Origin of the sequence: Cognatundibacterium rivi, from assembly GCF_018139565.1 — a bacterium.
Classification (GTDB): domain Bacteria; phylum Pseudomonadota; class Gammaproteobacteria; order Burkholderiales; family Burkholderiaceae_D; genus Undibacterium; species Undibacterium rivi.
In genome coordinates, this window is record NZ_JAGSPK010000007.1 from 1 (window position 1) to 57,671 (window position 57,671).

The window sequence follows — 57,671 nt, forward strand, 5'->3', positions numbered from 1 at the left end:
GAGAAACGAGATTATGAAGCACTTCGCATTCACTGTCAACTCCCTTCACCCTTTCGCTTCGCTTTTTCTTCTCAGCTTCCGCATTTTGTTGTGCGGACACCAATCGGATCACTTGGCATGACTTCGGTTGTTGACTATGCTTGCTGCATTTTTAACTGCAGCGCTTCACTTTCTACCCCCGCTTCTCAGCGGGAGCCGAACTATAGCAAAACCACTCCGCATTCGCAAGAAACCACGAAAATTATTTTAATGAATATTCAAATCACTGCGGCAGAGACGTTCGATGCAAATCAATGATCGCAGATAAAAAAATAACCCTGCGTTCTTTCGAACGCAGGGTTATCTTCAGATCAGTGTGAGATTAATCAGCGTTGAGCAAGTGCATCAACCACACACAAGGCCGTCATATTAACGATACGACGGACTGTTGCTGATGGCGTCAGGATATGCACTGGTTTTGCGCAGCCCAATAAGATAGGGCCAATCGCGACGTTATTGCCGGCGGTGATTTTCATCAGGTTATAGGCGATGTTAGCAGCATCGATATTCGGCATCACCAGCAAATTCGCATCGCCCTTCAAAGTCGAATTCGGCATCATTTTTTTGCGATATGCGGAGTCCAAAGCGGTGTCGCCATGCATTTCACCGTCAATTTCCAGGTCTGGTGCCTGACGCTGAATAATTTCCAGCGCCGCACGCATTTTTTGTGCAGACTCACTATTACTGGAACCAAAATTAGAATGTGATAACAGGGCTGCCTTTGGTAATAAACCGAAACGGCGCATTTCTTCAGCTGCAAGCAGAGTGATTTCCGCAATTTGTTCGGCGGTTGGATTCTCATTCACATGCGTGTCGACCAGAACCAGCTGGCGATCCGGCAAGACCAGCACATTCATTGCCGCATTGACCTTCACATTACTGCGCTTACCAAGAACCTGATTGATGTAATTCAGGTGCAGGCCAGTGCTGCCGAACGTGCCGCAAATCATACCGTCAGCATCACCTTTATGGATCATCATCGATCCGATTAATGTGTGGCGACGGCGCATTTCCAGTTTGGCATATTGCTCTGTCACGCCTTTACGGCATGTCATCTCATGGTATGTCTTGGAATATTCGCGGTAGCGCGGATCAAATTCAGGATTGATCACCTCGAAATCGACACCAGGGCGAATGCGCAGGCCAAATTTCTCGACACGCTGCTCCAGAATATGTGGGCGCCCCACCAGAATCGGCGTTGCCAGCTTCTCATCAACGACGACCTGAACAGCACGCAATACGCGCTCTTCTTCGCCTTCCGGATAAACAATCCGTTTGCGATCTGCAGGTGCCTTTTTCGCCAGCTGGAACAAAGGCTTCATGAAGGTGCCGCTGTGGTAGACGAATTGCTGCAACTTCTCAACATACGCCTGCATGTCTTTGATCGGACGCGCTGCCACGCCGCACTCTTCCGCAGCCTTTGCAACTGCCGGTGCGATCTTGATCATCAGGCGCGGATCAAATGGCTTAGGAATCAGGTATTCCGGACCGAAAGACAAGTTGCTGATGCCATACGCTGAAGCAACGACATCAGACTGTTCCGCCTGCGCCAGCTCTGCAATCGCATGCACCACCGCAATTTCCATTTCACGCGTAATCGTCGTGGCACCGCAATCCAGCGCACCACGGAAAATATAAGGGAAACATAAAACGTTGTTAACCTGATTCGGGAAGTCAGAGCGTCCGGTTGCCATCACCGCATCATCACGCACCGCTTTGACTTCTTCCGGCAGAATTTCCGGGGTCGGATTTGCCAGTGCCAGAATCAGCGGCTTATCAGCCATCATTCTGACCATATCCTGTTTCAGCACACCGCCAGCGGACAGGCCGAGGAAAATATCCGCACCTTCAATGACTTCTTTCAGGCTGCGGGCAGAAGTTTCCTGCGCAAAACGTTCCTTATCCGGATCCATCAACTCAGCACGGCCTTTATAAACCACGCCAGCAAGATCGGTCACATAAATGTTTTCAATCGGGAAGCCGAGATCAACGATCAGATCCAGACAAGCCAACGCCGCAGCGCCAGCACCGGAAACCACCAGCTTCGCATTTTTGATGTCTTTTCCGACGACTTTTAATCCGTTCAGAATCGCAGCGCCGACAATAATCGCCGTGCCGTGCTGATCGTCATGGAAGACCGGAATCTTCATGCGTTCACGTAATTTGCGCTCAATGTAAAAACACTCTGGCGCTTTAATGTCTTCCAGATTAATGCCGCCGAAGGTTGGCTCCAGAGAAGCGATGATGTCAACCAGCTTATCTGGGTCAGGTTCATTGATTTCAATATCGAACACATCAATGCCGGCAAATTTCTTGAACAGAACACCCTTGCCTTCCATCACTGGCTTCGATGCCAGCGGGCCGATATTGCCGAGACCAAGCACTGCCGTACCGTTGGTAATCACACCGACCAGATTGCCGCGTGCGGTGTACTTAAATGCCGCAGTAGGATCAGCAACGATTTCCTCGCACGGAGATGCCACACCAGGGGAATACGCTAACGCCAGATCGCGTTGATTTGTCAATTGTTTGGTTGGCGTCACACTGATTTTACCCGGCGTCGGGAACTCATGATATTCCAGTGCGGCCTGGCGCAACTGCTGACGTATTTGCTCTTTTTGATCTGATGACGAATCCATGTGGGGCTGCCTCTTTCTATTTTTACTTACTCAAAACTTACGATTAGCCTGTGATTCTAGCAGAGGGAACCCTCTAACTTCATACGTATTTACACGACTTTTATCTTTTTCAGAGAGCAACTTAGATAAAAATCGATCAAATCACTCGCCGTAAAATAGCTTAAACCTATTCATCAAATAAAAACAATTAATTTTACAAATCAATTATCAATATCTATCATTGCACCATGTTTGATAGAAAACGTTTTAGACAACGATCACCAAGGAGAATCACATGAGCACCCAGGCAAATCCATCCATCACTATTCAAAACCTCGAATCTGCGTTTGCAGGCGAATCCATGGCGCACATTAAATATCGCTATTTTGCCAAGCTGGCACGTGAAGCCGGCGCTGAAGATATCGCGCAAGCATTTGAGGCGACCGCAGATCAGGAAGTGATGCACGCGTTCGGCCACCTCGATCTGTTGTATCCGAAGGCGCAACTGACACCACAACGGGCGTTAGAAATCGCGATTGAAGGAGAAACCTATGAATACACAGAAATGTATCCAAAATTCCGCCACCTCGCCGTGGAAGAAGGCAATCACGCTGCTGTCGCCGAGTACGATGAGCAAATCGCAGAATCTAAGGAACATGCTGAAAACTTTAAGCGGACTTTAGAGATAGCAGCCAAACGTTTTGCTGCGCTGGCAAAAGTCGAAGAGCGTCATGCGAACCACTATCGCGCTGTGCTAGAAGCCAGCAAAGCATCCTGAAGCAGCGGTGCAACGGACATTCCGGCGATGCCGCTCTATCAATGCGGCATCGCTGACAACATCAAAAAACAAGCAAAAAATCTGAGGACAATATGAAAACTTATCAATGTATCGTATGCGGTTTTATCTATGACGAAGCACAGGGCTTGCCGGAAGAAGGCATCCCTGCAGGCACACGCTGGGATGACATTCCAGCCGACTGGGAATGCCCGGACTGCGGCGTCGCCAAAGCCGATTTTGACATGGTGGAAATCTGATATGAAGCCCGTCGCCATCATCGGTTCCGGTCTGGCGGGCTACACCGTGGCCCGCGAATTCCGCAAGCTGGACAAAACCACACCTGTGCTGATCATCACTGGCGATGATGGCGGCTTTTACTCCAAGCCCATGTTGTCGAACGCGTTTGCACAAGGCAAAACCGCGAGCCATCTGCGCAGCCAAACGGCAGATCAGATGGCAGCGCAAATCAATGCCACCATCCTGACCAGAACACAGGTCCGTGGAATCGACACGGCCAAGCAAACGGTTCACACCAGCGCAGGGGAATTTGAATTCAGTCAACTGGTGCTGGCGGTTGGCGCGCAGGCGATACGTCTGCCGTTCGCAGGCAACGCCACCGATCAGGTGTTATCGGTAAATACGCTGGATGACTATGCAGTCTTACGTGACAGACTCAGCGCTGCCGGCGCATCTGCTCGCGTAGCCATCATCGGCGCCGGTCTGATCGGCTGCGAATTTGCCGACGATTTGCATACCGGAGGCCATCAGGTCACTCTGATCGATCCTAATCCTGCACCGCTGGCGGCACTCGCGCCACCGGCGATTTCAGCGGGATTACAAACGGCACTGCAAACGCGGCAGGTGCAGTTCCGGCTGGGCACCACCAGCAGCAGTATCGATCGCACCGAGACCGGCTTGCGGATCACGCTGGCCAACGGCGAACATCTTGACGTCGATGTGATCTTGTCGGCAGTAGGCTTGCGTGCCGATATCCGGCTTGCACAGGAAGCGCATCTGCAAACCGAACGCGGCATCCTCGTGGATCAGTTCGGGCAGACCAGCGTCAAAGGCATTTATGCGCTGGGCGATTGCGCACAATATGCGCAAGCTGATGGCAACAGCATCACGCTGCCGTATGTCGCACCGATCATGGCGGCGGCGCGCGCGATTGCGCAAAGTCTGGCAGGAACGCCGACCCCGATCGCCTTTCAAGCAGCACCCGTCCTGGTGAAAACGCCGAGTTATCCGATTGCGCTGGTGTCGCCGACGCTGGCCGTGATGAAGCGCGGGCAATGGGAAAACGAGCAGAGCGACAATCATCCGGAAGTGTCGCCCAGTATCTGCCGCTTTATCGACAATGATGGTGTCATGCGCGGCTTCGCGGTCGCTCCACAGGAAGCGAAAATCCGGAATGCATTATTAAACGAACTGGGCACAGTAAAGACCGCAGCGATTGCCTGAAAACGCGCATACCGGTGCGTGCAACATGGGTAAAAAGCGTCTCTAAAGGCCATTTGGGCGTTAAATATACTCCCCCCAGTATTTTTTAACGCCCTTTATTTATAAGGACATAAGCGTGTTTTTCTCACATACTCCCCATTTTTCTTAAAAACGACGGGTAAAAGAGGGAAACGTGGGATGCCAACACAACGCAGAAACCTTGCTCCCATCGGTATTCAATGACCTGCCATCGCTGGTGCGGGTTACTGACGTGTTGAAGGCGCATTGAAGGCGTGTTGAAGGCGCATTGAAGGCGACTTGTACGCTGACAGAGTCTCCATTCGGCGCTCGACAAATCCTGCGTCACGGTCGCGTCAGGAGTGTCGCGCCGCCGTCATCCTTGGGTACAATGCGCGCATGCTCTCAGAATTTGACTTAATCAAGCGCTATTTTGCGCACCATTCCGCACCGGACGCCGTGCTCGCACTGGGGGTCGGCGATGACTGCGCCTTACTCAATCCCACGCCCGGTATGCAAATCGCCATTTCCAGTGACATGCTGGTCTCCGGCCGGCATTTCTTTCCCGACGCCGATCCGTTTCTGCTGGGACACAAATGTCTGGCGGTGAATCTTTCGGATCTGGCAGCGATGGGTGCCAAACCAATCGGATTTACGCTGGCTTTTTCCCTGCCCGAAGCCAATCCAGCATGGCTGGAACAATTTGCACGTGGCTTGCTGACGCTGGCAGACGCGCACCAATGTCGTCTGATCGGTGGCGATACCACCAAAGGCCCGCTGAATATCTGCATCACGATTTTTGGCGAACTGCCGAAAAACAGCGCGCTGCGACGCGATGCGGCAAAGAGCGGCGACGATATCTGGGTCTCAGGCACGCTGGGAGACGCGCGTCTGGCATTGGCTGCGTACTGGAAAGAAGTGACGCTCAGTGAATCAGATCACCAACGCGCAGCGCAGCGCATGCATCAGCCGACGCCCCGCATCGCACTCGGCATGGCCTTGCGCGGCATTGCGCATGCGGCTCTCGATATTTCTGACGGACTCGCAGGCGATCTCGGCCATATACTCGAACGCTCAAGCCTTGGTGCCACGCTGTTTGTCGATCAGTTACCCGCCGGGCCAATTTTGCAGCAACAAAGTCAGGCATTACGCCGCCAGTTCACGCTGACAGGTGGCGATGATTACGAGTTGTGCTTTACTGCGCCAGCCTCACGTCGGGCCGACATCATTGCCGCCGGACACGCAAGCGATACGCCAGTCACCCGCATCGGCCAGATTGAAGCGGCCGCGGGTTTGCGTCTGATCGATGATCAGCAGCAACCCGTTTGCATGACACTCCACTCCTTTGATCATTTCAGCACACCATGAATACGTCAGATACGCCAGACCTGCACCCGCAAACAATCATCACCCGCCCCGGCTGGCGTTTCATGCTGAGTCACCCAGCGCATATTCTGGCGCAGGGTTTTGGCAGCGGCTTATCGCCAGCCGTGCCGGGCACGATGGGCACGCTGTTCGGCTGGCTCAGCTTTAATGTACTGAGTCAGCGCTGGCCGGAAATTTTTACAACCGTGGGCTGGGCGTGGATCATTGTCATCGGTTTTCTGATCGGCATCTGGGCTTGTAAAGTCACAGGAAAAAATCTCGGTGTCGCTGATCATGGCAGCATGGTGTGGGATGAAATCATCGCGATCTGGGCGGTGCTGTTATTTGTGCTGCCAGCAGATGCCCGCACGCAAACCTGGGCATTTCTGATTTTTCGCTTTTTTGATATGGTCAAACCACCACCGATCCGCTATTTCGACCGGCGTTTCAAAGGTGGATTCGGCGTCATGTGGGACGATATCGTCGCCGCCTTTTTCACGTTGCTGGTGTTGGCACTCTGGCGCGCATGGTGACGCCGGTCTTGGCCGGCACCTTGCCGGCTCTGAGCGACATTGATGTCTGACCCATGTCATAGATCATACCGGCGTCTTCACTTTCTGCCTTACATGGTGGTAAAGTAAGTCTGACTTTACAGTCGCCAACAAAAACCAGACGGGAGACCCACCATGCAAAACGCACTTGAACTTGCAGCACAAATCGGCACCGAACTGAAAGAAAAACGGCTGTTACTGACGGTGGCCGAATCCTGTACCGGCGGCGGCGTGGCGCAGGCGATCACTGAAATCGCAGGCTCGTCGGACTGGTTTGACTGCGGCTTCGTTACCTATTCCAATTCGTCCAAATCTGAATTATTAAATATCCCGGCGGCGCTGATTGCCCGGCATGGCGCGGTCAGCGAAGAAATCGCCGCAGCCATGGCCGAAGGTGCGATCGCCAATTCAGAAGGCAATGTGTCCTTATCCACCACCGGCATTGCTGGTCCGACTGGCGCCGTTCCCGGCAAACCTATCGGCACAGTCTGCTTCGGCTGGGTCGTCGGCGGCGTCACACATACCGAGCGACTGATATTTACCGGCGACCGCCACGCAGTACGCGAACAAACAGTCGCTCACGCACTGGCGAAGCTGCTGCGTTACTTACAGGAGTTATAAGTTGTCTTTCACCAGCGCCAGAATCCGTGCCTTACTCGTCGACGACGATGCTGAAATCGGCATCTTGCTATGCAAATATCTGGAAAAATTTGATATTCACTGCACCGCTGTCGGCGATGGCAGCGGTATGCGTGAAGCCTTGTCGCGCCACACTTTTGATGTGGTTTTATTAGATCTGATGCTGCCCGGCGAAGACGGCCTGAGTCTACTACGTCATGTGCGCAACAAGAGCAACATCCCGGTCATCATGCTGACGGCACGCGGGGAATCGTCCGATAAAATTCTTGGTCTGGAACTAGGTGCGGATGACTATGTCGTCAAACCATTCGATACCCGCGAGCTGGTCGCCCGCATGCAAAGTGTGATCCGCCGTGCGCAAACGGAAGCGAAAAATCAGCAACTCGCTTCTGAAAATGAAATTCACTTTCAGGGCTGGAAACTGCACTGCCCAAGCCGGCAATTACTCAGCCCGCAGAAACTGGTCGTTCCCTTATCCAATTCAGAATATAAATTGTTGCGGGCATTTCTTGCCCATCCCAAACAAATACTGACACGTGATCAGTTACTCGAACTGGCAATCGGCAAATCCAGCAATTCGGTTGATCGCAGCATTGATCTGATGGTGTCACGTCTGCGCCAAAAACTGAACGATGATCCGCGCCAGCCTTCGCTGTTAGAAACTGTGCGTGGTGAAGGCTATGTCTTCAGCGCCAGCCTGTAATCAAGACGATGCAAAAATTATGGCAAAAAATGCGGCAAAAAATAAGCCGGGTATTTGCCGACACGATTTTTAATCGCTTGTTCGGCCTCGCATTTGCCGCCGTCTTCGTCAGTCATGCTGCTACATTCGTATTACTTTTCGTATTCCTCAGAGATGCATCGCATCCACCGCCGCCGGAGCTACACCGACCGGGATCTGAAGCGGGCTATTCAAGCACTCACCCGCCACAATTCGGTGCGCGACCTCCGTCACCACATCGCAGATCCGCTATTGATGGCCCTTTATCCGGCTTACTGATCAGCATGAGTCTGCAATTGCTGCTGCTGGCGATAGGTGCATGGATCAGTTCGCGTACACTCGCCAGACCGATACAGAATCTGGCCGCAGCGGCAAGCACATTAGGCGATCAGCAAATTGTTCCAGTACCTGAAACGGGGCCACTGGAAGTCAGGCAGGCTGCGGTCATTTTTAATCAGATGCAATATCGGATACATCAGCAAATGGAAGAACGGGCACGTTTTCTGGCGGCGGTATCACATGATTTGCGCACGCCTTTAACGCGGATGAAATTACGCATAGATCAGACCGAAGCCACTGCCACCAACGGCAAGTTATTGCAGGACATCGATGAGATGCGCCACATGCTCGATGCAACGCTGGACTATTTACGCGGCAGCAGTGAATCTATGCAATATCTGGATATCCAGTCCATGCTGGAAGCCATCGTCGATAATATGCGCGATGAAGGGAAAAGCGTGCGCATCGAAGGTCATTTGCAGCCGGTCTATGCGATGCCGAATGAATTACAACGCAGCATCATTAATCTGCTGGAAAACGCGATTTTTTATGGCGGCAGCACGCAGATTCAGTTACAGGATGCAGCGGATGTCGCGCTGATTCGCATCAGTGACGAAGGCCCGGGCATTCCTGAATCAGAACTGACAAAAGTATTCGATCCGTTTTATCGCATCGCTGGAGCACGCAATAAAAACAGTGGCGGCGTGGGTCTGGGCTTAAGTATTGCGCAGGAAATTATTCGTCAACATCATGGCGTACTGACTCTCACTAACAATCCCAACGGGATCGGCCTTACCGCTGAAATCCGCCTGCCCCGCGCAGTCGCGACTTAGCCATTCAGGTACGAAGAAAGTCAGGTGTCTGCGCACCGCTGTTGTATGTCATACCTGATACAAAGTTGACATAAACGAGCAAAATCAACGAGAGACAATAAACACAGTCACACGTTTTGTCTGAGCTTGTCTGTGCTAATCTGCCCGTGCAATCTCATTCATTTCCCTTACTGATTTTTTCTTCGTACAGGAGACCACGATGAGCAGTATTTCCGGTATTTCGTCCACATCGGCCTATTCAGGCAGTGTCAGCAGCGTCAAGCGGCAACGCCCTGATCCGGCGCAGATGGCAGAACAGGCGTTTTCCAAGCTCGATACCAAAGGTCAGGGCTATCTTGAAGTCAGTGATCTGGAATCCGCATTCAGCAACATCGCCAGCGCATCCAGCAGCACGTCAGGTAGCGATGCGACATCGACTGCCAGCGATTTATTTAAAAAACTTGATGCTGATAGTGACGGCAAAGTAACCAAAGACGAGTTTTCCAGTGGTTTAAAAAAACTGGCGGACGATCTGGAAAGCCAATTCAACCAGAGCCGCACTTCCGGCGTGGGACAAGACAGAGGTGCACCGCCTCCGCCACCACCGTCCGGCACATCTGAGACATCAGGAAACAGCACTGGCGCCGTCAGTTCTGGCAGCACCACAGCCAGCAGCAGCGCGACAAACTCGACCAGTGACACAACCGCAAGCAAAACGTATGAAGCTGCCGATACCAATCAGGATGGCAAGGTCACACAAAAAGAAGAGGAAGCGTATTTGCTGAAACTGCTGGAGGCGAAAGCGGCTGCCAGTGGCGACAAAGGCACGCAACAAGCCGGTGCTGCAAACAATAATAGCGAAGCAACACTGTTCAAAAAAGCGATACAACTGTTGCAGGCATATAGTTCACCATCTGAATCGAATTCTCAGAGTATTTCTGTCAGCGTCTGAAGAAATTTCATGCGCATAAAAAAAGTGACTTCGATGAAGTCACTTTTTTTTATTCCCGGAACAGCATACTGATCTATGCCTAATGATTTTGCATCAGCAATTCATTGATCAGTACTGAATCGATTTTATCTGTCGCCAGGCTCTGATTCAGCTCTGAACGTAACATTTCCCGGACGCGTTCAAAACCTTCTTCGGAATGCAGATCTTCAGGATTTATTTTAGCGACCACAATCGGAAAAATATCGGACAAGGCTTTTTTGTTCGTCGCCAGCCAATCACGGTTTTTAGTCTGTACTTGTATTGTGACCTGAAGGCGGATCACTTGCCCGTCAACGTTGACGACTGTTTTTGGCAGCGCCAGATAACTTGGTGTAGTTTCATCTTTGGCGATCACTTTGATGTAAAAAACAGCGGAAAAAATAACGACAAAACTACATAAAGCAATAATCGCCGCATACAACGCAAAATTATCTTTCTTTTGTTTTTTGCTATGCGTGAGCACTGGCTTGGCCGGCGTCGCACGGGTCTGTGTTTTCGGTGCAGAGCGCACAGCAGCAGGCGCTTTCGGCACGGCGTCAGATGGCAAATCAAATTTCAAATCCGCCAATTCAGCATCCACCGCTTTCAAGGCCTTACCGTCGACGTCTTCAAAGTCTAGTTGTGCACTTAATAAGCTGGCTTTAGATGGATTGGTCGCCATTGTTATTAACCCGTAAATGATTTTTTCTGAGCCGATATTGTAATGCAGCGCATAATTTCCAAGTGGAAACATTTTCATCTATGCGAAAATCTTCGCTACCTCAACGGAACCCGATTCTACTTTCGTTACAAACTAAGCGTCTATAGTAGACCCGCTTTTCGTTTAAGATGACGTGTTTTTTACGTATTCCTCCGCAGCAATGTCCTCTTCACTTACTTCCGGTAGAAATATCTCATTCGACAATATCAAAGCCATATTGATATTTTTAGTTGTCTTTGGTCATTTCGTCGAATTACATATTGCTCAGGATGCATTTCTGCGCCCCATCTGGATCTTCGCGTATGCATTTCACATGCCTATGTTTGCGTTGGTATCCGGGATATTCTCCAAAGCGACTCTCGATGAAAAACAATCAGTACATCTGATACGAAATATTGTAGCGCCGCTGCTGGGCTTTGAGCTGATTTACGAGGCCACGGAATATTTGATTCGCGGTTCCTTCAGCGTTTATGCGGGGCTGATCGCGCCCTACTGGATGCTTTGGTATCTGATGAGTTTGTTGTGCTGGCGCTTGTTACTGCCGTTATTTGCGCGCTTACAATTCCCCCTCATTCTGTCTCTGGGATTGGCGCTCGTCACCAGTTACTCTGAGCATCTGGGTTATCTGCTGAGCGGCGCGCGTACGCTGTTCTTTTTCCCGTTTTTTATTTTAGGCTGGAAACTCGGCGCTGATGTTTTCGTATCGAAAGGGCGTGACTGGCGCGTAATCTGTATCGCGTCGGTGATTGCCATTGCTGGCAGTATTATGTGTTTCCTGCTCCCCACCGAATTCGATTATCGCTGGCTCTATGGCAGTTTTTCGTTGCACAGACTGGAAATGGCTCATCTGAGCGGCTCTATGTACCAACTGCTGCAATATGCTGTATCGACGCTATTAGGATTAAGCATCCTGTATTTACTGAGTCTCAGAGACTGGGGATTGGCACGCGTGGGGCAACGATCAATGTACGTATTTCTGTGGCACGGAATGGCTCTGATCGCTCTACATCAACTGGGCATACTGAATCGTATTTTTCAAATGGGCGATACTGCGCGCTTGTTGATTTCACTTGCTTCAAGCGCCGTTATTGTGTACCTGGGCTCCCATCGCTATTGTGAGAAATTCACGCAGAAATGTATTCTGAGCCCCTTGAGTTGGCTATTGGTACGCCAGATACGCACTCCGAATCCAACGCCGGAAATCACTGTACAGCAAGTGAAAGACGTACCGCTGACACAAAAATAACCGACAAGAGCCGCATGTCCGGTATCTTCGGAGCGGACATGCGCGGAAAGCGAAGCTAATTACTTGGTCTGGATATGGTCGGCACTGAATTGCTTTGGATTTTTCCCCTGAATTCCACTGTAAAACGCTTTGATCTCTTCCATATCCGCCGCAATATCACCTGTCGGCATGAACATGCGCCCGATTCCTCCGGCCTTTCTGCCAAAGTCCAGATATCCCAACGCAATCGGTACGCCGGCACCCAGCGCGATGTAATAGAAACCTGTTTTCCAGTGCGTGACTTTGCCACGGGTACCTTCGGGCGGCACGATGACAGTCAGACGCTCATTAGCGTGGAAAGCATCCACAGTTCCCTGTACGAGATTGCCAGCCGCACTGCGGTTCACAGCAATGCCACCTAACCAGCGCATCACCACACGAATTACCGGTGGAAACAGGCTGGATTTTCCCATCCAGTAGACACGCAACCGTAAAGCAAAACACACCATTAAAGTGACGGGGAAATCCCAGTTACTGGTGTGGGGTGCGGCAATCAGCACGTATTTCTTTTCGGTGGGTGTTTGCCCTTCAACACGCCATCCGGTCAGACGTAATGCCACGATGGAAATCCAACGCATCAATGTGTTAATTACAGGTGTTTCAAAAATAGTTAAGTGCATGCCGCAAGTCTTTGATATCAAATGATAAATTTGCCCGAAAGCCGGGCGACCCGGCATTATATTGAGATCTGCGAAAAGCAGAAACTATTTCTTCTTGCGGGCTGATCAATCACAAATTTCACACATTTGAATGCTGAATCCAGTGCAAAATATCACGCCATTGCTCCAGATCTTTTTCAACTCTGGAGGGAGCAACATCCCATAAGGTAGCGCCATGCGCCGCTAATTGTATGTAATTTTGCGTATCACGCAGATAGCCCAGAACCGGCAACCCCAACTGTCCCGCGTAGTGACGTAGCTGATCGGCAGAGCGGCTGCGGGCATTTACCCGCATACCGAGAATACCGACCCGGCAAGTATGCTCACGTCTGGCCAGTTTTTTCAAAAATTCTTCGGTCGCCAGAATATCGAAAATAGACGGCTGCAAAGGCACCACGACGGTATCGGCAAGCTTCAGAATGACATCGAGCTTGCTGCCCTTTAAACCAGCTGGAGTATCAAGCACAACGTGACTGGTGCCTTTGGGCGGCCTGGCCACGGTATTGTCGGCCAGCTCCCACGCTGTAATCGTGGGCAAATTCGCAGGACGCAGACCTAACCAGATGCGGGACGACTGCTGGACATCCGTATCCCCCAGCATGACCCGATTTCCTTGTGCTGCAAAATAACCCGCCAGGTTTGTGGCAAACGTGCTCTTCCCTACGCCACCTTTAGGATTGGCAATCGCAATAACGCGCATACGGACTCCCTGTTCATAGCAAGACGACAGACCATTTCAGTTCAAACGATGATGAAAGTCTCTTACTTGCGCTTATTGCATCTGTCCAGCCAGGCAGACTACCCGAACCAGTAACAGATACCGCAGGATCAGCCGTTTGAAGGAATTAATAAAGCCATTTGTTCCGGACTCAGGTAACACCACTCGCCTTCCGCCAGCCCCAGAGAATTCAGCGTCAACTGACCGATAGCAGTACGCTGCAACGCCGCGCAGTGATTGCCAGCCGCAGCTAACATACGCTTCACCTGATGGTATTTACCTTGTTCGAGCACGATTTCAATTTTATGTGTGTCCAACTGGCGGCATATCTGCGCAGCCAGCGGGGCAGGCTCGTCATGCAGCTGAACGCCATTTAATAAAGTGTTCACCAGTTCATCGGTGACCGGCTCAGCCGTTGTCGCCAGATACACTTTCGGAATATGACGTTTCGGCGACGACTGCGCGTGAATAAACGGCCCATCATCGGACATCAGTAACATCCCGGTCGTATCATGATCCAGACGGCCAACAGGCTGCACATCGCGCCAGCTGAATTGCTCCGGCAGCAGCGTCAGCACACCTGGGTGATGGCTGGGCTTACGTGAGCATTCAAAATTAGCCGGTTTATTGAGCGCAATATAAACGTGTTCGCGATATTGCCAGTCTTCGTCAAAAATCCTGAAAACCAGGCCATCGGTGTCCAGTGTCTGTTTATAGTGGTCAACAACTTCACCGTTGATGCTGATCTCACCGTCTTCAATCAATTCACGGCAGTATTTGCGTGTGCCAAAGCCCTGCGATTGCAGGATGCGGTCTAAAGATAATTTACTCATGGCGCGACTGTAGCAGAACAAAGCGGATGAAAGCTAGAGGCAAGACTAAACCCTTGCTTTTTCAAGCCCCATTCACCACTCTGGCGACGCGTGGCAAGGTAATTTTGAAGCAGGTTCCCTTGCCCAGCTGGCTTTCGACTGTGATATTGCCGCCTAATACATCTTTGATCAGGTTGTACACGATATTCAGGCCTAAACCACTGCCGCCCTGCCCCAGTCGGGTCGTAAAAAACGGATCAAATATACGACCAAGGTTAGCAGGCGGAATCCCTTTGCCATCATCGGTGACCAATACTTCTATGTGTTCCGAGTCAATCAGTTTTGCAGAAATCGTCACGCGACCGCGTTTGTCAGGTTCAAAAGCGTGAATGAATGCATTATTGATGAGGTTTGTCATGACCTGCCCCAGAGCGCCCGGATAACTGTCCATCATGAATTTTGGCGGCAGCTCCGCTACAACCGTGTATTTTGTTTTCCGTATCATCGGTCCCAGCGTTGTGATCAACTCATCCATCATGCCGTCGAGCGCAAAAATTCGTCGGTTGGCACTGGTGCGGTCAACCGCCACCTGTTTGAAACTCGTGACCAGTTCGGATGCCTTGCTCAGATTGCGCAACAGCAGATCGCTGCCCAGTCTGGCATTTTTTAAGTAGTCGTCCAACACAGACTTACGTATGCCGTGCTCATACTGCTTCAGAAAATCATCGGTTTGTTGCTGCAAGGTACTGGCGACCGTGACACACGTACCGATAGGCGTATTCAGTTCATGTGCCACCCCGGCAACCAAAGAGCCCAGAGCAGCCATTTTTTCTGTTCTGAGCAATTCCTGTTGTGCGCGCTGCAAATTTTCCAGCACAACGGTGAGTTCAGAATTTGCCTCTTCCAGCTCATGAGTACGTTCAAAAACGCGCTTTTCCAGCGTCTGATTCATATTCCGGATATCCAGCTCGTTCTGGCGCTTTTCCGTAATATCTTCCTGCACCAGTACTAACAAAGGCTCATTGCCGACGCGGATGATACGGCCAGATACCTGACACAGCAGGTTTTGCTCGCCAACGCCACAGCGACACCACGCTTCGTAAGAATGTATCTCGCCCTCACGCTCCAGAATATGAACGATGCGATCAAAATCGTCCGGATTGCGCCACAACTGCGCTTGCATGGCGGGATTACCCAGTGTTGTCTCTCGTTCCCACTTAAACTGACGCAACCACGCATCGTTAACATCCATAATCGCGTAACGTTCAGCTTTCCGCAAAACAGTCATCGCGACGGGAGATGACTGAAAAATGGCGATAAATTTATTTTCGGTATCGCGCAACACCTCTTCAACTCTGGATCGCTCCAACAACTCTTGTTGCAGAACCTGATTTTGCAAATCCCTTTCTGCAATCAGGCTGCCCAGATTCAAACGCATCTGATCGAGCCCATGTGCCAGATTACCGATCTCATCCTGACGTTTCCATTCCAGTGACTTATTGAGTTCACCAGCTGACAAAAACAACGTTGCTCTTTGCAATTTTTGTATAGGACGGACTATCCTGCGATCAAAGACAAACCAGATCAGGACGAAAGAAAATATCACCTGCGCCAGCAACGCAAGCAGCAATTTCAGAATGTCATCAAAGAAATCGCGATCAACGTAGGCAGAGGTCAGTTCCAGCGATACTTTCCCTATCGCCTTTTGATCCAGCCTGATATCGCGCGTCAGGCTGACGACATTGTTTTGAGGTTTGCGCTCCTTTTCCAGATGAACAAAGACCGTGCCAGATTCATCGGTGATCGTAACGCTGTTGACCTCACGGTTACGCATCACTGCCTGTACAAACTGCCCGGCCACTTCCCTGTCGACGTTCCATAACGGAACTTCCATGGCTTTGGATAACATGTCCGCATACTGAGACATCGGGCTATAAACACGTAACTGTAATTCCCGCTCGTAACGCGTCTTGACCGTGAAATATCCAAATAAAACTGCGGGCACCAAAATGCCCGCAGCCACACCGATGATGGATATTTGTCTGAGCGACAGATGACGCAAAATGGATCTCAATCTGAACGGTCTCTATTTAGCTTGCTGCTTACGCCACAATTGAATATTCGATGAAACCAGTTTGTTCATCAGATTTTGTTTCTCCAGCTTGTACAAGGCTTTTGCGATCCGCCCACGCATCTCCGGCGTGTTACAAGGCGATTTGTGAGAAATGGTCAGGTATAAATTTTCGTTGGTGATTGGTGGTAATAAGGGCTTGAGATTCTGGATGTTCATTTTCGCGATATACGCGAGCCCCGGGTCTTCCTCGTAAATCAGATAATCTGCACGCGACAACGTCAATAAAGTGAGCGCCTGCTCCAGACTTGGAACGGTGGCAACCTTCAGCGACTCACTGGCATAGCGGTCAAAGTCTTCACCAAAACTGTTGTTAATGACGGTGATACCTCGTTTGCCAATCAAATCTTTCCATTTTTTATACGTCAGCGAACTATCTTTCCTGACCCAGATGACTGTGCGTGTTTCACGAAACGCCGGATAAAAATAATCCATGTAATCAAACCGCGGCAAGGTTAAAAATGCACCTGCCAGCAAATCAACGCGCCCGAGTTTTGCTTCCTCCTGCACCCGCCCCCAAGGTCCGATATATTTCACTTCCACCGGGATACCAATCTCTTTCGACAACGATTGCATGAGATCGGCATTCGCTCCTATCAGATGGCTTTCATCATCGGGATCGCGCCATAAAAAGGGGGGATATTCAGGATTACCTGTGGCAATCAGTTTCTTGCACACTTCGTCAGCAGCCGCCGCAGAGCCGAACGCTGTCCCTAAAGTGATGAGTATGCCTGCCATGCGCAACAAGCTTGCCGTTCTGAAAAGGCATCTCATAGAGCAAGAATCTCCACGTCAGTGATTAATCGAATTTGCAGTCTATCGTCAGTGCAGACGCTAAGCAAGAAATCAGTTTCAGCATTGCAACATTCAAACTCTGTGGCGAAAAGCCGTCATTCTCGCTCGCGCAGAATCCGGCTACACGCTCACAGATCAATTAAAAATTAACGACGGACAATACTGTTACCGGAAGCACGAACCTGATCGCCAGATTGGTATCCAGGATCATTCTCAAATTGGTAATTCTGCTTGCTGCCGTTGTCATATTGCACAGTGACAGTCCAGATTTTGCTGCTTTTTACTTTTTGTTCAATTTTGTGGCCGGCCATCGCACCACCTGCAGCACCGGCAATGGTTGCCAGATCACGCCCGGTTCCACCACCGACCTGATTTCCCAGCAAAGCACCGGCAACACCGCCCGCAATCACACCCAGAGCACCGCCTTCGCCTTCTCTTTCACTCACGTTCACCGCAGTGACGCGACCACAATCAGCACAGACCTGCTGACTTCTATTGTTGTTCTGCCCGTTACTGTAAGTATTGTTGTACGAGCTGGCTTTTTTTGCGCTATCCAATGCACCGTTATAAACCGCTTTCGCATCGCGCAAACATTGCATGCGTGCACTCGAACTGGTTTCTTCAGCACACAGTTTCTTATCGTCCGCATAACGTGCTGCAGCCTGACGTGAAGCCTCTGCATACTGTTGCTTTCCGCTGGAATAATTCTGCGCATAAGCACCGCTGACGGCTGTCAGCAATACAGCAGTCGCAATTAAACTTTTTTTCATGATTCGCTCCTGTTAAGTTAAAGCATCTGCGTTCTTGCATTTGATGCGAAGACAATCACTATTCAGTGATTGTGCAATGTAACGGCATACTTCAGATTTTGCTGACATTTCTTACATTTACTCACATTTTTCAATGTGAGTACAAAAACAATCAAAGCCGCGTGCAGACGGGTCAGGCCATGCACCAGCCTGGCGTGAGCCTCAGCGCAGTTGCGCGAAATCAGTTAAACCCCATACGCTTGATCGCGGATAACACCAGGACGACCTCGGTGGTCGCAGCCGAAAACGCTGTTCCATGGCTCAAGGCATCCTCTGCCTGCTCATGTTTCCCGCTATTAATCAGTTCCCCGACCTGGCCTGCCACTCTGTGAAAGCGGGCATGATTTTCAACCAAGGTCGTGAACGACTGTCTGTCACGCAAACGCTGACCATCAGAATAAATCCATTTTCCCAAAGCGCAACAATCATCACGACAAAGCGTCTTCACATCAACATGGGCAGACTTTTCAATCGCGTCACGTAACTTGACCTTCCACAAACGGTGAGCATCAATAATACCGTCGATGTCTATGCCTTCCACGACGACTGGCTGCTTATTCCCCGGCAAGCGGAACTCATCAACCTGCGCCGCTAACCTGACAGCGATACTGCGCTGAGAATTCGCTGCAGTTGCAGTCTGCTCGACCAGATTCGCGTTGGCCTGCGTATTCCGATCCAGCTCGCTGACAGCCTCACCAATCTGTGCAACACCCATACTTTGTTCACGCGCACCATTCGCCACATCATCGAGTAACACTTTAATTCTGTCTGCATTCGCGACGATTTCATTCATGGTCTCGCCCGCGGTCTGAACAACGATCGTTCCTGCCGAGATTTCAGTCGTGGTGCCAGAAATTAAAGTTTTAATTTCTTTTGCGGCTTCCGCACTACGCCCTGCCAGCGCCCGGACTTCTGACGCGACAACAGCAAATCCCCGCCCTTGCTCACCTGCGCGAGCGGCTTCCACTGCCGCGTTCAAAGCCAGAATATTGGTCTGAAAAGCGATGCCATCAATCACGCTGATGATGTCGCTGATTTTTCTGGAAGAATCCTGTATCCCTTCCATGGTTTTAACCACGCTGTGCATCACGTCACCGCCACGCGTTGCCGTTGCGGCGTTTTCTATTGCAATCAGTGAGGCCTGACGGACAGAATCTGCCGTCATCTGCACGGTCGACGTGGTTTCTTCCAATGCGGCAGAAGACTCTTCCAACGCTGAAGCTGCAGATTCAGTCCGTGCGGATAAATCCAGAGTGCCCTGTGCAATTTCTATACTGGAGGCGACTACACTATCACTGGCAATCTGCACCTGCTGCACCGTATCGCGCAGAGATTTCTGCATATTGCTCAGCTCTTTGAGTATGGAAGTAATTTCATCCCTGCCTGCGCTGCTGATTTCAGTACGCAAGTCTCCCATAGAAATATTAATCAGTTGGTTTTTAACTTTCGCTATGCCGGCTTTCATCGAGTTATAAAAACCGATCAACAGATAAGCCGCGATACAAAGACTAAAAATGGAGACAAGCAGCGTTGTCAGCAAACGGCTCTTAATTGCTGCCTCGCGCTCAGCTAGCATTGCATCCAGCACAGATAAATTTTTTCCGACCTGCACAAACTGACTCTGCAGACTACCGTTCACAGTGCGGACGTAATCTGCCTGCTCTGCGACAACAACTGCCGCGCCCGGCGCAAAATTCTTTTTCGCAGTGCTAATTAATTTTTCAGTAATCTCTTCTGCTGAGTCAGACAGCATAGAGAAATGACGTGGAGCAGCAAGCTTCACTGTCGCCAGATCTTCAGCGACCAGTTTTCGTTCATGTTCGATCAGTGCTATATTCGCGGCAATTTTTACCGCCAGCTCCGGGCTTACTTCTGCTGATTTATACGCAGCACGCCCCAGACGTCCCAAATCGGAAACGTTTAGCAGTATTCCGGGTGTGCGCAACAGCAACGCACTCATCAGATGATACGAAGCCAATTCAGGATCCAGAGCCAGGCTGGAACCATTATTCACTTTATTCTGCAACACAATCAGGCTCTGAAACAAAGCAGTAACGTTCTGATAGACTTCGTCGGGATTGCTATTTGTTACCTGCGCGGCTTGTAGCGCCGCTTTCGACGAATTCAGTGACGTCGTACTGCCGAGTTCAGCTCCGGCCTCGCGATCTATCTCTTCAACTTTTTTGAATACGTCTGCGAAACTGGCGCGCATCTCATCAACCCGGGCACCAGGATCGCCCAGTATCTGCAAACGTGTGTGGTAGCGCCAGTTAATCGCCGCCTCCATCGCGGCATACAATGACTTTGAATAACGGACACCGGCACGCTCTTTCTTTGCAAATGTCAGATCCTGATTCACCGCATTCAAATAAGAAACCGACAGACAAATCACCGGCAACATAAATGCCGCGCTGATCAGCAACATCTTTCCTGGAAATTTGAGTTGCCCCATCAACGTGGAGCCGGGATGCCATAAGCCTGAGTTTAAAAGACGTTGAATCAGTTTTTTCATGTGCAAAGATAGTCCGGAATAATTGTGTAAGTCTTTCATATTACTTCTTATAAGCAATATAAAATTGTCACAATCGTATTTTTTAACGACATTCAACAATCGTTCAACAATTATTGATTTTACTTAAACAGACAGCGGCAAATACTTGCGAAAAATACTGCGTGTGCTTACTCTTTTCTGAGCGCTACCCTACGACCAGCATCCGTAATTCCATAAACAAAAAAGGCACCACAACGGTGCCTTTTTTTAAGAATAACAATATCGATTTTTATAATCGAGCCTGAATCAGCTTACCTAATTTTTCCACACCCTCATTGATACGTTCTGGCGAAACCGTCACAAACGATAAGCGCATGGTATTTTTGGCCGGATTATTCGCATAGAACGGGCCGCCCGGAACAAAAGCCACATTCTGTTTGATTGCCTCATTCAGCAGCTCGTTACTATCGATATGTGCTGGCAAAGTAATCCAGATAAACATGCCGCCCTCTGGTTTCGTCCATTCAACACCGGCCGGGAAAAACTTCGTTAAAGCATCCAGCATCACCTGACACTGGCGGGCGTAGAACGTACGGATGGTCGGGATGTGTTCACCAAGGAAGCCATCCTTAATCACTTCATACACCGCCATTTGTGTCAGTTGCGAGGTATGCAGATCAGCCGCCTGTTTCGCCTGTTCCAGCTTCCGGATCAGCGTTGTCGGGCCCACTACGTAACCAAGACGAATACCCGGCGTCAGCACTTTGGAGAAGGAACCCATGTAAATCACGCCATCCGGGTTCATGTTCAGCATCTTAGGCAAAGGTTCGCCGGAATAGCACAAATCGCCGTAAGGATTGTCTTCAATCAGCGGAATGCCCATGCGCGCACAAATTTCGACGAGTTCAATACGACGTTCCAGCGACATCGTACGGCCAGTCGGGTTCTGGAAATTCGGCAACGCATACATCAGGCGCGCGCCCTCACCTTTGGCGGAGACGGAAGACGGGATCAATCCATGCTCATCCGTATCGACAGAAACGAACTCTGGCTGATACACAGAAAATGCCTGCAACGCGCCGAGATAGCTTGGTGTTTCAACCAGGATTTTGCTACCTTCATCAATCAGCACTTTACCGAGTAAATCCAATCCCTGTTGCGAGCCAGACACCATCAGTATCTGATCGGGTGTGATTTTGCAATCGGCGGTCGACAAAGAATTTGCCAGAAACTCACGCAATGGCGCATAGCCATCGCTGGTGCCGTATTGCAGAGCAGACTTGCCTTGTGTCGCCAGTACTTTATCAAAGGCCGCCTGCATGCGTTCGACCGGGAAGGTTTCAGGTGAAGGCAGACCACCGGCAAAAGAAATGACTTCAGGGCGCGACGTCACTTTCAAAATCTCGCGTATCACAGAGCTTTGCAGTTGCTCAGCGCGTTCGGAAAACTTCCAATTGATAGGGGTAGAATTTTTAAGTTTCATGCTGGTCTCACTAGAAGTCATACCTTTTCAGGTAAAAATATTGTTATCTGTCAGGTGCCGCTGCATCGCGACTGACTGCAGCTGAAACACCTGAACATACATAAACCGGGGTACAGAACAGGGCGATGATGGACAAGTTGAACAAGTTGATTAAGCCACTTCAACGATCAGTTCAATTTCAACGCAGGCACCCATAGGAATCTGCGCCACACCGAATGCGGAGCGCGCATGTTTGCCCTGATCACCGAATACTTCCACCAGCAATTCGGAAGCACCATTCGTGACCAGATGCTGTTCGGTAAAGTCAGGCGTGGAATTCACCAGACTCATCAGTTTGACGATACGGGTCACGCGGGTCAGATCACCGCCGCAGGCCGCATTGAGTGTCGCAATCAGATCAATCGCCACAGCGCGCGCCGCCTGTTTGCCTTCTTCTGTCGTGATATTTTTACCGAGCTGACCAGCCCAGACTTTGCCGTCTTTTTTGGCGATATGGCCGGAAATAAAAATAGTTTTCCCGGTTTGCGCATACATCACATACGCTGCCGCTGGCGTTGCCACCGCTGGCAATTCTATATTCAGTGCTTTGAGTTTTTCGTAAATGGACGATTTCGACATAGTGATTCCTGTAAAAGTCAGCCAGAAATTGACCGGCTGACTTGTATTAAATAATTTATACGGTTTTTTTGAAGCAGTGTGGCCGCTGACACTCAACATTCCCAACATCATGCAGACCAACGACACACTGCCACGATAACCAAGCCTGCTATTGTAACGCCGCTTCATACACTGAGGGGAAGATGCTTGCGGCTGAGCGGCAATCTTAATGCCAGCCGGTGTTGTGCTTACAGACTGAACATCCAGACCGCGGTCAGCGCCAACGAAATTCCCATCAATAAATTAAAGCTGCGCAGACGCTGGCCTTGTGATAACCAATGCCGCAAACGATCGCCCATCCACGCCCACGTCAGCAAACTGAGTGCGCTGGGCAAGGCAAAACCGATGCTCATCCAGCTCATTCTCGACAAAAAATCGTGCTGACCAATCGCATAGGTTGACGTGGAGGCCACCAGCATCATCCAGGCTTTCGGATTCACGATCTGAAATAAAGCGGCTTCCTGCACACTCAGCGGTTGCATGCTTTTGCTGTCCGACAAACTGGCAGAAAAACACAGACGCCACGCCAGCCACAACAAATAACCATTCCCCGCCACTTTCATCAACACCACCAACACAGGCGCCCCCTGCAGCACTGCGGCACCGCCCATGCCGACCGCCCACATCATCAGCACAAAGCCGAGAGGCACCCCCATCACTTGCGGCAACGCGGCGCGCAAGCCATGATTGACGCCGGTGGTCGCTGCAATCGCCACATTCGGGCCGGGTGTAAATGAGCCTATCCAGGCGAAAATCGAGAAGGCAATAAATTCAGTTAAAGGCATCACAGCCCTCCTTAAAATTGATCTGTACAGCATCGTCGGCATTGGTCAGTTATGTATCTGCATGACAACGGATACAACGCGAGGCAGCGTTTTATGACTAAAAATCACTTAAATATACTGGGGGGTGTATCTGTAAAGCCCCTTATTTTCTGCGGAGATTAAGCTGCTTTTGGCAGATACTCCCCTTTTATTCTGATTCTGTGCGGTCACAGAAGAGACGCGGAACACTTTAGCCCGCAGCAGTCGCCACTGGTTCTGTCTGCGGATTCAGCGCTGTCTGCGCGCTCACTGGCAAAGCGGCGTGATGCAGATCGGCGATCAGCATACTCAGCTCGGACACGTCCTTTCCATCGGCTTCAATCACCGCGTGACGCAATGGCGGCAATGGCAACAGATCACCGGCGCGCAACCAGTAATCAGTCTCGTCGCCTTCCACCGTCACCCACACCAGACCACGATGGATATGCAGAGTCAGCATCTGTTCCGGGACGACAGAAATCAGCATGCCGGGATGTAATTGTTGTAGTGCTGGTCGATGGTTTGCGGGCATGATGTCTCCTTGTCAGCCAATAGCAACGGGAACAATTTCTGCCCGTTTTTTGATCAGTGTTTGTGTTATCCTAATCGCAAAAACCAATACAGTACCAGTACACTGAAAAAGATAATTTCCGTACTGTTCCGGTCATTTATCCAATACACATCTTTTGATTGCCCGCAGGAGACAAGCACATGCAAGCGCCGATGTTTTATATTTCCCGTGATGCGGGCAGCTCTCTGGTTGAGCAGATAGTCACCGCCGTCGCCAACCGCATCGATGACAAACTATTGCGGACCGGCGCGCGCATGCCGTCGATACGCCAGTTTGCCGATGAACAGAATGTCTCGCGTTTTACGGTGGTCGAAGCCTATGATCGCTTAGTCGCGAAGGGGTATCTGGAATCACGTCGCGGTGCCGGATTTTTTGTACGCGAACGTGCTTCGATGCTGACGAATACCCCCGCTAATCCGCAAACGGCAGCGGCATCAGAACAACTCGATGTGGTGTGGCTGGTACGTAATATGTTCCGCCAGTTGCCGCCGCAAAAAATGCCCGGCTCTGGCGTGCTGCCGCACGACTGGCTCGATGGTGAGCTGGTCGCAAATGGCTTGCGTGCGATCAGCCGGCTGAATCAGAATTTACTGCTGCATTACGGAACGCCGCAAGGCTTCCTGCCGCTGCGCCAGCAATTGCAACTGAAACTCGCTGAACTCGAAATTGCTGCCGCGCCGGAGCAAATCGTCATGACGACCGGCGTGACTCAGGCGCTTGATCTGGTGGCGCGCGAATTCACACGTCCCGGCGATACCATCTTTGTCGATGATCCGGCCTGGTTTCTGATGTTCGGTTCGTTCGCTATACTCGGCGCCAAAGTGATTGGCATACCACGCTTGCAAGACGGGCCGGACGTCGCCAAGCTGGCTGAACTCGCTGCGATCCACAAACCCAAGCTGTACATCATTAATTCGGTGATGCACAACCCGACCTCGACCTCGCTGTCGGCGGCAAAAGCATTTCAGGTATTGAAGACAGCCGAACAACATGATTTCATGATCGTCGAAGATGATATTTACTGCGACATGCACCCCGGTGCCGCGGTCCAGTCAGCCACCAGAATTGCAGCACTCGATCAGCTCAACCGCGTGATTTATCTGGGTGGATTTTCGAAAACACTGGCCGCAAATTTACGCGTCGGCTTTATCGCCACCTCGCCCGAACTCGCGCTGCGGCTATCTGATCGCAAGATGTTATCGACCCTGACAACCACAGAAATCGGCGAACGTGTGGTGTATAAAATTCTGTCGGAAGGCCATTACCGCAAACACGTTGACCGCATCCGCGTCAAACTCGACGGTGTGCGCGACGACATCACCAAACGACTCGACAACATCGGCATCAAAGTCGATTACCGCACACCGGCAGGCATGTTTCTTTGGACAGAAACCGGCGTCGATACCAATAAACTGACAGAAAAAGCGTTTGAACAAGGCTATCTGCTGACGCCGGGCAGCCTGTTCTCGCCGCATCAGCTGCCGTCCACAAAAATGCGGTTCAACATCGCCGCCATGAGCGACCCCGGCGTGTGGGAATTTTTGAAAAATGAATTGAAGTAAGCTGGCACAACATCGCAAGTTGACGTCGACATCGCGATCACATCATGGACGACGCCAGCTTGAGGGCCTGATTGACAGATGTTCGTCGCTCTTTTGCGCCCGCCCGATTAGCCTGAAAGAGCATATCTATGCTACATTCTCACCCTGCTTTTTAACTATTCCACACCCAAATTATGCCTGTGACGCAACGCTTTGCTGAAAAACTGACAGAGACTTGTTCTGTGTTCAGCACGTCTGCGGCTGGCTGTTGCTGCTGTTGTTGAATCTGCCCGATTTTCCGCCGGTGTTGGCAATACAAACATTGAGCGACCAGATTTCATGACACCGGTTCATTCTTTTCTCTATTCATTTGCACACTACGATGGACATACTTCTTTACGATAACTGGGAACGCCGCCTGCGCCCTTTCACCCCTTTGCGCAATGACTGGGTGGGGCTGTATTGCTGCGGCCCGACCGTGTATGACTACGCTCACATCGGCAACCTGCGCACCTATCTGTTTGAAGACATACTGCGCCGCACACTCGAGTGGAATGGCTATACCGTACGCCATGTGATCAACATCACCGACGTCGGCCATCTGGTGTCGGATGGAGACGATGGTGAAGACAAAATGGAAAAAGGCAGCCGTAAGGCCGGTGAGTCAGCATGGCAGATCGCAGAGCGTTTCACGATCGCTTTCAAGAAAGATCTGAACAGCCTGAACGTGCTGGAACCAGCGATCTGGTGCAAGGCAACCGACCACATTGCCGAGCAGATTGATTTCATCTCCTGCATAGAAAAAAACGGCTATACCTACCGCACCAGCGACGGCATTTATTTCGATACCAGTAAGCAGGATGACTACGGTTATCTGGCGCGTATCAAGCGCGATGCAATCAAGGCTGGCAGCCGCGTGGAGCTGGGTGAAAAACGTCATGCGACCGATTTCGCGCTGTGGAAATTCAGCCCTGAAGGCGAACAGCGCCAGATGGAATGGGATAGTCCGTGGGGACGCGGTTTTCCGGGCTGGCATATCGAATGCTCGGCAATGTCGGCCAAATACCTGACGCCATGGTTCGATATTCATTGCGGTGGCGAAGACCACATCGCGATTCATCACAGCAATGAGATCGCGCAGAATCAGGCTTGCCACGGCACCCGTCTGGCGAATTTCTGGATGCATGGTTATTTCCTGCAAATCGATTCCGGCAAGATGTCGAAATCCAGTGGTGATTTCCTGCGTTTGCAAACCCTGCTCGATCAGCATATCGACCCGCTGGCGTATCGCTATCTGTGCCTGACCGCACATTACCGCAGCCAGATGCAATTCAGCTTCGAGGCTTTGCAGTCTGCACAAACCGCCCTGCAACGCCTGCGTGACACGTTTTATGCATGGCCCGCTGGCGGCAGCGTGAACGCAGAGTTCAAAGAAAAATTCACTGCGTTTGTGAACGAAGATCTGAACCTGCCACGAGCACTGGCACTGGTCTGGGAAATGCTGAAATCTGATCTCAGCGATGCCGATAAAAAAGCAACGGTGGCCGAGTTTGATCGCGTCTTCGGTCTGGGACTCGCCAGCTGGGAGCCACGTGCCTTAGAAATTCCTGCCGAAGTACAAAACCTCGCCGAGCAACGCCTGGCCGCCCGCGCCGCTAAAAACTGGGCAGAAGCCGACCGCCTGCGCGCTGAATTACATGCACTCGGATTCGAGGTTGAAGACAAAGCGGGCAGTATGAATATCAAGCGACTCTGATATTCTCAGCCACAAAAAAGCGCCGTGACATCAGTGTCCGGCGCTTTTTTTGTGGCTTATCGCAGCGATTTATTTAGTTCTGCTCGTCACAACGCTTTTTCCAGCAACAGCCTCACGCCGGTTTGCCGGGGTGTCGCAACCGATCTCGTCTGACTGCCCTGATTCATGTAAGTGTCGTCCGCCACTGCGGTCTGGTGCAGTGCGTTGGTGAGCGATACGCGCAGTTGTATTCCGGATGCCAGCTTCCACAGGCTGTAAAAATCGAGCATGCGTGTAACGCTGGTATAGCTGCTGAGTAAGGCAGAATTCTGCACCCGGCCGCCGCCCTGAAAATTGAAATTCATGCCCATGCTGTGGGTCTCGTTGAGACGATAATCCACGCCCAGATTCGCGGTCAGCGGCACCTGACTGCTCAGGCGATTATCCGGCCCCGGCACGCTGTCGAGACGCGACCAGTTACGTGCGGCATTCAGACGAATATCGATAGCGGGCGCCTGCGCGAACCACAGCGCCAGCGGAAATTTTGCATCCATTTCCATGCCAAACACTTGCGCTTTGCCCTGATTATCCGGCGACGTCACCCACTCGCCGTTCTGGCGAAATAACTGAAATGTGGTGACATTCTGTATGCGACGGGCAAAGCCGGAAATACTCAGCATGCTGCTTTTGTCGAAATAATGTTCGTAGGCTACGTCCATGCCCCACGCCAGTTCCGGCAGCAAATTGGGATTGCCCTGAAAATCGGAATTGGTCGGGCCATTCGCATTATTGACGGTGTAACGGCGCGGTACCAGATTGCGCGTGACGGGAGCTTTATAGGTGCGCGACAAAGCAAATCGCAGCTGATCTTTTTCTGTGCCCGGTAATTTCCACAAGGTTTGCATGACCGGGCTCCAGACGCTGGAACTGGTGTTGGTATCCACCATCGTGCGACCTTGTATCGCGGTGCGCAAGCCTTCCCAGCGCAGCCCCAGATATGCTTGCCACTGGCGTGAAATATCCCATTCATCCTGCGCAAACAAGGCCAGACGACGCACGTCAGCGCGGTAATTTTCATCCAGAAAAGCGATGCTACCGGGCGCACTGCCCGGCGCGTTGTGATCGTATTGCAGACGCTGTTCGCTGCGGCGTATCAGACCGCCGTCCCAGCCAAACGCGAGGCTGTGTTCATCATTAAAACGCCACAGATATTTGCCACTGGCGGTCAGACTCTGATCAATTGCATCCGACACCACGTTACGGATGAACGGTGAATTCACGGTCGTTGAATAGCCATCGAAATAATAATCACTGACACGCTTGTTGTAGTTCAGGCCCAGCTTACTGTCGAGTCGCGCATCCGGGCTGAAACGATGATTCCAGCTCAGATCGCTGCGGATGCCGGTAATGTCGGCGCTGGAGCGGTAGTCGTTGCGCGGATACGTTGACGAAGAACCGGACAAAGTCGTTTCGGCATTGCGTCCGGCCATCGTGCTCTGGCTGAATTCCAGCAGGCTTTGTGAGGTCAGCTGATCGCCATCTGCCATCGTCCAGTTCAGACGCGGCGCCAGACTGATTTTATTGGTCTTGAATTCTATGTGTTCATGAAACTTGCGCAAGTCCGTTAGATTGCCAGCGGCATCGCGTATCGTTTCCGTGGTCACAGGTTCTGAGCGGTTGCGGCTCTGATTCAGGTTTGCATTCAGCGAATACGACAGGCCTGCGTTCTTATCTGCGAATTCGAGCGTGGCACCCGGCGCTGTCGCACCATCGACATAGCTGGCAGTCAGTTTGAGCTGTCTGGATGCACGGGAAATACCTTTGCGCAGCACGATATTGATGCTTCCGGCAATCGCCTGCGCGCTGAATTCGGCTGTCGTCGTCCGCATAATTTCTATGCGTTCGATCAGATCCGGCGACAAACTGTCGATAGAAAATCCACCCGGTACCGGCTCGCCATTCACCATGATTTGCGTATAACCCGCCCCCAGCCCGCGCATACGGATATCGCTGCCGACCACGGATACGCCGGGCAGACGTTTCATCGCATCAGCGATGGCGGTATCACCGAATTGCAGCAGCTCGTCACGCCCGACAACAATTTTTGCTGCAGTATCATTGCGCCGCTGGCTGGCAGCGCCGGGGCCGGACACTTCAACACTTTGTACTTTATCGGCAGGCTTTTCAGTTTTTTGCTGATCCCGCTTTTCTTCGTCCGCTGCGCTCGCAATATCCGGCAGCATCACTGCCAAGGTCAGCAGCAAAGGAAATAGCCGGGGCGAAAAGTGGCCGGCGAGTGATTCCGGGTAACAGCGAAAAGGCATAAATGAAAAGTCAATATAGTCGTTTGCAACACCGGATTGGTATTGGCTCAGTGCCGCATTTTACGTTGTCTTTAGGGAAAGAAAAATGTAATTCAGAAAAATTTCGCTGCCTGGTTTGGCGGGATACTTCATCGCTTATGAACGCTGGCAAACAGAGAATTCAGAATCATTGAAATAAGCGTTCAGAAAGACCGGGGGAAAGCACACGCGCAAGCCCATCTTCGTCCAGAAAAAAGAGGTTTTCGGGGGAGTATCCGCCAATTTTGGCATCATCTCCTTATAAACAAAGGCGATTAAAATATACTCCCGGGAGTATATTTAATGCTCTGTAGTGACTAAGGCGTGCAGAGAAGGAAAAAAGCCGGGAACGGCAAGAGCGCAGATGCCGCGTTTACTGTCACTTGTTACGCGGAATACCGGCTTTTGGATCATTCAGAAAATCGCTCATGATGCGGGCAATCGTACCGTCGTTGCGCATCGTCGCCAATGCTGCGGTCAGCATTCTGGAATTGCGGCTCAGGGCGAAATCAGGGCGGACGCGCAATACATGTGTGCCATGCGTAATCACCAGCCGCGAGCCTATCAAATGCTTGCCCCCTATTTTTTCTGCTGCCGCCAGAATCGCGGGCAAACTGCCGACCACACCGGAGATACGGCCAACGTCCAGCATACGCAAGCCATTTTCCAGCGTGCTGATATCGACTTTCTTGACCCTTTCATCCTGACCAAACGTGCCGTAAGTCATACGGCGTAACATGCCTATTCCCTTGTCCTGTGATTGCGCAATCACGTCGTCAAAATTCGTCATCGCAGTGCCACTTTTAGCGACCACCACGACCGGATACTGCGTTACCTCCGCCAGAATCAGGCCATCGTCATCGGTAAAGTTTTCACGGTGAGAAATACTGTACGCCTCAGTGTCGGCAGGAAACAGCACAACATGCCGCGGAGTGGGAACAACCATGACATCAAGCTGTATGCCGGTGCGCTTTTGCAGCTCATTCGCAATACGGATATTGATGCCGTCGTAACGCTGAGTGCCTTCCACCACGAACGCAAACGGCGCAACCTCGGTCAGATACAGACGAACAGCGCTCGCAGACGATGCCGTCAATAAAAGTAAAGTAAAAATTGTGACCCGCAAAAGCAGTTGGCGCATTTTTTATTCCTTACCGGAAAAACTCAAAAACGAGCGACGTGTCTGTGAGTGTAGCGAAGATTTATAAAAATGCAATTTTTTGATTGTTTGCACTGCACACAGAGGCAGATCTTGAAATCGCCGGAATCAGCCTCATTTCGAGGGGAGCGAATTATCCGCCCACGTCTGCACGGGAATCAGCGTGACCAGATCATCACAATATTGAAATCTTTGAGGAAAAATATGTCAGAAAAACAAACTCTGGGCTTTCAGGCCGAAGTCAAACAGTTATTGCAATTGATGATTCACTCCTTGTATTCCAACAAGGAAATTTTCTTGCGCGAACTGATTTCGAATGCGTCTGATGCATCCGACAAATTGCGTTTTGAAGCCATCAACAACGCCGCCTTATATGAAGATGATGCTGAACTGAGTATCAAAGTCAGTTTCGACAAAACCGCCCGCACGATCACGATTTCCGACAACGGCATCGGCATGAGCAAAGAAGATGCGATTGCGCATCTGGGTACGATTGCGAAATCCGGCACCAAAGAATTTTTCGGCAAACTCTCAGGCGATCAGCAAAAAGATGCAGCCATGATCGGCCAGTTCGGTGTTGGTTTTTATTCCGGCTTCATCGTGGCAGACCGCATCACCGTTGAATCCCGCCGCGCAGGTTTACCAGCCAGCGAAGGCGTACGCTGGGAATCCGAAGGTTCCGGTGATTTCAGTGTTGAAACGATCGCCAAGGCGAACCGTGGTACCGACATCATCCTGCACTTGCGTGAAGGCGAAGATGAATTCCTGTCTGCGTGGAAACTGAAGTCCGTCATCCGCACTTACTCTGACCATATTTCTCTGCCGATCAAAATGCAGAAAGAAGAGTGGGATGAAGAGAAAAAAGAACAGGTATCGCGCGACGAACTGGAAACCGTGAATCAGGCCAGCGCTTTGTGGGCACGCAGCAAATCTGATATCACAGCAGAACAGTACGACGAATTCTACAAACATATTTCGCATGATTTCGGCGCTCCGCTGGCGCACACGCACAACCGCGTTGAAGGCCGCAGCGACTACACACAATTGCTGTATATTCCGGCCCGCGCGCCGTTCGATCTGTGGGATCGCAACAAGCGCGGCGGCATCAAGCTGTATGTCAAACGCGTGTTCATCATGGACGACGCCGAGCAACTGATGCCAGTCTATCTGCGTTTCGTCAAAGGTGTGATTGATTCCAACGATCTGCCACTGAATGTGTCGCGTGAAATTTTGCAGGAAAGCCGCGATATCAAAGCGATCCGTGATGGTTCGACCAAACGCGTGCTCGGTATGCTGGAAGACCTCGCCAATGCTGACGGCGATGATGCACAAGAGAAGAAAGACAAGTACGCGACATTCTGGAAAGAATTCGGCCAGGTGCTGAAAGAAGGTATCGGTGAAGATGCGACCAATAAAGACCGCATCGCCAAACTGCTGCGCTTCGCTTCCACACACAACGACAGCGACGCGCAAAACGTTTCGCTGGCTGATTACCTGTCCCGCGCGAAAGAAGGTCAGGACAAGATTTACTATGTGACGGCAGAAAGCTATGCCACTGCGAAAAACAGTCCGCATCTGGAAATCTTCCGCAAAAAAGGCGTGGAAGTTTTATTGCTGACGGATCGCGTCGATGAATGGATGTTGTCGTTCCTGACTGAGTTTGAAGGCAAAGAACTGGCTTCCGTTGCCAAAGGTGGCCTGGATCTCGGTACGCTCGAAGATGAAGCCGAGAAAAAGCAACACGAAGAAACCGAAACCGAGTTCAAGGATCTGGTTGAAAAGATGAAAGCGGCGCTGACAGAGAAAGCCAAAGATGTGCGCGTCACTTTCCGCCTCACCGACTCGCCAGCTTGTCTGGTGGCCGATGAGCATGACCTCTCCGGTAATCTGGCACGTATGCTGAAAGCGGCTGGTCAGGCAGCACCGGAATCCAAACCGATTCTGGAAGTGAACCCGGATCACCCGCTGGTACAAAAGCTGAAATACGAAGAAGCCAAATTCAGCGACTGGTCACACATCCTATTCGATCAGGCCTTGCTGGCTGAAGGCGGTAACCTGGCCGACCCAAGCAGTTTTGTGAAACGTCTGAATGAAATGCTGCTGAGTAAGTAACAGCGTCAGAGAAACACAGTGAACCTCAACTGTCACTGAAAAAATAAAAAATCCCGCTCAGTGAAATGAGTGGGATTTTTTTTTGCCTGTATCAAGACAAAGAAAGTAAAAACCATCTGCCGGTGACTGTTTGTGCAGTTAAGTGTGCAGTTAGTTGTTCAGTTAAAGCGCAAAACATTTCCGGCAGCAACCCATCAGATTCATAAATAGGTCTTTACTATTTAAATACGAATCATTATCATCTGCATTTGCAAATATTCCGGCGTATCCCACGTTTTTCATCTCAGGCAGCCGGTCAGCTTTTTTTTACCATCACTGCCAGGAGATACACCGTGCATAAAAAACCACGCCTTCGCCCGCTCTGCGCCGCGATTGCCGCCCTTCCCTTTCCATTATTTTTCTCGCCTGTATTACATGCGCAAACAGCAGAAACTCAGTTAAAAGAAATCGTTGTTTCGGCCACGCGTATTGAGCAAAGTGCAGATGATGTCGCCGCCACCATCAGCAGCGTTACACAAAAACAGGTGGAGCGCGAAATGCCTGTCAATCTGCAGGATATGATGCGCTATGAAAACGGAGTATCCGTCCGGGTATTACCAAATCGCGCATCCGGCGTCTTCAGTGCCACAGGCAGGGCCGGGAATGAAGGTGTCAATATCCGTGGTCTGGAAGGCGACCAGGTGCGACTGCAAGTCGATGGTGTCCGCTTACCATCCACTTACTCATCGGGTCCCTACGCTGCCGGTCGTGGCGACTATATTGACGTTGAAGCATATAAACGGGTTGAAATCCTGCGCGGCCCGTCTTCCACTCAGTTTGGCAGCGACGGGCTTGCCGGAGCTGTCAGTTTTCTGACGAAGGATCCGGCAGATTTACTGACACTGGGAAAGCCTACTCAGTTTGCATTCAAGAGCGGGTACAACTCCGTCGATCGCAGTTGGTCTCTGGTTCCCAGTTTTGCCATTCGTGGTGACACTGTCGAGGCAATGGTGTTGGCGAGTTTGCGACGTGGGCATGAAACAAAAACCGGTGGTTCAAACGATAGTACGAATATCAGTCGCACGACTGCTAACCCAGCGGAAACCAGTTCTGATTATGTGCTGGCAAAAATGGTGATTAAAAAAGATCGCAATAATCGTTTTAAGTTAACAGCTGAAAATCTGGACAGAGAAAACTCCACCACACCATTGAGCTTTTTTGGCGACTCCTTTGCAGCAGCGGGATTGAATGATGTGAAAACCCGCGAAAATATCACACGTCAGTTGCTTAAATTCGATTACGACTACACCAATGCCGATAACAAATGGTTCCAGAGCGCCACTGCAAGTATTTATGGTCAGCATTCCAAAAATCATCAATGGGGTTATGAAGCGAGAAACAGTACTAGCGGGTGGAACAGCAGGACTCGTGATACCGAGTACGGAGAGAAAGTCGCGGGTGGTAATCTGCAACTGGAAAGCAATTTCGGCGACGTTGTCGCACATCGTCTGATCTATGGAGTTGATGCGTCGCTGACAAAAGTCGAGTCGCTGAAAGAAGGGAATAACATGCGCGACGGTGTCTCGCTCACCGGTTCGGCAGGATTCAAAGTCAATAAGAGCTTTCCGGATACGGACTATCGTTTGCTGGGGGCGTTTATTCAGGATGAAATCAGCATAGACAATCTGGCGATCATCCCGGGTTTGCGTTACGACAGTTTTAAATTGACCCCAAAGCCTGATGCTTTGTATGCGGTCAACAATACAATTGCCCCTGCCACACTCTCAGGCAATGAGCTATCCCCAAAATTGGGGGTTATCTGGAAATTTTCACCGGTACTGAACGCCTTTGCGCAGTATGCGCATGGGTTTCGTGCTCCGACACCTAGCCAGGTCAATGGCGGTGTCACCAATCTCACAGCAAACCCACCGTACACAGCCATCGGTAACGCCGACCTGAAACCAGAAATCAGCGACTCGCTGGAGTTTGGACTGCGTGGACGTACGCAAGAGTTCAGTTACAGCGCCAGCATATTTCATGGCAAATACAAAAACTTCATTGCCAGTAATGTGCAAGTCGGCGGTGCAGGTACATTAGCGAGCCCAACAGTATTTCAGTCTGTGAATTTATCTGATGTAAAAATCAACGGCTTCGAAGCCCGCGGCGAATGGAACTTCTCGCAAAACTGGATGCTGAGCGCGAGCTACGCACATGCACGCGGCGATCAGAATTCCGACGGTAAAAGCACGCCGCTGGAAACCATTGATCCCGATAAGCTTGTACTGTCCTTGCGTTACAACGAAGAGCGTTACGGTGCCCAGGCAAATCTGAGTGCTGCCGAACGCAAAAAACGGAATCCGTATGGCGCATCGTCCTTTTCCCCGGGCAGTTATCAGGTTCTGGATTTAATGGTCTGGTACAACATCGATAAAAATTCGAGTATCAACGCGGGTGTGTTTAATCTTCTGAACCAGAAATATTTCCTGTGGGCAGACGTTCGCGGTGTCAGCGCTAACAGCGCCTCGCTGGATGCATATAGTCAGGCTGGACGTAATTTCAGCGTCAGCTACCGATACCAGTTCTGATTTTCACTAATGCATTCTGACAAGTTCGCCATGACATCTGCCACACCCAGCTTTTTTCAACGTTTTTTTAAACCCAATTTATATCAACGCAAAACATCGTGGGTACAGCGCTTGTATGGCTTACTTGTTATATTGATTTCTTTAGCCTGCCCGCTCTGCACAACAGCGCAGGCAGCCAATGTACTGATTATCACCAGCAGCCCGGTTCCGCCGGGAAAATTCCGCATGCTCGCAGAATTAGCCAGTGCGCATGGCGTCAAGATCGATACCCGCTACAGTGAGAAACTTCCTGCCAGCACGGATGCGAGTATATTCAACGGCTACGACATCGTTATGTTTGACGCCCCGCGTGATCACATCCGTGAAGCTATTCAGGCGCAACTGCACCATGCCTTATTCGGCTTAAAAAAACCGTCGCTCTGGCTGCACACCACCGAGCCAGTCTGGAAAAATTTACCTGAGCCGCTGGCTAAACGTCTGAACACATACTACGTCAACGGCAGCACGCCCAATTACCAGCATTTTTTTGAAACACTCTCGGCATACCTTGCAGGACGTTCATGGAAACAGATCGCAGAACCGATTCTGTTTCCAAAGTCAGCCATCTACCATCCCCGCGCGCCGGGACTGGTGTTTGCCAATGCCGCGACCTACCTGAAGTGGAAGCAAGTCGATCTCACGCAACATCGCCCGGTGATCGCGATTGCCATGCATCAGCAATATGTTGTTGCGGAACAAACCGCCTTCGTCAACGATATGATCTACCGCATTGAAGCGGCAGGTGCTATACCCATTGCGTTTTACAGTCCGGTGATGGATGCAGATGCCATCGGCAGCATGATTGCTCCCGGCGGTAAGCCTATTGCAGATGTTCTGATCAATACACAGATCATGCTCAATCCGGAAGGACGAAAACAAGAATTTGAAACACTGGGAATTCCCGTCATACAAGCAATGCCTTACCGAAAAGGAGATATCGCCGATTGGAAAAAAGATCCGCATGGTATCGCTCTGATGGATGTTCCCTTCTACATGGCGCAGGCAGAGTATGCGGGCGTCAGCGATATACAGATCGCTGCCGCAACCGATAAAACAAATGATCAGATTGTTCCTATCGCAGAACAAACGTCCGCTGTCGTGGCTAAGGCGATTAATCTCGCCAAGCTGAAAAACATGCGGCACGTCGATAAAAAAATTGCGATCTTCTTTTGGAATTACCCGCCTGGCGAAAAAAATCTGTCGGCATCTTATCTGAACTTACCTAAGAGTCTCGATGCGACGCTGGCAGGACTTAAACTCGCAGGCTATAAAACAGATACCCCAGGTGAGAAAGAGCTGACACGACAATTACAACGTTTGCTGGCGCCGTTCTATCGCCCGCCTGCAGATAATCGTGTACTGAACGCCTTGATTGATGACGGTCTTGCCGATCTGATGCCGGTCGCAAATTATCGGGAATGGATCAATACTCTGCCAGCAGAAGTCAGAGCAGAGATTTTGAAAGACTGGGGTGATCCGGAAAAATCGACGATGGTCGTGGAACGTCAGGGTCGGAAATACTTTGCCATACCGCGTCTGCAAATCGGTAATGTCATCCTGATGCCGCAAGCACCACGCAGTGAACGTGGAAGTGATAAAGAGAAACTGCTATATCACTCCAATGTTGCAGCACCACCGCCATTTTATCTGGCAAATTATCTTTGGACGCGTCAGCAATTTGGTGCGCATGCCTTAATTCACTACGGAACGCACGGCACGCAAGAATGGCTGCCAGGAAAAGAGCGCGGTCTCTCTGTGTATGACTACCCTCAGCTGGCAATCGGTGATGTACCGGTAATTTACCCCTACATCGTCGATAACATCGGGGAAGCACTGCAAACAAAGCGCCGCGGAAGAGCCGTGACTATCTCACATCAGACGCCACCATTCGCACCTGCTGGTCTGCACGAAACGCTGACACATATTCATGATTTACTGCATGCGTGGCTCGCGCAAGATGAAGGCATGGTCAAACAAAAACAACAGGCTGAACTGATTTCTCTGGTTAACAAAGAACGCCTCGACAAAGATATGAATTGGGATGCGCAGCAGATCAGCAACAATTTCGCAGGGTTCATCAATGTTTTACATGACCATTTACACGAACTGGCCCGTACCGCACAACCGATGGGATTACATACATTTGGCAAAGGCGCAGCAGAAGAATGGCGACTCGGCACAGTCATGCTGATGCTGGGAAAATCTTTTTGGGAAGCAGCTGCCGCTCCGGGCGACGATATTGACGAAGCATTAGTCAACGACTACCGGAAACTCAGCAGCTCATCTGCCTATCAGTTACTGAAGCAACATATTATCGACGGCAAACCGGACGACAAGCTCACACCGACATTACGAGAAGCGATAGAAAAAGGACGGCAGTGGTACAACGATCTTGCGGCAACCAGTGAAACCGCCGGATTACTCGCGGCGCTTGATGGCCGCTACATTCCGACATCGTATGGCGGAGACCCGATCAAAAATCCAGAATCCTTACCCACCGGACGTAATCTGTACCCGTTTGATCCATCCCGCATCCCCACGAAAGCAGCGTGGGAAGCCGGTAAAGAAACAATGGAGAACTTAATTGCGACGCATATCCGGCAATCGGGACACGCTCCGAAAAAACTGACTTTTTCATTATGGTCTGTCGAAACGATGCGCCATCAGGGCATGCTCGAAGCACAGGCATTATGGGGACTTGGAGTAGAGCCGGTATGGGATCAGGGTGGTCGTGTTGTTGACGTAAAACTGGTGTCACGTGCAGAATTAAAACGTCCCAGAGTCGATGTCGTACTATCAGCGACAGGTCTGTATCGCGATCATTTTCCTAACGTGATGAAAATTCTCGCCAAGGCTGCAAAACTCGCTGCAGAAGCTAATGAGGCAGATAATCCGGTGGCAATCAATGCCCGCAATATCAACGAGCAATTAGTCAGACAAGGATGGGCAACGACCGCGGCAGACAAGGCCAGCAAAACCCGTATTTTTTCTTCTGAGTCCGGCAAGTACGGTACAGGTCTTGACGATGCAGCGCTGGCAACCGATACCTGGGAAGGCAAAGCTGAAGGGGATAAAAAACTGGCGCAGCTTTATTTAGGACGTATGCAATATGCCTATGGCCCTGATGAAGCTGACTGGGGGAAAAGCGCAACGGAATTAAGCAATGGAAAGCCCGGTAATCTTTACGCCACGCACTTAAAAGGCACAGAAGGCGCGATTCTCTCAAGAACATCCAATCTGTATGGCATGCTCACGACAGATGATCCGTTTCAATATCTTGGCGGTATTGCGCTTGCTGTGCGTCATCTGGATGGACGCGCACCTGAACTGTACATTTCCAACCTGCGCGAATCTGGCGGCGGCAAAATCGAAGGTGCCGCGCAGTTTCTCGCGAAAGAACTGGCAACGCGTAACTTCCATCCCGGATATATCAAAGGACTGATGTCTGAGGGGTATGCGGGCACCTTGCAGGTACTCGACAGTATGAATAACTTTGCGGGATGGACTTCAGTTGCGCGGGAAATCGTGCGGGATGATCAGTGGCAGGAATTTGTCGATGTCTATGTGCGTGACAAGCATCAGCTTGGCTTAAAAGACTGGTTCGAACGTGAGAACCCGCATGCACTCGCACAGACGATAGCACGTATGCTGGAAGCGGCACGCAGCGGTTACTGGCAGGCAGATGTCGCGACAGTCAGTGAGTTAAAGCAACGCTATCGCGAGCTGGCTCAGGCCTACGACGTTAAAACTGACAATGCAAAACTGGCAGCCTATACCGGACTCAGCGGTCTTGGGCTTGATGCTCCCGCATCAGCAAAAACTCATCTTCAGGAAACAGCGGCAGCGAATGCAGCCAAGACACCGCCTGCCACGCAAACCACCCAAAAACCCAAACCAGATACAGAGACAAAACCTGCAGCAACAACGCAAACAGTCAGCGGAATGAAACTGGAATCCGTTTCACAAAAAGTCGTTGAAACGCTGGGACAGTTAATGATTGCGGCCATCGCTCTTCTCATTTTATTTCCTTTGATCGGCGCATGGCGCCAGTGGAGAAAGTCAACATTATCATGAAAAAATACACAAACCGATATCATTGGGTCTCCTGCGTAGCAGCTACGCTGCTGAGTACGCTGAGCCTCGCCGCAGTGGCTCAAACAACGCATCCGCTGGAGGGACGTATCTGGGATACACGTTCAAATAGCTTTGTCAGCGAAGACGCCGCTTACAATGCGGCAGCATCCAGCCGCTATGTGCTTCTGGGTGAAAAACATGACAGTACGTTTCACCATCAGTTGCAGCTACAGACGCTGCAAGCACTTCAGCAACGCCACCAGGGTAAAACACCTCTGACGCTGGCGATGGAGCAATTCGATTCCGAGCATCAGCCAGCGCTTAACGCAGCCGTTAACGCCGGCATAAAAGATGCAGAACAACTGGCTGATGCAGGCATGCTCAATCGACAAGGATGGCAATGGCCGATATACAAAAATCTGATCACCTTCGCAGCAACACATGACTGGTTGCTTATCGCCGCAAATTTGTCGCGCAAAGATGCGCGCGCCATCGCTACGGGTGCGGTGAAGCCAGAATTACCGATAGCAGATGCAGCCCAGATCGCGGCGTTAGAAAATGAAATCGTACAAGGGCACTGCGGTCAACGCCCGGCACCGGCGCAACTTTCCGCAATTGTCACCGCGCAACGGGCCCGTGATGCGCGTATGGCAGCCGCTGTTGAGGCAAGTACAGGCCCTGTCGTACTGATCGCTGGCTCAGGACATGTGCAACGTGATTTCGCGGTTCCCCGCTACCTGAAAAACAATGCCAGTGCCCTTACCGTCGCCTATGTCGAAGTCCTTGACGGTAAATATTCGCCTCAGGACTACAAGTTAACAGGCTTTGATCTGCTGTGGTTTACGCCGCGCACAAAACGCGAAGATCCCTGCGCCACGCCGATAGGCGGCGTTGTCTCCGGAGCAGCGGCAACAAGCACACCAAAGACATCCTCATCCATACCATCACCAAAAAAGGAAAACCAATAATGCAAACATCCACCCTTGAACTACTGATGTATCAGATCGGACAATTGTTCTTGTTCCCGGTACTCGTACTGGTCGCCGCAATGTTTGCGTATTCATTTTATGCATTAGGCTCATTCATACTGCAAGCGCTGCAACGGCGTCGGCGCTCGCAACATCTGGCAGGATTTCCTTTGCTGCAGCATGTTCGCAGAAACGCCGAAGCCTCATCCGATGAGCTTGATTTGCTCGCACACAAATTACTGGAACCTGCACGCATCGCCAGTCGCATTGCGCCTATGCTGGGACTAATAGGCACAATGATTCCTATGGGACCTGCACTGAAATCATTAACAGATGGTAATCTCGCGAAAGTATCGGGCAATCTTACGGTCGCCTTTTCCGTCGTGATCATCGCACTGATCGCCGCCAGTATCACCTATTGGATCGCCAACGTTCAACGTCGCTGGCTGGCAGAAGAACTCGTGGAAATTCAAAAAGAGAAAACAGCATGAGCCTGAAGCTATTACATGAACCTGAGAGCGATGATCCTATTCTCTCTGTAGTCAATATTATCGATATATTTCTGGTCATTATTGCTGCACTACTCATTACAGTCGCACAGAATCCGCTGTTAAACGCATTCAGCAAACAGGATGTCACTATCATCACGGATCCGGGAAAGCCGAACATGGAAATGATGATTAAAAAAGGCAAAACAATAGAACACTATAAATCCAGCGGCGCTATTGGTCAGGGAGAAGGGGCAAAAGCAGGCACGGCCTACCGCATGAAAGACGGTTCTATCGTTTATATTCCGGAAGAGAAACAATAAAACCAATGGATTTCCTGTAGCAAAACCAAAATCACACTATTTCAATAACAAATGGTCTATTGCTTTTTGGCATTGAAAAAGTAATTCATGTATGAAAAAAGGAAAGTGTTTTCAGTGAAACACTTCCCTTTTTGCAGGAAAAAATCAATGGTCACTTCGTCGGAAATTTCTTATCGCGCTGCTGTTTTCTGAACCAGTCCTGCAGCATTTTTTCTTCATATTCAAAGCTGGTATGGCCGGAAGGAATATGCATACCCATCATAAAATTCATGTCTTTAATATCGTCCTTGCCTTCGGCTATCGTGACTCCCTTACCATCGGTCATGCGATAAGTGAGTGACATGCGCGGCCAGTAAATTTCTTTGATAACGCGAATGTCGTTCGCCGTGCCACGCATCATAGGACGAACATCGCCCGCCAGATCAACATCGGTAACAGTAATCTCCCACTTCACGTCGTCCGGTAATTTTTTAGCCAGATCGATAAAAACCTCGCCCAGCTCTTTCATTACGCGCTCCTGAAATGCCTCGAGGGTTTCGCTGGATGGGCGTATATCCGTATATTTTTCCGGTGTTTGCCAGGTGATACTGACTTCGCCCGCATACACAGGGGATGTAAGTGCGCTCGCTGTAAGCAGAGCCAGACCAATCTTTTTCATCTCTTTTCTCCTGAATCCAATCAAGCAGCAAATCGTCATCTTCGCTTTATTCAGCGTCCGTCGGTGAAATGCGCCGCTATGTACAAAATATACACTTTTCCCATTTCGCCGCAACAGCGGCAATCAAAAGTTAAGCGTGTGCCTTTGCGCTGCGAATGCAAAACAGCCAGCGAATCTGATTTTTTTGCTGGCTGTTTTGTTCGCTACTTTTTTAGCTGCGTTGTTAGCTGTTGTATCGGCTGGTTTCGACGGCTCAGCTGAACCGCCGGATTAATGCGTCACGCGCGTTGTACGTCCATTCGACAACAGACGCACTCTTTCACCTACGCGGAACAATTCATCGGCGTCTTGCGTAATCGCTCTGAACTCACCACTGTCAAGCCTGACTGTAATTTCGAGGCCGCGCTTTTGGCTATTGTTCTGCTCGATTTTCTGGCCGATCAGACCACCGGCCACTGCGCCGACGATACCCGCAGCTATCGAGCCGTTACCGCCACCGATGCTGGAACCGGCGGCAATACCGCCCAGCGCCGCGCCCGCTGCAGTACCGACACCGGTTTGCCCTTTATCGATGGTTACTTCGCGTACTGATTCCACATAGCCCATGCGTACACTTTGCTCATTCTGAGTCTGGCTGGCGCGATAGACGCTGCCGGAGTTATTCGGTTGCGCACAAGCACTCAGCAGCGCCACAGCAGTCAGTATTAATACTTTTTTCATTGCGATCTCCTTATTCATCAAAACATCAGTACAACCTATGATCACACTCAGTCATGCTCAGACTGCGCAGCAGATGAAAAGTTTCTATCGAAGCGTTTGAGTCGAGGCACCGAGCGGCATACACAATAGTATAGCCATGCATCATAATGTTTGCTGGCTAGCGCGCAATCAAAGCGAAGATCACTAAAAATAAGCAGCAAAAGCACGCATTTCAACGCTTGTTACTGCAAAAACGAACAAACCAACAAATGAGTCAAATAATTTTATCTGGATTTCCCCCTGTCATTGATAAGGCAACCCACACCCTGATTCTGGGCAGTTTCCCCGGACAAGCCTCGCTGGACGCACAACAATATTATGCGTTTCGCCACAACAAATTCTGGGAACTGCTCGGAACGGTGATCCATATTGATTTGCGTAGCCTGCCCTATGAAGCTCGCCTGCAGACCCTGCTCGCACGTGGCATTGGTTTGTGGGATGTCGTCGCAAACGCAAATCGCACAGGAAGCCTTGACAGCCAAATTAAAAATCACGTGGATAACGACATTGCAGGGATGATCGAATCCCTGCCACATTTGAAAACGATTGCCTTCAACGGCGGTACCGCAGCAAAACACGGCTTGAAACAACTCGGGACAATCGCCAGTCGCTACCAGATAGTCCTACTGCCATCGTCAAGCCCCGCCTATACGCTTGCATTTGAGCAAAAGCTGCAATCCTGGAAAAGGTTGTGTCAATTTGTCTGTTTGCATTGAAGTGTTTTTCAAGCAGAAGCACTTCAATGTAAGATTCACTTACGGTCAATCAACGTACGCATTTTCCGGGCTGAAGCCTCATCATTTGAACTCTGCTTCCTTAAAGCTGTGGTCAGCGCTGGCCCTTCCCAATTCAGTTCACCTCGCAACGAAGGCGTGAGATATTCACAGTGCTGCTCAAATCGGGCATGAAAATGGGTCAACGTCTCGCCGACATAAACCGCCTTATCCACTGCAAACCAGCCGATTGAGTTATTGCAACCTACGCCATTCGCAGACCAACTCAATCCACCGAATGCCCGATTCTGGAACGGAATACGCATTACATAGTCATAGAAACCCGTCTGGAACTTCTTCATTCCTATCATGGTCTGGAATGCACCGCTCCAAATTCTTAATCCGGTTTTGGAGGACTCCATCGATAACCCAAAATACGCATCGTTGTTGTACAGCGCAGTCAAGCTGGCAAAAAACTGGGTGTCCTTATTAGTCATTAGTACAGACCTACCTTGACCAATGCGATCCCCTTGGTCGGATTGCACATATAAATAATTACCACTTGTAGGCAAAGACCCTGCTGGTGCCCGCCATAAATCCGCAGGAATCGGTGCTGGCCCAGACGGTTGCCGCATGTCCGCCGCCATCCAGCGGATTTCGCCACGGGTTGGGCCAGGATCGTTGTCGCAGTGCTGCTCAAAACGCATGAGCAATTCGATCAATTGGTTCCCAGAATAAGTCACCTTATCGACAACCACCCCGGAAGTGGCTTCATTGCAGCCACGCGCATTACCGCTCCAATTGAACTTGCCACGTGAAGGATTGTAAGCCGCAGAATTGTTGAGTCCCGCATAATAACCGGTCAAAATCTGAGTTGCATTACTCATTGCTGCAAAGCTACCGCCCCAAATCTTGTCGCCTTTCACTTCCACTGAGACAGAATTGCCGGTACCGCTGACTGTGATTAAGCTGTTTAACGGCGTGTAAAGGTGGGAAGACTGGCTGGAAGACTCGTCACCAAGATAGTCGCTACGGTCGCTTTCCAAATAAATATAGTTTCCCGACGAAGGTGTATTGCCTGCCTCAGGATGCCAAAACAGCGATGGTACAGACATCGATGGTCCGGTAAAGTTGTCAGACTGACCGGCTCGCCAATGCAACTGCCCATGCAGCAGGCCGCTAGCATTACCAGCCCGGTTATTGCCAAGTTCTTCAAAGCGTAAATCCAGCGCCACAATCTTTCCTGATGAGTAGTTGATACTGTCGATGACAACCCAACCCTGCGGTGAAAATTCCCCGTAGCCGTCAAGCGAAACAGTGAACGCACCGCGGGTCAAATTACCATAGTCTCCGACAGTAAACTGACTTTGTCCTGGCTTAGGTGCCAGGCTCACGTTCCAGTGGTGAGCGCCATGCACGTTAATGGCCAGACGGTTATCCTGCACGTCGACACTGAACGTGGCGGTCGAGTTGGTTTGCAGATCGATCAGACCTTTGGCCAGCGGCTCACCCACATCGCTTTGCATATACAGATAATTTCCGCCGACAGGCAACGCTGTCGCCGGTGCATACCAAGAACCGACTTCTGTATTGACTGCAACAGGCGGAAGTGGCGATGGTGCTTTCCAGTGAATCACTCCACGCAGGGCGGCAGCTCGGCCCTCGCAATGCTGCTCGAAACGCAGATCGATGGCGGTCACTCGCAAGGTTGTCGCGTCACTTGTTACCGAGTCGATCACCACCCAACCTGTAGATTTACTGCAACCTCGCCCCGCGCCAGTCAAACTCATGCCCCCTTTAACCGGATTGTGGAAACGCGAACCATGTATACCCGGATAGTAACCTGGTTGGAAAATCTTAAAACCGTACATCCCCCGTAGTTCAGCAGACCAAAGGTCGCTTCCATTAACGGTAATATTCAAGTTAACGTTATCCCCGACAATATCGATCTTGGAGCTTCGCTGATCGTAACGCCATGTCTTGCCTAAGCCAACATAATCACCATCATCGCTTTCAAAATACGCATAGTTGCCGACACTGTTAGCTACATCACCCGGAGGACGCCACAGCGAAGCTGGCACAGGAGCAACGGGTGGCGGCGGTTTGGTGGTATCGTCAGCATAGTATGTAATTTCACCATGCATAGCTGCGGCTGCACCATCACACTGACGCTCAAAGCGAATCTTGACCTCTCCGAGTTGTGTGCCGATATATTTCACATGGTCAATACTGAACCAGCCATGGGAACTGGAACACCGTCTCCCTTCCCCCCACCAAGTCATCCCACTCTCCCCCCAGTCCATGCCATCGACATATTGCTGAACGTTAGTTACCGTGCCAGCCTGCAGCTGGTTTTGCGTCGAGCCACCAGTCTGGAATGCTCCTATCCAGGACTCATCACCTTCTACTTGAACCAATAAGCGATTATGGTCGCTGCTCACTGAAATCTTTGCATCACTTAAACTGTATGTGTAGTTTTGTCCCAAGCCAATCGCATCACCTGCATCGCTTTTCAGGATAATTTTGGTGAGACGGCTTTCAACTGGAGGTATCACGGGCGGTGTGACCGGCGGTTGCGTGGCAGTACCGGTTGTAGAACCGCCACCTCCACCTCCGCATCCGCCAAGCAAGACAAGAAAAACGACAATCAGTAAACGTGGTAAGTTGATCATGAAAATTTATTGCAAATAAAGAAATTCTATTTTGCACTAAAATTTTTTAAAAATCACTTCCTATTTACAATGACAATACTCGCCAATTACCATTTGGACGCATAACTCGGCGGCTATGACTCAGCGTCTGACTATCATTGAATAGCAGCTATTGGCTGCGAGCTAGCGTCAAATTGACCATGAGTTAATCAATTCTGGAGACTGTTGTCAGTTGTGCTGCAACAGGATCTGGTCACTTGTGATTACCCGCAAAAGCTGGAAATGCTGTTGGCACATGGGATAGGGCTGTGGGATATTTTCCGTCAATGTGTACGTCAGGGCAGCTTGGATGCAGCGATACGCGACGGGCAATTGAATGATTTTTCCGCGTTGCGGCGCGAGTATCCGCAACTCAGACGGGTTTGCTTTAATGGTAAAACAGCGGCAAAAATACAAAGCTGGTTTCAGGCACAAGGCTATCAGACGCTGGTGCTGCCCTCTTCTTCGCCGGCCAATGCGATGCGCTCGTTTGCAGAAAAATCACACGAATGGCAACAGATTCTTAACTGAATTTCAACTGAATTGATACCGTCCCATTTTATTTATCGTTGCTGTCACATAGCGCGACAAACTTTTACATGAATTCTGTTTTAGATACAAAAGCAAAAGGTAAAATAGCGCTATGCTAATCAAACGTAAATCCATAGAAGCCGAAGCCAATCGTCGCTCCGGCCCCAAGGCTGCGGCCGTAAAAAAATCTCCACGTAAACCTAAATTCGCGCCAGTCACGCTCTCAGAACTCGATGGTGTGCGCTTTTTACATTTTGGTACTGAATGGGTGCAAGGCGCGATGCGCTTGCGCAAACCGGATGCGATCGAACTCGAATACGCGCAACAGATGATGATCTGGATGTTGTTTAATTCAGAACCGCAACATATCGTTCAGCTTGGTCTCGGAACCGGTGCGCTGACAAAATTCTGCTATCGTCAGTTCGAGACCGCGCGCGTTACCGCCGTTGAGCTGAACCCTTCTGTCATCGCCATTTGCGAGAGCATGTTCAAATTGCCTGCGAATGACGACAGATTGAATGTCATCGAAATGGATGCGCTCGATTTTGTGAATGATGAAAATAACCTCGATACCATCGATGCGCTGCAAGTAGATCTGTACGATGCGACCGCCAAAGGGCCGGTATTAGACACCGCAGAGTTTTACCAGTCGTGCGCCGCCTGCCTCAAAGACAACGGCATCCTGACCGTCAATTTATTCGGCGATCACCCCAGCTATGCACGCAATCTGAAAGCCCTGCGCTTTGCCTTTGCCGAAGTTTTATGTCTGCCGGAAGTGCATGATGGTAACGTCGTCGCGGTTGCCTTCAAACACAAACAACAGTTTGATTTTGCTGCATTATATGAACGCGCGACAGAGATCAAAGCGGCGACCAAGTTGCCGACAAAATCCTGGGTCAACGGCTTAAAAGCAGCCAGCGATCCAACATAGTTTTGCGCCAGACACCTGCCCATAACCAATCAAATCAGCCACAGAAAATGAATCCAAAAGCCCCACGCCGCTTAGATCTGCAACAAATTTTCACCTGGCTGATGGCTGATGGCCTGATTCCTAAAGAAGAGGCGAAAGCGAAATACAATGAGGCGCAAGGTATCCTGAAAAACGGACCATCCACCATGCACCCATTGACGGCAACAGCGCAATGCAAGTTGCTTTCAGCAAAAGCACCGCATGCGCAGCTGACGCTGGATTGGCTGACCGAATGGGCGGCAGCCAAAGTACACCTGCCGTTTTACCGGATTGATCCTTTAAAAATTGATTTCACCACCGTCTCTGATGTGATGTCATCAACGTATGCAACGCGCTTTAATATTCTGCCTGTCGAATCGAATGCAAATACGGTGGTAGTGGCGACCACGGACCCGTACAACACAGAATGGCAAGATGAAATCGCGCGTATTTCGCGTAAAGAAATACGCCTGGTGCTCGCAAATCCGCTGGAAATTTCACAGTACATTGTGCAGTTTTTTTCGCTGGCGAAATCGATTAAAGATGCGCGCAAATCCAGCAGCAATGACCTCGGTTTGCGACAAAACTTTGAGCAACTGGTTGAACTTGGTAAATCAAATAAACAAGTCGATGCGAATGATCAGCACATCATCAATATCGTTGACTGGTTGTGGCAATTTGCGTTTGATCAGCGCGCCTCGGATATTCATCTCGAACCCAAGCGTGATATGGCGGTGATCCGCTTCCGTATTGATGGCGTGCTGCATCAGGTGTATCAGGTGCCGGCCACAGTGATGATCGCGATGATCGCGCGGATCAAATTGCTGGGTCGTATCGACGTGATTGAAAAACGACGTCCGCAGGATGGTCGTATCAAAACCCGCACAGCCGATGGTCAGGAAGTCGAACTGCGTTTATCGACGCTGCCTACCGTGTTCGGCGAAAAAATGGTGATGCGTATTTTTGACCCGGATGTCGTGGTCAAGACTTTGCCGGAATTAGGTTTTCCACTGAACGACGCGAAACGCTGGGACAATCTGACCAAGAAACCACATGGCATTATTCTCGTTACCGGGCCAACCGGTTCAGGAAAAACCACGACGCTGTACACCACACTCAAAGCGCTGGCCACATCGGATGTGAATGTCTGTACTGTCGAAGACCCGATAGAAATGGTGGAAGCATCGTTCAATCAGATGCAAGTGCAATCATCAATCGATCTGAACTTCGCCGATGGCATACGCGCACTGATGCGGCAAGATCCTGACATCATCATGGTCGGTGAGATCCGCGATCTGGAAACCGCAGAAATGGCGGTGCAAGCCGCGCTGACCGGCCATCTGGTGCTGTCAACCCTGCACACCAATGATGCCCCATCTGCGATCATGCGCCTGCTGGAACTCGGCGTTCCGTATTATCTGCTGGAAGCAACGATAATCGGTATTCTGGCGCAACGTCTGGTGCGGACTTTGTGCGTGCATTGCAAAGTCGCTGACGGTGAGATTCAGGATGCGATCTGGGAAACGCTGGTTGAAGACTGGGGCATACCGAAACCACAGACCGTCTATCGCCCCGTTGGCTGCCCGGAATGCCGCCAGACCGGTTTTCTGGGGCGTACCGGCTTGTATGAATTACTGACCGTGACCTTACCTTTCAGTAAGCTGATTACTGAAAACGCCGATATTCATGCCTTACGTGCGCAAAGTATCAAAGATGAGATGAAGCCTCTGCGCATTGCCGGTGCTTACAAAATCGTTGAAGGCCTGACAACCGCCGATGAAATTCTGAAAGTCACCTCATCGCTGATATAAAACTAATCTCGTAGTTTGACAGCCGCAAAAACACCATCGCGTACCTGCGGATATAGCAAGCGTGCGCCCAGCTCATGTTTGATACGCTGATTATCGAGGCGACGGGATTCCGACATGAATGACAGCAGCATAGGTGAGACTTGCTTTTGCAATTCAGCACGAGGCAAACGCGGCGGGTGCGGCAACGCAAATGCATCAGCCACCAGATCAAAATAATCACCCATCCGGATATCGCTGTCGTCCACCGCGTGATACACGCGCTGCGGCGAACCACGGAATAAGGCCAGCCGTATCAATCGCGCCAGATCGTCTCCATGAATATGATTGGTGTACACGTCATCACTGCTGATCAATGCCGGTGTGCCTTTTTGTAAGCGTTCCACCGGCAAACGATCCGCCGCATAAATGCCCGGTACCCGCAGAATCGCTAAGGTGGACTGACTGCGTTTTGCCCAGCTTCGCAGGCATTGTTCTGCCGCTACGCGCCTTACGGCACGTGCATTTTGAGGTCTGACCGGGTGCGTTTCGTCAAACCTTGCGCCAGCGCAATCGCCATACACACCGGTCGTGCTGACATAAACAAGACGGCTCTTGTCGGGTAAAATGGCGCTCAAATTCTGGCTGCGGACATCAATCACGCCGTCAGATCGCGGTGGCGCCAGATGCAGGATACGCTGTGCCAACCCGGAAAGACGTCGCAGCGTATGCGGCTGATCCAGATCAGCAACCACCGGCACCGCCCCCGCTGCACGCAGCTCTGCACAACGCGCAGGCTGACTGGTGACGGCAAAAATGCGGAAATGCGCACGCAATAATGGCAGCAGACGCATACCGACATCGCCACAACCAATGATCAGTAAGCGCGGCTTACCTATTTTTTTTAACTGTTTTTTCATGCTCAGGATTGTATGACTTTTCAAGTAACCGTGACCCCCAGCGGTCGTCAATTTAGCTGCGATGCAGATGAAACCGTATTATCCGCCGCTTTGCGCGCGGGCGTCATTCTGCCTTACGGTTGTAAAAATGGTGCCTGTGGATCTTGTAAAGGCAAAGTCACTGACGGCACTGTCGTGCATGGCAATCATCAGCAACGCGCGCTGACGGAGGATGAAGCCGCACAAGGTATGTCGCTGTTCTGCTGCGCCAAGCCACAAAGCGATCTGACTATCGAAGCGCGCGAGCTGGTCGCCGACGATGAATATCCGGTCAAGAAAATGCCAACCCGCATTGTGAAACTGGAAAAATTATCCGATGACGTCATGCTGGTCGCGCTGCAACTGCCTGCGAATGAAAAGCTGAATTACCGCGCTGGTCAGTACATAGAATTTTTACTGCGCGATGGCAAACGCCGCAGCTACAGTATGGCCAATGCGCCGCACGATGCTGAACACATTACCCTGCATATCCGTCACATGCCGGGCGGCTTATTTACCGAACAGGTTTTCTCTACATTGAAAGAGCGTGACATTCTGCGCTTTGAAGGTCCGCAAGGCACGTTTTATCTGCGTGAAGACAGCGACAAACCGATTATTCTGCTCGCCTCCGGCACCGGCTTTGCGCCGATCAAAGCACTGGTCGAACAATTGATCCACACTAAATCCACGCGCCCTGTGGCGCTGTACTGGGGCGGACGTCGTCCGGCAGACCTGTACATGGATAAGTTATGCCAGGAGTGGGCTGCGCAATTACCGGGCTTCCGTTATGTGCCGGTGATTTCCGATGCACAAGCCGAAGATCAGTGGCAGGGTCGCACTGGCTTCGTTCATCAGGCGGTGATGGCCGATCACGCTGATTTATCCGGCTATCAGGTGTATGCCTGCGGTGCACCGGTGATGGTCGATTCTGCCAAACGCGATTTTGTCGCGCAGTGCCAGTTACCGGCGGACGAGTTCTACGCCGATTCGTTCACATCCGAAGCCGATCTGGTGAATTAATCAGGAACGGACAGGGCATGTTGATGCGTTAAAAAGCAGCGTGCTTGCGACCTGTTAATCAATTACTCATCGTCCCCGCGTCCCTGAACCGGGCATCGTTTTTTTTTCAGCGCACTGCGCAAATTTATTTTGACGCAGTGCGCAAAAAGTCCTACTATCCGCTTTATGAAAATTTTTACCGACATGTCCTCACCAAATATCGCACGACGTCGCAGCTCGTTTTCAGAGCCTGGGACTATGTACGAGTGAGCGTGCGCGGAAGATGAGCGGCACCACAAGTATCAAGCCACAGGCGACACCTGTGGCTTTTTTATCATCAGCACCTGATTAATCTCCACCACTCTTTTTTACCCCTGCTTTGTCGACTTTAGGAGTCTTGAAATGGAATTCAGCCAGTACAACGTTAACGCTCTGATGTACATCACACCGCGCCCGGAAATCGTCTTTACGGAAGGCAGCGGCATGTGGCTGACGGATAACAATGGCAAACGCTATCTCGATTACCTGCAAGGCTGGGCGGTCAATTGCCTCGGCCACAGCCCTGCCGTGATCCACGACGCGCTGGTCGCACAGTCGAAAAAACTGCTGAACCCATCCCCTGCGTTTTACAACGCGCCGATGATAGAACTGGCTTCGCGTCTGACAGAGCAATCCTGTTTTGACCGCGTGTTTTTCACCAACAGCGGTGCAGAAGCGAATGAAGGCGCGATCAAACTGGCACGCAAATGGGGGCAGCTGAACAAGAACGGCGCATTTGAAATCATCACCTTTGATCACAGCTTCCACGGTCGCACGCTGGCAACCATGTCGGCCTCCGGCAAACCGGGCTGGGACAAAATATTTGCACCACAAGTCACCGGCTTCCCGAAAGCGGATCTGAACGACATCGCTTCAGTTGAAAAACTGATCAACGATAAAACCGTTGCGGTGATGCTGGAGCCAGTACAAGGCGAAGGCGGCGTCTTACCAGCCACGCGCGAATTCATGCAGCAACTACGCGCTCTGACGCAAAAACACGGCATTTTGCTGATCGTTGATGAAGTGCAGACCGGCATGGGTCGTACCGGCGAATTGTTCGGCTATCAGTTGTCCGGTATCGAACCTGACATCATGACGTTGGCGAAAGGCATCGGTGGCGGCGTGCCGCTCGGCGCCTTGCTGTGCCGCGAAGCAGTCGCCTGTTTTGTTCCCGGCGATCAGGGCGGTACCTACAACGGTGCGCCATTGATGACCGCCGTTGGCATCGCGGTACTGAAGGAGTTGACCAAGCCTGGCTTCCTCGATGAAGTCAAAGAAAAAGCGGCGTATCTGAGCGCAGAACTGGTGAAGCTCTCGGATGAATTCGGCCTGCAAGGCGAACGTGGTGAAGGCTTGCTGCGCGCGCTGAAACTCGGCGACAACATCGGCGCACAAATCGTTGAAACAGCGCGCAATATGGAGCCGGTCGGTCTGCTGCTGAATTCACCGCGCCCTGATCTGCTGCGTTTCATGCCTGCGCTGAACGTGACGAAAGAAGAACTCGATCAGATGCTGGCGATGTTGCGTGAAGTGCTGAAGCAAATCAAAAAATAAGCGCTGAACGTCAAAGTTCTACCTATAAAAAAAGCAGCTACGGCTGCTTTTTTTACGTCTGTTTCCTTATTGTTTGCCTGTTGAATGCTGTTTTTCAGCATACTCCCCCCTGTTTTTATGTTTTTCGTCTTTATCTCAGCATAAACAAAGGGGCTTAAAATATACTCCCGGGGAGTATTATTCGGGCGTTTTCCGACACTTTTCCGGCACTTTTCAGTCAAGCCGATGATTTGCCTGATTATGGCTTCACTACAAAGTGCATCACCGACAATGCTGGCAAGGTATAGCTGAACTGATTTTGCTTGATCGCACTCAGACCTGCACGCATGGTCACGGCCTGGCTGCTGGCATCGACACCCCACGCTTGTACAGAATTCAGCGCCACCGGATGAGCGATTTGCAAGCTCGCATTCAGCGGTGTGCTGAGGCGGTTGATTGCGATCAGATGCACGGTATTCGGATCAGCGGCACTGACGGCTGCATACACGGTGCCATTGCCGTTATTCGTCGATACCGCTTTGACTGAGACTTCAGGAAACACCGATTTATTGCCATCGTAATTGCGGAAAATTTTAAATCCGGCGGCAATATAGGCTTCCACATCGCCGAAATACGTTGCCAGATGCACGCCCTGCTGACCAAACGCGCCGAGCGCATCTGCTTGTGCAATCGCACCGCTCACATCATCTCTGCCGCCGAAATCATATTCGGTCACAGCGAGCTTGGTGCCGGGATAAAAATCGGCAATTGACTGCTTGAGCTTGGGCAAAATTTCCAGACCGCGGCCATCGGTAAAGCCGTTGCCGCCTTGCGTGATCCAGCTTGGTTCGACGTAGCTGCTGTCCCACAGACTGCGCGCTGCCTGCACGCGATTTGCCGGATCATACGACGCCTGTGAATAGAAATGAAACGAGAAGGCATCCAGCAAACGCTTGCCCGCCGAGGCCGACGCTTTGCGCATCGTATCCAGATAGACGTTGGCAAAAGTCATACCGTTGTAGCGATAGCGGTCACCGGTATTTTTACTGAGATACGGCTCCACAGAATACTGATTCCAGTCCGCTGGCTGATGCGATTGCGAACCATCCCAGACTGCCCACAAACTGAATAAACCCAGATAACCGCTCAGCGCCGGACCGAAGGTTTGTGCGGAGCTATCCATGCGCTTGACTGTTTTTGCGAGCGCCAGATTTTTTTGCATGACATCGCTGATCGTGGTCAGATTCGGGTACAGATTTTCATGTGTGCCAGCGCCCTGGCTCGATGGCCACACATGCCACAGATCCGGTTCATTATCCAGTTCATAGCCTTTGACACCTTTGCTGGCTGATGCCTTGCCGTATTTTTTGATGAGGAAATTAATCTCTTCATCGATATACACCACATTGTCGCTCAGCGATGGTGCCAGACTCAGGCTGCCTGCGGCGGCAGGTTTGTCGTTCACAATATCAAGCCATCGGGTCACATCGATATTCGATGGCCCGGCGGTGCTTTGCCATAACTCGTAACCTTTGCAGCTCGATGGCGGATACAGATTGACGATGTCTTTCGGCAGCTTGCCGGCAGCAGGCAATTGCAGCAAAGAGAACGTACCCAGCGCCAGCGACTGATCGTGGAACGCTTTAATTCCTGCACCCGGTGCGTAATACGCCAGACCACTGGTGCTGGATGGTTCACCGGCGCCGGTCGCGTATGTCACACCGGCATTCGACGAGTGGCACCAGTCGGCACCGGAATTACTTACGCCGTTTTCCCAGTTATAGCTGGTCATATTATTGCCACCGAGGCGGCGCGACGTCAGATTCAGACTATCCAGATTCGCTTTGCCGCCATGCGCATCCCAGCCCGTGCGACCGTAGCCGTCAGCGTAAGCATTAAAGCCGTAAATCAGCGGGCTGATGGTTTTGCGTTCGGCCTGCGTGTTAATGCTGAAAGTGACGTTCTGCGCCATCGCCAGTGACATTTCTGTCGAAATACTGAGGATTGCAAGAACTTTGATGAAGTTGACTGGTCTCATGGCTCTCTCCGCCGGATAACTAAACTGATTGCGCGTTGATGGTCACGTAAGGCAGATCGGCCAACGTGTAAGGAAACAATTGTTGCTCTGCCGATGTTATAAATGGATAGTTGCCCAACATCAACAAAACTTACACTTCGGTAACACTTTTGATGATTTTTTGTAGGAAAAAAGAGGAAATTTGTTTTCCTGACCAACTTTGTTTGCAATAAGTAATTTCAATAAATAATTTCAATAAATTAAGTTAAAGATCACTCACATGAAACTACCCGCTGGCGTCACCCGCTACTTACCTTCGTCTGTTCTACCGCGCAAACTGAGCAAACGGCAGCCTCTCAACCTCGCGCTCCGTCTCGCGCTTGGACTGACGCTTAGCAGCATACTGCCAGCGGCAATCGCCGCACCGGCGTATTACCGTTTTCCCGGCATACGCGCAGAGACCGTCGTCTTTACCGCTGAAGGTGACTTGTGGAAAGTCGGCCTGCGCGGCGGCCAGGCGCAACGGCTGACCACCCATCCGGCCGCAGAAACCTTGCCGGCCATTTCCCGTGATGGGTTATGGCTGGCATTTTCCGCTGCCTATGAAGGGGCAACCGAAGCCTATGTCATGCCGGTCAACGGCGGCTTGCCGCAACGCCTGACATTTGAAAATGATGTCGTGAATGTGCTCGGCTGGACGGCACAGGGCGAAGTATTAGTCAGCACACTCAACAGCACCGGGCCCAACGCGCACAGAGTCATTGCAGCGATTGATCCGAAAACACAATTGCGCCGCGTCTTCCCTGTTGCTGACGCGAATGAAGCAACGCTCGATGACAGCGGCCGCTATCTGTATTTCACACGTTTCGGTCTGCAAATGACCAATGACAATGCCAAACATTACCGTGGCGGCGCGACCGCACAATTGTGGCGTTATGACTTGCAGAGCAAAGCCGAAGCCGTCAATCTGTTTGCCAGCGACAGCAGCAATAACAAGCGCCCGATGTGGTATCAGGGTCGCCTGTATTTCATCAGCGACCGCGATGGCGCATTCAATATCTGGACAGCCAACGCCGACGGCAGCAATCCGCAACAACTGACGACGCATAAAGAATGGGATGTCAGAAACGCCGCCATCGGCGAAGGCAACATCGTCTATCAGCTCGGCGCCGATCTGCATGTGTTGAACCTTGCCAGCAAAGCCGACAACACACTGGCAATCGATCTGACCTCAGATTTTGATCAGCAAAGAAAACGTCTGATCCGTACGCCGCTGGACTATCTGAGCGATACCGAAATCGCCAGCAAAAGTGAGCGTCTGATTTTCACTGCACGCGGTCATGTCACGATTGCAGGAACAGGTCTGCAACGCCGTGTCGATTTAGCGATCCCCGAAAATGCCCGCGCCCGCGCTGCCGTGTTCTCGCACGACGACCAAAGCGTGTATGCGATTGTTGACAGCTCCGGCGAAAATGAAATCTGGAAATATCCTGCGAACGGTATCGGTAAGGCAGAAATGCTGACTCACAATGGCGATGTGCACAGGCTGAATATTTATCCGTCACCGGATGGAAAATCACTGGCGCATACAGATAAACGTGGCCGCGTCTGGTTGCTGGATCTGGCAACGAAGACCAATACGATCATTGATGACGGCAGCAAAGCAGGGTTTGACCGTTACGGTGATATCGTCTGGTCACCTGACGGTAAAACGCTGGCCATCGTGCGCCCTGACAGCAACAGCGGCCGCCAGCAAATCGGTTTGTATTCCTTCGCCAGCAAACAACTGCATTTCGTCACCGGCGATCGCTATGAATCGCATACGCCGGTATTTTCCACCGATGGCAAGTGGTTGTATTTCTTATCTGAACGCCACTTCGAGGTCGGCAATCGTTCACCCTGGGGTGACCGCAATCTGGGCCCGAGCTTTGACAAACGCACAGGTATTTACGCCCTCGCCCTGCAGGCAAAAAATCGCTTTCCGTTTAAAGCGGACGATGAGTTAAGCAAACTCAGCAGCAAAGCCGAAGTAAAACCCGTAGAAAAAAACGCTGAAAAAACCAATGAAAAATCGGCAGAAAAAGCATCGGACACGGATGCTAAACCAGCAGATACAAAAGCCAGCAAAACGGCCTTGCCAGCGATTGAATACACTGAACTCAGCGAACGTTTGTATCAGGTGCCACTCGCCGCCGGTAACTACCGCGGCTTAGCGATTGACGATAAACGTCTGTATTTCGTTGAGCCTGAAGGCCATGAAGGACGCGGCACACTCAAGACACTGGCTATCAGCAAAAACGCGGTGCAACCGGAAGTATTCGCCAGCGGCATCCGTCAGTTTGATTTATCCGCCGACAAAAAGCATGTGTATTACAAAACCTCTGCCAGTAACGGTAACAGTGATTTTGTGATTGTCGAAGCCGGTGCCAAAGCCCCCAACGATATCAGCAAAGCGAAAGTCAGCATCAATGACTGGAGTTTCACCTCCGACCCGCGTCAGGAATGGCGCCAGATGTTTGGCGATGCCTGGCGCATGCACAGAGATTTT

General features: G+C 50.9%; 45 protein-coding genes and 1 pseudogene (1 of these 46 running past the window's edge). 26 read left to right on the plus strand and 20 right to left on the minus strand.

The window, feature by feature from the left end:
* The coding region (locus KDM87_RS16540; RefSeq protein WP_212680239.1) for a hypothetical protein at positions 1-297 on the plus strand (297 nt) is incomplete at its 5' end.
* 68 nt (positions 298-365) lie between these two features.
* Here KDM87_RS16540 and KDM87_RS16545 read toward each other — a convergent pair.
* Complete coding sequence (locus KDM87_RS16545) at positions 366-2,678, minus strand: NADP-dependent malic enzyme (RefSeq protein WP_212680240.1); 2,313 nt, start codon at positions 2,676-2,678, stop codon at positions 366-368.
* Positions 2,679-2,952: 274 nt separating this feature from the next.
* On the opposite strand from KDM87_RS16545, the gene KDM87_RS16550 reads away from it, so the two are divergent.
* The 9 genes from KDM87_RS16550 (at position 2,953) to KDM87_RS16590 (ending at position 10,212) form a co-directional block, all read left to right on the plus strand.
* Complete coding sequence (locus KDM87_RS16550) at positions 2,953-3,435, plus strand: rubrerythrin family protein (RefSeq protein ID WP_212680241.1); 483 nt, start codon at positions 2,953-2,955, stop codon at positions 3,433-3,435.
* 92 nt (positions 3,436-3,527) lie between these two features.
* Positions 3,528-3,692 carry a rubredoxin gene (locus KDM87_RS16555; protein ID WP_212680242.1) on the plus strand — a complete coding sequence of 55 codons (165 nt, stop codon included), beginning with the start codon at positions 3,528-3,530 and terminating at the stop codon, positions 3,690-3,692.
* Position 3,693: 1 nt separating this feature from the next.
* On the plus strand, positions 3,694-4,896 hold the full coding sequence (locus tag KDM87_RS16560; protein ID WP_212680243.1) for an FAD-dependent oxidoreductase: 1,203 nt from the start codon (positions 3,694-3,696) through the stop codon (positions 4,894-4,896).
* Positions 4,897-5,292: 396 nt separating this feature from the next.
* The gene (gene thiL / locus KDM87_RS16565; protein ID WP_212680244.1) at positions 5,293-6,261 is read left to right on the plus strand and encodes a thiamine-phosphate kinase; all 969 of its coding nucleotides are present in this window, start codon (positions 5,293-5,295) and stop codon (positions 6,259-6,261) included.
* A complete protein-coding gene (locus tag KDM87_RS16570) occupies positions 6,258-6,791 on the plus strand; it encodes a phosphatidylglycerophosphatase A family protein (RefSeq protein WP_230407839.1) in 534 nt (177 codons plus the stop codon). Before thiL ends, KDM87_RS16570 begins: the two co-directional genes overlap by 4 nt.
* A 153-nt stretch (positions 6,792-6,944) precedes the next feature.
* The gene (locus KDM87_RS16575) at positions 6,945-7,430 is read left to right on the plus strand and encodes a CinA family protein (protein WP_186885906.1); all 486 of its coding nucleotides are present in this window, start codon (positions 6,945-6,947) and stop codon (positions 7,428-7,430) included.
* A 1-nt stretch (position 7,431) separates the two neighbouring features.
* The gene (locus tag KDM87_RS16580) at positions 7,432-8,151 is read left to right on the plus strand and encodes a response regulator (RefSeq protein ID WP_230407840.1); all 720 of its coding nucleotides are present in this window, start codon (positions 7,432-7,434) and stop codon (positions 8,149-8,151) included.
* A gap of 29 nt (positions 8,152-8,180) precedes the next feature.
* A complete protein-coding gene (locus KDM87_RS16585; RefSeq protein ID WP_212680245.1) occupies positions 8,181-9,281 on the plus strand; it encodes an ATP-binding protein in 1,101 nt (366 codons plus the stop codon).
* Positions 9,282-9,480: 199 nt separating this feature from the next.
* Positions 9,481-10,212, plus strand: a complete 732-nt coding sequence (locus KDM87_RS16590; protein ID WP_212680246.1) for an EF-hand domain-containing protein — start codon at positions 9,481-9,483, stop codon at positions 10,210-10,212.
* 79 nt (positions 10,213-10,291) lie between these two features.
* On the opposite strand, the gene KDM87_RS16595 is transcribed toward KDM87_RS16590, so the two are convergent.
* Entirely contained in the window at positions 10,292-10,912 is a 621-nt protein-coding gene (locus KDM87_RS16595) for a flagellar basal body-associated FliL family protein (RefSeq protein ID WP_212680247.1), read from the minus strand.
* Between the two features lie 199 nt (positions 10,913-11,111).
* Between KDM87_RS16595 and KDM87_RS16600 the strand changes: the two genes are divergently transcribed.
* A complete protein-coding gene (locus KDM87_RS16600; protein WP_212680248.1) occupies positions 11,112-12,197 on the plus strand; it encodes an acyltransferase family protein in 1,086 nt (361 codons plus the stop codon).
* A 59-nt stretch (positions 12,198-12,256) separates the two neighbouring features.
* Here the strand turns inward: KDM87_RS16600 and KDM87_RS16605 are convergent, their stop codons facing one another.
* The 11 genes from KDM87_RS16605 to KDM87_RS16655 all read right to left on the minus strand — a co-directional run bounded on the left by KDM87_RS16605 (position 12,257) and on the right by KDM87_RS16655 (position 24,126).
* Entirely contained in the window at positions 12,257-12,856 is a 600-nt protein-coding gene (locus KDM87_RS16605; RefSeq protein ID WP_212680249.1) for a lysophospholipid acyltransferase family protein, read from the minus strand.
* Positions 12,857-12,974: 118 nt separating this feature from the next.
* Complete coding sequence (locus KDM87_RS16610; RefSeq protein ID WP_212680250.1) at positions 12,975-13,595, minus strand: ParA family protein; 621 nt, start codon at positions 13,593-13,595, stop codon at positions 12,975-12,977.
* Positions 13,596-13,723: 128 nt separating this feature from the next.
* Entirely contained in the window at positions 13,724-14,446 is a 723-nt protein-coding gene (locus tag KDM87_RS16615; protein WP_212680251.1) for a pseudouridine synthase, read from the minus strand.
* Positions 14,447-14,507: 61 nt separating this feature from the next.
* The gene (locus tag KDM87_RS16620; protein ID WP_212680252.1) at positions 14,508-16,499 is read right to left on the minus strand and encodes a sensor histidine kinase; all 1,992 of its coding nucleotides are present in this window, start codon (positions 16,497-16,499) and stop codon (positions 14,508-14,510) included.
* A 12-nt stretch (positions 16,500-16,511) separates the two neighbouring features.
* Positions 16,512-17,330, minus strand: a complete 819-nt coding sequence (locus tag KDM87_RS16625; protein ID WP_212680253.1) for a substrate-binding periplasmic protein — start codon at positions 17,328-17,330, stop codon at positions 16,512-16,514.
* Between the two features lie 167 nt (positions 17,331-17,497).
* Positions 17,498-18,121: an outer membrane lipoprotein gene (locus KDM87_RS16630; protein WP_212680254.1), complete on the minus strand. Its 624-nt coding sequence runs from the start codon at positions 18,119-18,121 to the stop codon at positions 17,498-17,500.
* A gap of 220 nt (positions 18,122-18,341) precedes the next feature.
* Positions 18,342-20,672 (minus strand): methyl-accepting chemotaxis protein, encoded by a 2,331-nt coding sequence (locus KDM87_RS16635; RefSeq protein ID WP_212680255.1) that lies wholly within the window; start codon positions 20,670-20,672, stop codon positions 18,342-18,344.
* A 268-nt stretch (positions 20,673-20,940) separates the two neighbouring features.
* Positions 20,941-22,134, minus strand: coding sequence for an aminotransferase-like domain-containing protein (locus KDM87_RS16640; protein WP_212680256.1), 1,194 nt, complete (start codon positions 22,132-22,134; stop codon positions 20,941-20,943).
* 150 nt (positions 22,135-22,284) lie between these two features.
* Complete coding sequence (locus KDM87_RS16645; protein ID WP_186898539.1) at positions 22,285-22,752, minus strand: RidA family protein; 468 nt, start codon at positions 22,750-22,752, stop codon at positions 22,285-22,287.
* 227 nt (positions 22,753-22,979) lie between these two features.
* The gene (locus KDM87_RS16650) at positions 22,980-23,576 is read right to left on the minus strand and encodes a LysE family translocator (RefSeq protein ID WP_212680257.1); all 597 of its coding nucleotides are present in this window, start codon (positions 23,574-23,576) and stop codon (positions 22,980-22,982) included.
* A 229-nt stretch (positions 23,577-23,805) separates the two neighbouring features.
* Positions 23,806-24,126 (minus strand): DUF2917 domain-containing protein, encoded by a 321-nt coding sequence (locus KDM87_RS16655; protein ID WP_212680258.1) that lies wholly within the window; start codon positions 24,124-24,126, stop codon positions 23,806-23,808.
* Between the two features lie 179 nt (positions 24,127-24,305).
* On the opposite strand from KDM87_RS16655, the gene KDM87_RS16660 reads away from it, so the two are divergent.
* Both KDM87_RS16660 and cysS read left to right on the plus strand, forming a co-directional pair.
* The gene (locus tag KDM87_RS16660; RefSeq protein ID WP_212680259.1) at positions 24,306-25,727 is read left to right on the plus strand and encodes an aminotransferase-like domain-containing protein; all 1,422 of its coding nucleotides are present in this window, start codon (positions 24,306-24,308) and stop codon (positions 25,725-25,727) included.
* A 361-nt stretch (positions 25,728-26,088) separates the two neighbouring features.
* Positions 26,089-27,462: a cysteine--tRNA ligase gene (gene cysS, locus KDM87_RS16665; protein ID WP_212680260.1), complete on the plus strand. Its 1,374-nt coding sequence runs from the start codon at positions 26,089-26,091 to the stop codon at positions 27,460-27,462.
* Positions 27,463-27,548: 86 nt separating this feature from the next.
* On the opposite strand, the gene KDM87_RS16670 is transcribed toward cysS, so the two are convergent.
* Both KDM87_RS16670 and KDM87_RS16675 read right to left on the minus strand, forming a co-directional pair.
* Positions 27,549-29,765 carry a TonB-dependent receptor plug domain-containing protein gene (locus KDM87_RS16670; RefSeq protein ID WP_230407841.1) on the minus strand — a complete coding sequence of 739 codons (2,217 nt, stop codon included), beginning with the start codon at positions 29,763-29,765 and terminating at the stop codon, positions 27,549-27,551.
* Between the two features lie 397 nt (positions 29,766-30,162).
* Positions 30,163-30,924, minus strand: a complete 762-nt coding sequence (locus KDM87_RS16675) for a substrate-binding periplasmic protein (protein WP_212680261.1) — start codon at positions 30,922-30,924, stop codon at positions 30,163-30,165.
* Between the two features lie 222 nt (positions 30,925-31,146).
* Here KDM87_RS16675 and htpG point away from each other — a divergent pair, with 222 nt between their 5' ends.
* From htpG to KDM87_RS16705, 6 genes are all read left to right on the plus strand, one after another.
* Positions 31,147-33,054 (plus strand): molecular chaperone HtpG, encoded by a 1,908-nt coding sequence (gene htpG, locus KDM87_RS16680; protein ID WP_212680262.1) that lies wholly within the window; start codon positions 31,147-31,149, stop codon positions 33,052-33,054.
* A 332-nt stretch (positions 33,055-33,386) separates the two neighbouring features.
* Positions 33,387-35,618 carry a TonB-dependent hemoglobin/transferrin/lactoferrin family receptor gene (locus tag KDM87_RS16685; RefSeq protein WP_212680263.1) on the plus strand — a complete coding sequence of 744 codons (2,232 nt, stop codon included), beginning with the start codon at positions 33,387-33,389 and terminating at the stop codon, positions 35,616-35,618.
* Between the two features lie 30 nt (positions 35,619-35,648).
* Positions 35,649-39,731 carry a cobaltochelatase subunit CobN gene (gene cobN / locus KDM87_RS16690; RefSeq protein ID WP_212680264.1) on the plus strand — a complete coding sequence of 1,361 codons (4,083 nt, stop codon included), beginning with the start codon at positions 35,649-35,651 and terminating at the stop codon, positions 39,729-39,731.
* Complete coding sequence (locus KDM87_RS16695; protein ID WP_212680265.1) at positions 39,728-40,699, plus strand: ChaN family lipoprotein; 972 nt, start codon at positions 39,728-39,730, stop codon at positions 40,697-40,699. The genes cobN and KDM87_RS16695 overlap by 4 nt, the downstream gene beginning before the upstream one ends.
* Positions 40,699-41,190 carry a MotA/TolQ/ExbB proton channel family protein gene (locus KDM87_RS16700; protein ID WP_230407843.1) on the plus strand — a complete coding sequence of 164 codons (492 nt, stop codon included), beginning with the start codon at positions 40,699-40,701 and terminating at the stop codon, positions 41,188-41,190. The genes KDM87_RS16695 and KDM87_RS16700 overlap by 1 nt, the downstream gene beginning before the upstream one ends.
* A 2-nt stretch (positions 41,191-41,192) precedes the next feature.
* A complete protein-coding gene (locus KDM87_RS16705) occupies positions 41,193-41,510 on the plus strand; it encodes a DUF2149 domain-containing protein (RefSeq protein WP_212680336.1) in 318 nt (105 codons plus the stop codon).
* Between the two features lie 151 nt (positions 41,511-41,661).
* On the opposite strand, the gene KDM87_RS16710 is transcribed toward KDM87_RS16705, so the two are convergent.
* A complete protein-coding gene (locus tag KDM87_RS16710) occupies positions 41,662-42,168 on the minus strand; it encodes a DUF3016 domain-containing protein (protein ID WP_212680266.1) in 507 nt (168 codons plus the stop codon).
* Positions 42,169-42,438: 270 nt separating this feature from the next.
* Positions 42,439-42,888: an outer membrane lipoprotein gene (locus KDM87_RS16715; RefSeq protein WP_212680267.1), complete on the minus strand. Its 450-nt coding sequence runs from the start codon at positions 42,886-42,888 to the stop codon at positions 42,439-42,441.
* Positions 42,889-43,136: 248 nt separating this feature from the next.
* On the opposite strand from KDM87_RS16715, the gene KDM87_RS16720 reads away from it, so the two are divergent.
* The gene (locus KDM87_RS16720) at positions 43,137-43,643 is read left to right on the plus strand and encodes a DNA-deoxyinosine glycosylase (protein ID WP_212680268.1); all 507 of its coding nucleotides are present in this window, start codon (positions 43,137-43,139) and stop codon (positions 43,641-43,643) included.
* Between the two features lie 35 nt (positions 43,644-43,678).
* Here KDM87_RS16720 and KDM87_RS16725 read toward each other — a convergent pair whose 3' ends face one another.
* Positions 43,679-46,312 (minus strand): hypothetical protein, encoded by a 2,634-nt coding sequence (locus KDM87_RS16725; RefSeq protein WP_212680269.1) that lies wholly within the window; start codon positions 46,310-46,312, stop codon positions 43,679-43,681.
* A 198-nt stretch (positions 46,313-46,510) separates the two neighbouring features.
* Between KDM87_RS16725 and KDM87_RS16730 the strand changes: the two are divergent.
* From KDM87_RS16730 to tfpB, 3 genes and pseudogenes are all read left to right on the plus strand, one after another.
* Positions 46,511-46,861 (plus strand): annotated as a pseudogene (locus tag KDM87_RS16730) (DNA-deoxyinosine glycosylase); the annotation flags it as partial.
* Positions 46,862-46,973: 112 nt separating this feature from the next.
* On the plus strand, positions 46,974-47,792 hold the full coding sequence (locus KDM87_RS16735; protein WP_212680271.1) for a spermine/spermidine synthase domain-containing protein: 819 nt from the start codon (positions 46,974-46,976) through the stop codon (positions 47,790-47,792).
* A 47-nt stretch (positions 47,793-47,839) separates the two neighbouring features.
* Entirely contained in the window at positions 47,840-49,621 is a 1,782-nt protein-coding gene (gene tfpB, locus KDM87_RS16740; RefSeq protein WP_212680272.1) for a type IV pilus assembly ATPase TfpB, read from the plus strand.
* A 2-nt stretch (positions 49,622-49,623) separates the two neighbouring features.
* Here the strand turns inward: tfpB and KDM87_RS16745 are convergent, their stop codons facing one another.
* Complete coding sequence (locus tag KDM87_RS16745; protein WP_212680273.1) at positions 49,624-50,517, minus strand: SDR family oxidoreductase; 894 nt, start codon at positions 50,515-50,517, stop codon at positions 49,624-49,626.
* Between the two features lie 12 nt (positions 50,518-50,529).
* Between KDM87_RS16745 and KDM87_RS16750 the strand changes: the two genes are divergently transcribed.
* Entirely contained in the window at positions 50,530-51,555 is a 1,026-nt protein-coding gene (locus KDM87_RS16750) for a CDP-6-deoxy-delta-3,4-glucoseen reductase (protein ID WP_212680274.1), read from the plus strand.
* A gap of 381 nt (positions 51,556-51,936) precedes the next feature.
* Positions 51,937-53,127 (plus strand): acetylornithine transaminase, encoded by a 1,191-nt coding sequence (locus tag KDM87_RS16755; RefSeq protein ID WP_212680275.1) that lies wholly within the window; start codon positions 51,937-51,939, stop codon positions 53,125-53,127.
* A 238-nt stretch (positions 53,128-53,365) separates the two neighbouring features.
* Here the strand turns inward: KDM87_RS16755 and KDM87_RS16760 are convergent, their stop codons facing one another.
* Positions 53,366-55,144 carry a glycoside hydrolase family 44 protein gene (locus KDM87_RS16760; RefSeq protein WP_212680276.1) on the minus strand — a complete coding sequence of 593 codons (1,779 nt, stop codon included), beginning with the start codon at positions 55,142-55,144 and terminating at the stop codon, positions 53,366-53,368.
* A gap of 259 nt (positions 55,145-55,403) precedes the next feature.
* On the opposite strand from KDM87_RS16760, the gene KDM87_RS16765 reads away from it, so the two are divergent.
* A protein-coding gene (locus tag KDM87_RS16765; protein ID WP_212680277.1) for a S41 family peptidase crosses the window boundary here: on the plus strand, positions 55,404-57,671 show its 5' portion. The gene runs 1,143 nt beyond the window's last position; the window shows 2,268 of its 3,411 coding nt (coding positions 1-2,268); it begins with the start codon at positions 55,404-55,406; the stop codon falls past the right edge of the window.

Bases quoted from the DNA above. Each gene is read 5' to 3' on its own strand.
- KDM87_RS16695 (WP_212680265.1), top strand. From the start codon at position 39,728: ATGAAAAAATACACAAACCGATATCATTGGGTCTCCTGCGTAGCAGCT.
- KDM87_RS16660 (WP_212680259.1), top strand. From the start codon at position 24,306: ATGCAAGCGCCGATGTTTTATATTTCCCGTGATGCGGGCAGCTCTCTG.
- KDM87_RS16640 (WP_212680256.1), bottom strand. From the start codon at position 22,134: ATGAAACTTAAAAATTCTACCCCTATCAATTGGAAGTTTTCCGAACGC.
- KDM87_RS16700 (WP_230407843.1), top strand. From the start codon at position 40,699: ATGCAAACATCCACCCTTGAACTACTGATGTATCAGATCGGACAATTG.
- KDM87_RS16720 (WP_212680268.1), top strand. From the start codon at position 43,137: ATGAGTCAAATAATTTTATCTGGATTTCCCCCTGTCATTGATAAGGCA.
- KDM87_RS16600 (WP_212680248.1), top strand. From the start codon at position 11,112: ATGTCCTCTTCACTTACTTCCGGTAGAAATATCTCATTCGACAATATC.
- tfpB (WP_212680272.1), top strand. From the start codon at position 47,840: ATGAATCCAAAAGCCCCACGCCGCTTAGATCTGCAACAAATTTTCACC.
- KDM87_RS16610 (WP_212680250.1), bottom strand. From the start codon at position 13,595: ATGCGCGTTATTGCGATTGCCAATCCTAAAGGTGGCGTAGGGAAGAGC.
- KDM87_RS16710 (WP_212680266.1), bottom strand. From the start codon at position 42,168: ATGAAAAAGATTGGTCTGGCTCTGCTTACAGCGAGCGCACTTACATCC.
- KDM87_RS16605 (WP_212680249.1), bottom strand. From the start codon at position 12,856: ATGCACTTAACTATTTTTGAAACACCTGTAATTAACACATTGATGCGT.
- cobN (WP_212680264.1), top strand. From the start codon at position 35,649: ATGACATCTGCCACACCCAGCTTTTTTCAACGTTTTTTTAAACCCAAT.
- KDM87_RS16635 (WP_212680255.1), bottom strand. From the start codon at position 20,672: ATGAAAAAACTGATTCAACGTCTTTTAAACTCAGGCTTATGGCATCCC.
- KDM87_RS16670 (WP_230407841.1), bottom strand. From the start codon at position 29,765: ATGCCTTTTCGCTGTTACCCGGAATCACTCGCCGGCCACTTTTCGCCC.
- KDM87_RS16595 (WP_212680247.1), bottom strand. From the start codon at position 10,912: ATGGCGACCAATCCATCTAAAGCCAGCTTATTAAGTGCACAACTAGAC.
- KDM87_RS16735 (WP_212680271.1), top strand. From the start codon at position 46,974: ATGCTAATCAAACGTAAATCCATAGAAGCCGAAGCCAATCGTCGCTCC.
- KDM87_RS16760 (WP_212680276.1), bottom strand. From the start codon at position 55,144: ATGAGACCAGTCAACTTCATCAAAGTTCTTGCAATCCTCAGTATTTCG.
- KDM87_RS16615 (WP_212680251.1), bottom strand. From the start codon at position 14,446: ATGAGTAAATTATCTTTAGACCGCATCCTGCAATCGCAGGGCTTTGGC.
- KDM87_RS16675 (WP_212680261.1), bottom strand. From the start codon at position 30,924: ATGCGCCAACTGCTTTTGCGGGTCACAATTTTTACTTTACTTTTATTG.
- KDM87_RS16555 (WP_212680242.1), top strand. From the start codon at position 3,528: ATGAAAACTTATCAATGTATCGTATGCGGTTTTATCTATGACGAAGCA.
- thiL (WP_212680244.1), top strand. From the start codon at position 5,293: ATGCTCTCAGAATTTGACTTAATCAAGCGCTATTTTGCGCACCATTCC.
- KDM87_RS16570 (WP_230407839.1), top strand. From the start codon at position 6,258: ATGAATACGTCAGATACGCCAGACCTGCACCCGCAAACAATCATCACC.
- KDM87_RS16590 (WP_212680246.1), top strand. From the start codon at position 9,481: ATGAGCAGTATTTCCGGTATTTCGTCCACATCGGCCTATTCAGGCAGT.
- cysS (WP_212680260.1), top strand. From the start codon at position 26,089: ATGGACATACTTCTTTACGATAACTGGGAACGCCGCCTGCGCCCTTTC.
- KDM87_RS16725 (WP_212680269.1), bottom strand. From the start codon at position 46,312: ATGATCAACTTACCACGTTTACTGATTGTCGTTTTTCTTGTCTTGCTT.
- KDM87_RS16755 (WP_212680275.1), top strand. From the start codon at position 51,937: ATGGAATTCAGCCAGTACAACGTTAACGCTCTGATGTACATCACACCG.
- KDM87_RS16550 (WP_212680241.1), top strand. From the start codon at position 2,953: ATGAGCACCCAGGCAAATCCATCCATCACTATTCAAAACCTCGAATCT.
- KDM87_RS16715 (WP_212680267.1), bottom strand. From the start codon at position 42,888: ATGAAAAAAGTATTAATACTGACTGCTGTGGCGCTGCTGAGTGCTTGT.
- KDM87_RS16575 (WP_186885906.1), top strand. From the start codon at position 6,945: ATGCAAAACGCACTTGAACTTGCAGCACAAATCGGCACCGAACTGAAA.
- KDM87_RS16745 (WP_212680273.1), bottom strand. From the start codon at position 50,517: ATGAAAAAACAGTTAAAAAAAATAGGTAAGCCGCGCTTACTGATCATT.
- KDM87_RS16750 (WP_212680274.1), top strand. From the start codon at position 50,530: ATGACTTTTCAAGTAACCGTGACCCCCAGCGGTCGTCAATTTAGCTGC.
- KDM87_RS16645 (WP_186898539.1), bottom strand. From the start codon at position 22,752: ATGTCGAAATCGTCCATTTACGAAAAACTCAAAGCACTGAATATAGAA.
- KDM87_RS16585 (WP_212680245.1), top strand. From the start codon at position 8,181: ATGCGGCAAAAAATAAGCCGGGTATTTGCCGACACGATTTTTAATCGC.
- KDM87_RS16560 (WP_212680243.1), top strand. From the start codon at position 3,694: ATGAAGCCCGTCGCCATCATCGGTTCCGGTCTGGCGGGCTACACCGTG.
- htpG (WP_212680262.1), top strand. From the start codon at position 31,147: ATGTCAGAAAAACAAACTCTGGGCTTTCAGGCCGAAGTCAAACAGTTA.
- KDM87_RS16630 (WP_212680254.1), bottom strand. From the start codon at position 18,121: ATGAAAAAAAGTTTAATTGCGACTGCTGTATTGCTGACAGCCGTCAGC.
- KDM87_RS16625 (WP_212680253.1), bottom strand. From the start codon at position 17,330: ATGAGATGCCTTTTCAGAACGGCAAGCTTGTTGCGCATGGCAGGCATA.
- KDM87_RS16545 (WP_212680240.1), bottom strand. From the start codon at position 2,678: ATGGATTCGTCATCAGATCAAAAAGAGCAAATACGTCAGCAGTTGCGC.
- KDM87_RS16650 (WP_212680257.1), bottom strand. From the start codon at position 23,576: ATGCCTTTAACTGAATTTATTGCCTTCTCGATTTTCGCCTGGATAGGC.
- KDM87_RS16655 (WP_212680258.1), bottom strand. From the start codon at position 24,126: ATGCCCGCAAACCATCGACCAGCACTACAACAATTACATCCCGGCATG.